Origin of the sequence: Streptomyces barringtoniae (assembly GCF_020819595.1) — a bacterium.
GTDB lineage: Bacteria > Actinomycetota > Actinomycetes > Streptomycetales > Streptomycetaceae > Streptomyces > Streptomyces barringtoniae.
Genome location: NZ_JAJHNP010000010.1, coordinates 169,021 through 224,221, shown reverse-complemented (window position 1 = coordinate 224,221; position 55,201 = coordinate 169,021). Strand labels below are relative to the sequence as shown.

General features: G+C 70.5%; 53 protein-coding genes, 2 tRNA genes, 2 pseudogenes and 1 riboswitch (1 of these 58 cut by a window edge). Of the genes and pseudogenes, 30 read left to right on the top strand and 27 right to left on the bottom strand.

From position 1 onward, the window contains the following. A protein-coding gene (locus LMU33_RS20270) for an ABC transporter permease (protein ID WP_228621902.1) crosses the window boundary here: on the bottom strand, positions 1-150 show its start. It extends 651 nt beyond the left edge of the window; only the first 150 of its 801 coding nucleotides appear in the window; its start codon is at positions 148-150; its stop codon lies off the left edge, out of view. A gap of 1,593 nt (positions 151-1,743) precedes the next feature. Between LMU33_RS20270 and LMU33_RS41420 the strand changes: the two genes are divergently transcribed. Beyond that, complete coding sequence (locus LMU33_RS41420) at positions 1,744-4,224, top strand: transglycosylase domain-containing protein (protein WP_372478033.1); 2,481 nt, start codon at positions 1,744-1,746, stop codon at positions 4,222-4,224. A 25-nt stretch (positions 4,225-4,249) separates the two neighbouring features. Here LMU33_RS41420 and sugE read toward each other — a convergent pair whose 3' ends face one another. The 3 genes from sugE to LMU33_RS20250 all read right to left on the bottom strand — a co-directional run bounded on the left by sugE (position 4,250) and on the right by LMU33_RS20250 (position 5,468). After that, positions 4,250-4,570 carry a quaternary ammonium compound efflux SMR transporter SugE gene (gene sugE / locus LMU33_RS20260; RefSeq protein WP_228621900.1) on the bottom strand — a complete coding sequence of 107 codons (321 nt, stop codon included), beginning with the start codon at positions 4,568-4,570 and terminating at the stop codon, positions 4,250-4,252. A 33-nt stretch (positions 4,571-4,603) separates the two neighbouring features. Beyond that, positions 4,604-4,683, bottom strand: a riboswitch (guanidine-III (ykkC-III) riboswitch). 52 nt (positions 4,684-4,735) lie between these two features. Further along, entirely contained in the window at positions 4,736-5,095 is a 360-nt protein-coding gene (locus tag LMU33_RS20255; RefSeq protein ID WP_031159553.1) for a GroES family chaperonin, read from the bottom strand. Positions 5,096-5,138: 43 nt separating this feature from the next. Then, on the bottom strand, positions 5,139-5,468 hold the full coding sequence (locus tag LMU33_RS20250; protein ID WP_228621899.1) for a DUF3618 domain-containing protein: 330 nt from the start codon (positions 5,466-5,468) through the stop codon (positions 5,139-5,141). Positions 5,469-5,561: 93 nt separating this feature from the next. On the opposite strand from LMU33_RS20250, the gene bcp reads away from it, so the two are divergent. From bcp to LMU33_RS20230, 4 genes are all read left to right on the top strand, one after another. Further along, positions 5,562-6,029, top strand: a complete 468-nt coding sequence (bcp, locus tag LMU33_RS20245; RefSeq protein WP_228621898.1) for a thioredoxin-dependent thiol peroxidase — start codon at positions 5,562-5,564, stop codon at positions 6,027-6,029. A 138-nt stretch (positions 6,030-6,167) separates the two neighbouring features. Continuing rightward, the gene (locus LMU33_RS20240; protein ID WP_228621897.1) at positions 6,168-6,821 is read left to right on the top strand and encodes an HNH endonuclease signature motif containing protein; all 654 of its coding nucleotides are present in this window, start codon (positions 6,168-6,170) and stop codon (positions 6,819-6,821) included. Then, entirely contained in the window at positions 6,818-7,480 is a 663-nt protein-coding gene (locus LMU33_RS20235) for an HNH endonuclease (RefSeq protein ID WP_228621896.1), read from the top strand. Before LMU33_RS20240 ends, LMU33_RS20235 begins: the two co-directional genes overlap by 4 nt. Before the next feature lie 15 nt (positions 7,481-7,495). Continuing rightward, positions 7,496-7,568: transfer RNA gene (locus tag LMU33_RS20230), tRNA-Leu, on the top strand. Positions 7,569-7,623: 55 nt separating this feature from the next. On the opposite strand, the gene rdgB is transcribed toward LMU33_RS20230, so the two are convergent. After that, complete coding sequence (gene rdgB / locus LMU33_RS20225) at positions 7,624-8,226, bottom strand: RdgB/HAM1 family non-canonical purine NTP pyrophosphatase (protein ID WP_228621895.1); 603 nt, start codon at positions 8,224-8,226, stop codon at positions 7,624-7,626. A gap of 45 nt (positions 8,227-8,271) precedes the next feature. After that, positions 8,272-9,606 carry an SGNH/GDSL hydrolase family protein gene (locus tag LMU33_RS20220; protein WP_228621894.1) on the bottom strand — a complete coding sequence of 445 codons (1,335 nt, stop codon included), beginning with the start codon at positions 9,604-9,606 and terminating at the stop codon, positions 8,272-8,274. A 222-nt stretch (positions 9,607-9,828) separates the two neighbouring features. Between LMU33_RS20220 and LMU33_RS20215 the strand changes: the two genes are divergently transcribed. Both LMU33_RS20215 and LMU33_RS20210 read left to right on the top strand, forming a co-directional pair. Next, positions 9,829-11,145: a DUF445 domain-containing protein gene (locus LMU33_RS20215; protein WP_228621893.1), complete on the top strand. Its 1,317-nt coding sequence runs from the start codon at positions 9,829-9,831 to the stop codon at positions 11,143-11,145. 92 nt (positions 11,146-11,237) lie between these two features. Beyond that, on the top strand, positions 11,238-12,740 hold the full coding sequence (locus LMU33_RS20210) for an MFS transporter (protein WP_228621892.1): 1,503 nt from the start codon (positions 11,238-11,240) through the stop codon (positions 12,738-12,740). 12 nt (positions 12,741-12,752) lie between these two features. Here the strand turns inward: LMU33_RS20210 and LMU33_RS20205 are convergent, their stop codons facing one another. After that, positions 12,753-13,214, bottom strand: a complete 462-nt coding sequence (locus LMU33_RS20205; protein ID WP_228621891.1) for a hypothetical protein — start codon at positions 13,212-13,214, stop codon at positions 12,753-12,755. A gap of 151 nt (positions 13,215-13,365) precedes the next feature. Here LMU33_RS20205 and LMU33_RS20200 point away from each other — a divergent pair, with 151 nt between their 5' ends. Continuing rightward, the gene (locus LMU33_RS20200) at positions 13,366-14,316 is read left to right on the top strand and encodes a GlxA family transcriptional regulator (RefSeq protein WP_228621890.1); all 951 of its coding nucleotides are present in this window, start codon (positions 13,366-13,368) and stop codon (positions 14,314-14,316) included. Between the two features lie 183 nt (positions 14,317-14,499). Here the strand turns inward: LMU33_RS20200 and LMU33_RS20195 are convergent, their stop codons facing one another. The 7 genes and pseudogenes from LMU33_RS20195 to LMU33_RS20160 all read right to left on the bottom strand — a co-directional run bounded on the left by LMU33_RS20195 (position 14,500) and on the right by LMU33_RS20160 (position 18,585). Beyond that, the gene (locus tag LMU33_RS20195; RefSeq protein ID WP_228621889.1) at positions 14,500-14,802 is read right to left on the bottom strand and encodes a hypothetical protein; all 303 of its coding nucleotides are present in this window, start codon (positions 14,800-14,802) and stop codon (positions 14,500-14,502) included. Positions 14,803-15,222: 420 nt separating this feature from the next. Continuing rightward, positions 15,223-15,504 (bottom strand): hypothetical protein, encoded by a 282-nt coding sequence (locus LMU33_RS20190; protein WP_228621888.1) that lies wholly within the window; start codon positions 15,502-15,504, stop codon positions 15,223-15,225. Positions 15,505-15,888: 384 nt separating this feature from the next. Then, positions 15,889-16,080, bottom strand: a pseudogene (locus LMU33_RS20185) (hypothetical protein); the annotation flags it as partial. Positions 16,081-16,146: 66 nt separating this feature from the next. Continuing rightward, entirely contained in the window at positions 16,147-16,659 is a 513-nt protein-coding gene (locus LMU33_RS20180; RefSeq protein ID WP_228621887.1) for a DUF6879 family protein, read from the bottom strand. Between the two features lie 213 nt (positions 16,660-16,872). Further along, on the bottom strand, positions 16,873-17,466 hold the full coding sequence (locus LMU33_RS20170) for a DUF5753 domain-containing protein (protein WP_228621886.1): 594 nt from the start codon (positions 17,464-17,466) through the stop codon (positions 16,873-16,875). Between the two features lie 61 nt (positions 17,467-17,527). After that, entirely contained in the window at positions 17,528-17,740 is a 213-nt protein-coding gene (locus LMU33_RS20165; RefSeq protein WP_228621885.1) for a DUF397 domain-containing protein, read from the bottom strand. Continuing rightward, the gene (locus tag LMU33_RS20160) at positions 17,740-18,585 is read right to left on the bottom strand and encodes a helix-turn-helix domain-containing protein (protein WP_228621884.1); all 846 of its coding nucleotides are present in this window, start codon (positions 18,583-18,585) and stop codon (positions 17,740-17,742) included. Before LMU33_RS20160 ends, LMU33_RS20165 begins: the two co-directional genes overlap by 1 nt. A 214-nt stretch (positions 18,586-18,799) precedes the next feature. Between LMU33_RS20160 and LMU33_RS20155 the strand changes: the two genes are divergently transcribed. Further along, positions 18,800-19,453 (top strand): ATP-binding protein, encoded by a 654-nt coding sequence (locus LMU33_RS20155; protein ID WP_228622007.1) that lies wholly within the window; start codon positions 18,800-18,802, stop codon positions 19,451-19,453. A gap of 13 nt (positions 19,454-19,466) precedes the next feature. Here LMU33_RS20155 and LMU33_RS20150 read toward each other — a convergent pair whose 3' ends face one another. From LMU33_RS20150 to LMU33_RS20140, 3 genes are all read right to left on the bottom strand, one after another. Then, positions 19,467-22,640 (bottom strand): DEAD/DEAH box helicase, encoded by a 3,174-nt coding sequence (locus tag LMU33_RS20150; protein ID WP_228621883.1) that lies wholly within the window; start codon positions 22,638-22,640, stop codon positions 19,467-19,469. Positions 22,641-23,047: 407 nt separating this feature from the next. Continuing rightward, positions 23,048-24,070: an SEC-C domain-containing protein gene (locus tag LMU33_RS20145; protein WP_228621882.1), complete on the bottom strand. Its 1,023-nt coding sequence runs from the start codon at positions 24,068-24,070 to the stop codon at positions 23,048-23,050. Between the two features lie 70 nt (positions 24,071-24,140). Beyond that, positions 24,141-25,616, bottom strand: a complete 1,476-nt coding sequence (locus tag LMU33_RS20140; RefSeq protein WP_228621881.1) for a glycoside hydrolase — start codon at positions 25,614-25,616, stop codon at positions 24,141-24,143. A gap of 220 nt (positions 25,617-25,836) precedes the next feature. Between LMU33_RS20140 and LMU33_RS20135 the strand changes: the two genes are divergently transcribed. Next, positions 25,837-26,634 carry a class E sortase gene (locus LMU33_RS20135; protein WP_228621880.1) on the top strand — a complete coding sequence of 266 codons (798 nt, stop codon included), beginning with the start codon at positions 25,837-25,839 and terminating at the stop codon, positions 26,632-26,634. 5 nt (positions 26,635-26,639) lie between these two features. Here the strand turns inward: LMU33_RS20135 and LMU33_RS20130 are convergent, their stop codons facing one another. Continuing rightward, on the bottom strand, positions 26,640-28,046 hold the full coding sequence (locus LMU33_RS20130; RefSeq protein WP_228621879.1) for an MFS transporter: 1,407 nt from the start codon (positions 28,044-28,046) through the stop codon (positions 26,640-26,642). Between the two features lie 159 nt (positions 28,047-28,205). On the opposite strand from LMU33_RS20130, the gene LMU33_RS20125 reads away from it, so the two are divergent. Continuing rightward, positions 28,206-28,739, top strand: coding sequence for a winged helix-turn-helix transcriptional regulator (locus LMU33_RS20125; protein ID WP_249813999.1), 534 nt, complete (start codon positions 28,206-28,208; stop codon positions 28,737-28,739). Between the two features lie 25 nt (positions 28,740-28,764). Here LMU33_RS20125 and LMU33_RS20120 read toward each other — a convergent pair whose 3' ends face one another. Further along, positions 28,765-29,601, bottom strand: coding sequence for a serine hydrolase domain-containing protein (locus LMU33_RS20120; RefSeq protein ID WP_228621878.1), 837 nt, complete (start codon positions 29,599-29,601; stop codon positions 28,765-28,767). An 89-nt stretch (positions 29,602-29,690) separates the two neighbouring features. On the opposite strand from LMU33_RS20120, the gene LMU33_RS20115 reads away from it, so the two are divergent. The 3 genes from LMU33_RS20115 to LMU33_RS20105 all read left to right on the top strand — a co-directional run bounded on the left by LMU33_RS20115 (position 29,691) and on the right by LMU33_RS20105 (position 31,851). Beyond that, positions 29,691-30,005: a DUF6412 domain-containing protein gene (locus tag LMU33_RS20115; RefSeq protein WP_228621877.1), complete on the top strand. Its 315-nt coding sequence runs from the start codon at positions 29,691-29,693 to the stop codon at positions 30,003-30,005. A gap of 96 nt (positions 30,006-30,101) precedes the next feature. After that, on the top strand, positions 30,102-30,827 hold the full coding sequence (locus tag LMU33_RS20110) for a YidC/Oxa1 family membrane protein insertase (protein ID WP_228621876.1): 726 nt from the start codon (positions 30,102-30,104) through the stop codon (positions 30,825-30,827). A 166-nt stretch (positions 30,828-30,993) separates the two neighbouring features. Beyond that, positions 30,994-31,851, top strand: a complete 858-nt coding sequence (locus tag LMU33_RS20105; protein WP_228621875.1) for a fumarylacetoacetate hydrolase family protein — start codon at positions 30,994-30,996, stop codon at positions 31,849-31,851. Between the two features lie 85 nt (positions 31,852-31,936). On the opposite strand, the gene LMU33_RS20100 is transcribed toward LMU33_RS20105, so the two are convergent. The 3 genes from LMU33_RS20100 to LMU33_RS20090 all read right to left on the bottom strand — a co-directional run bounded on the left by LMU33_RS20100 (position 31,937) and on the right by LMU33_RS20090 (position 34,487). Next, positions 31,937-32,809, bottom strand: coding sequence for an LLM class F420-dependent oxidoreductase (locus tag LMU33_RS20100; protein WP_228621874.1), 873 nt, complete (start codon positions 32,807-32,809; stop codon positions 31,937-31,939). A gap of 86 nt (positions 32,810-32,895) precedes the next feature. Further along, positions 32,896-33,408, bottom strand: coding sequence for a heme-degrading domain-containing protein (locus LMU33_RS20095; protein WP_228621873.1), 513 nt, complete (start codon positions 33,406-33,408; stop codon positions 32,896-32,898). Then, positions 33,408-34,487, bottom strand: a complete 1,080-nt coding sequence (locus LMU33_RS20090) for a Gfo/Idh/MocA family protein (protein ID WP_228621872.1) — start codon at positions 34,485-34,487, stop codon at positions 33,408-33,410. Before LMU33_RS20090 ends, LMU33_RS20095 begins: the two co-directional genes overlap by 1 nt. Before the next feature lie 56 nt (positions 34,488-34,543). Between LMU33_RS20090 and LMU33_RS20085 the strand changes: the two genes are divergently transcribed. Then, positions 34,544-35,731, top strand: a complete 1,188-nt coding sequence (locus tag LMU33_RS20085; protein ID WP_228621871.1) for an ROK family transcriptional regulator — start codon at positions 34,544-34,546, stop codon at positions 35,729-35,731. Between the two features lie 51 nt (positions 35,732-35,782). Here LMU33_RS20085 and LMU33_RS20080 read toward each other — a convergent pair whose 3' ends face one another. Then, positions 35,783-36,199: a VOC family protein gene (locus LMU33_RS20080; protein ID WP_228621870.1), complete on the bottom strand. Its 417-nt coding sequence runs from the start codon at positions 36,197-36,199 to the stop codon at positions 35,783-35,785. A 139-nt stretch (positions 36,200-36,338) separates the two neighbouring features. On the opposite strand from LMU33_RS20080, the gene LMU33_RS20075 reads away from it, so the two are divergent. From LMU33_RS20075 to LMU33_RS20015, 13 genes are all read left to right on the top strand, one after another. Further along, positions 36,339-36,710 (top strand): hypothetical protein, encoded by a 372-nt coding sequence (locus tag LMU33_RS20075; protein WP_228621869.1) that lies wholly within the window; start codon positions 36,339-36,341, stop codon positions 36,708-36,710. A gap of 84 nt (positions 36,711-36,794) precedes the next feature. Beyond that, the gene (locus LMU33_RS20070; RefSeq protein WP_249813998.1) at positions 36,795-37,643 is read left to right on the top strand and encodes a hypothetical protein; all 849 of its coding nucleotides are present in this window, start codon (positions 36,795-36,797) and stop codon (positions 37,641-37,643) included. A 67-nt stretch (positions 37,644-37,710) separates the two neighbouring features. Next, on the top strand, positions 37,711-38,466 hold the full coding sequence (locus LMU33_RS20065; protein ID WP_228621867.1) for a GntR family transcriptional regulator: 756 nt from the start codon (positions 37,711-37,713) through the stop codon (positions 38,464-38,466). Positions 38,467-38,646: 180 nt separating this feature from the next. Then, positions 38,647-39,732, top strand: a complete 1,086-nt coding sequence (locus tag LMU33_RS20060; RefSeq protein WP_249814030.1) for a TIGR03364 family FAD-dependent oxidoreductase — start codon at positions 38,647-38,649, stop codon at positions 39,730-39,732. 8 nt (positions 39,733-39,740) lie between these two features. Continuing rightward, entirely contained in the window at positions 39,741-40,439 is a 699-nt protein-coding gene (locus tag LMU33_RS20055) for a phosphonatase-like hydrolase (RefSeq protein WP_228621865.1), read from the top strand. Between the two features lies 1 nt (position 40,440). After that, positions 40,441-41,487 carry an ABC transporter ATP-binding protein gene (locus LMU33_RS20050; RefSeq protein WP_228621864.1) on the top strand — a complete coding sequence of 349 codons (1,047 nt, stop codon included), beginning with the start codon at positions 40,441-40,443 and terminating at the stop codon, positions 41,485-41,487. Continuing rightward, complete coding sequence (locus LMU33_RS20045) at positions 41,480-42,262, top strand: 2-aminoethylphosphonate ABC transporter permease subunit (RefSeq protein WP_228621863.1); 783 nt, start codon at positions 41,480-41,482, stop codon at positions 42,260-42,262. The genes LMU33_RS20050 and LMU33_RS20045 overlap by 8 nt, the downstream gene beginning before the upstream one ends. Then, positions 42,249-43,046 (top strand): ABC transporter permease, encoded by a 798-nt coding sequence (locus tag LMU33_RS20040; protein WP_228621862.1) that lies wholly within the window; start codon positions 42,249-42,251, stop codon positions 43,044-43,046. The genes LMU33_RS20045 and LMU33_RS20040 overlap by 14 nt, the downstream gene beginning before the upstream one ends. A gap of 46 nt (positions 43,047-43,092) precedes the next feature. Beyond that, positions 43,093-44,148 carry a 2-aminoethylphosphonate ABC transporter substrate-binding protein gene (locus LMU33_RS20035; protein ID WP_228621861.1) on the top strand — a complete coding sequence of 352 codons (1,056 nt, stop codon included), beginning with the start codon at positions 43,093-43,095 and terminating at the stop codon, positions 44,146-44,148. Positions 44,149-44,285: 137 nt separating this feature from the next. Then, positions 44,286-45,074: an HAD-IIA family hydrolase gene (locus LMU33_RS20030; protein ID WP_228621860.1), complete on the top strand. Its 789-nt coding sequence runs from the start codon at positions 44,286-44,288 to the stop codon at positions 45,072-45,074. A 147-nt stretch (positions 45,075-45,221) separates the two neighbouring features. Further along, on the top strand, positions 45,222-45,788 hold the full coding sequence (locus LMU33_RS20025; protein WP_228621859.1) for a hypothetical protein: 567 nt from the start codon (positions 45,222-45,224) through the stop codon (positions 45,786-45,788). A 9-nt stretch (positions 45,789-45,797) separates the two neighbouring features. Beyond that, positions 45,798-46,466: a class F sortase gene (locus tag LMU33_RS20020; protein WP_228621858.1), complete on the top strand. Its 669-nt coding sequence runs from the start codon at positions 45,798-45,800 to the stop codon at positions 46,464-46,466. 123 nt (positions 46,467-46,589) lie between these two features. Further along, positions 46,590-47,612, top strand: coding sequence for a glycoside hydrolase family 6 protein (locus LMU33_RS20015; RefSeq protein ID WP_228621857.1), 1,023 nt, complete (start codon positions 46,590-46,592; stop codon positions 47,610-47,612). On the opposite strand, the gene glxA is transcribed toward LMU33_RS20015, so the two are convergent. The 4 genes from glxA to LMU33_RS19995 form a co-directional block, all read right to left on the bottom strand. Further along, entirely contained in the window at positions 47,613-49,547 is a 1,935-nt protein-coding gene (glxA, locus tag LMU33_RS20010; protein ID WP_228621856.1) for a radical copper oxidase GlxA, read from the bottom strand. After that, positions 49,544-51,544, bottom strand: coding sequence for a glycosyltransferase family 2 protein (locus LMU33_RS20005; RefSeq protein ID WP_228621855.1), 2,001 nt, complete (start codon positions 51,542-51,544; stop codon positions 49,544-49,546). Before LMU33_RS20005 ends, glxA begins: the two co-directional genes overlap by 4 nt. Before the next feature lie 264 nt (positions 51,545-51,808). Next, positions 51,809-52,612 carry a FadR/GntR family transcriptional regulator gene (locus LMU33_RS20000; RefSeq protein ID WP_228621854.1) on the bottom strand — a complete coding sequence of 268 codons (804 nt, stop codon included), beginning with the start codon at positions 52,610-52,612 and terminating at the stop codon, positions 51,809-51,811. A 104-nt stretch (positions 52,613-52,716) separates the two neighbouring features. Beyond that, positions 52,717-52,790, bottom strand: a tRNA-Lys gene (locus LMU33_RS19995). A 186-nt stretch (positions 52,791-52,976) separates the two neighbouring features. Between LMU33_RS19995 and LMU33_RS19990 the strand changes: the two genes are divergently transcribed. Together LMU33_RS19990 and LMU33_RS19985 are read left to right on the top strand one after the other, a co-directional pair. Further along, positions 52,977-54,041, top strand: coding sequence for a peptidoglycan-binding protein (locus tag LMU33_RS19990; RefSeq protein WP_228621853.1), 1,065 nt, complete (start codon positions 52,977-52,979; stop codon positions 54,039-54,041). Between the two features lie 249 nt (positions 54,042-54,290). Next, positions 54,291-55,085: pseudogene (locus LMU33_RS19985) on the top strand (SPFH domain-containing protein); the annotation flags it as partial. Positions 55,086-55,201 lie beyond the last annotated feature (116 nt).

Sequence of the window (55,201 nt, the reverse complement as noted above, 5' to 3'; positions counted from 1 at the left end):
CCGCTCGTCCCACAGCGCCCGATACGTATAGACGAGGATCAACCCGAAGACGGTGTTCGTGAACACCCCTGCCGCAGTGGCGGCCCGATACGTCGCGTACCGTCTGAATCCCCCCGCCGCGACGGCCACGTACAACCGTCCCGCGCCCACGCCAGTCCACCTCCCGGGACCGCTCGACACCGAAGCGCAGGAGCTTAGCCCCGGGCCCGGCGACCGGCCACGCAATTTCGTGCCCGAAGCGTGCTGGAATCCGGGAACGGAACGCCAGGTGCGAGAGTCTTCAAACTGGGGGCGCAGAAGAGCGTACGAGGCGTACGGGAACGTACGACGAAACAGGAGTCCGTGCACGACATGAGCGACGAGCCGCAGCCGCAGCAGCCGACCGAAGGCGTGCCGCCGAGAAAGCCGCTGCCGGCTGAAGGCCCCGGCGACCCGGGGGGCCACGAGGAGACGGCCGCCGCCCCGGACAAGGGGACGAGGAACGCAGCCGACGTGAAGGGGCCGAGAGAGCCCGGCACACCCCGCTCCGGGGGCGCCGGTGCCGGTGACGGTTCGGCGACCCGGAAGCCCTCGGACGAGGCGCCCGCGCCCCAGGACCGCACGGCCTCCATCGCCCGCGCCCGCCAGGCAGCCCGGGACGCCCACACGGACCAGACCGGCCCGACGACACCCGGCAGCGAACCGCCCTCGGGCTCCGGTGGGGCTTCGGCCTCGGGCGGGGCTTCGGGCTCCGGTGGGGCTCCGAGCTCTGGTGGCGCTTCGCCTTCTGGTGGAGCTTCGGGCTCTGGTGGAGCTTCGGCCCGTGCCGGCGCGTCGGCCTCTGGGGGCGCCTCGCCCTCCGGCGGTGCTTCGACCCCTGGTGGAGCTCCGGGTTCTGGTGGGGCTTCGGGCTCTCGTGGTGCGTCGGCCTCTGGGGGTGCCTCGACCTCGGGCGCTGGTTCGGCCTCGCGTGGGGCGTCGGCTCCTGATGGCGCTTCGCCCTCCGGCGGCGCTTCGGCCCATGGTGGAGCTCCCGGCGCTGGTGGGGCTTCGGCCTCTCGTGGTGCGTCGGCCTCTGGTGGGGCTTCGGTCTCCGGCGGTGCGTCGGCCGCCCGGGGCGCGTCGGCCTCTGGCGGCGCTTCGGGCTCTGCTGGGGCTACGGGTTCTGCTGGGGCTACGGGCTCTGGTGGGGCCACGGGTTCTGGTGGCACCTCGCCCTCCCGCGGTGCTTCCGCCTCCCGCGGTGTGTCGGACTCCGGTGACGCGTCGGTTTCGGGTGCGGGCTCGGCGTCCGAGCGTGAAACATCCGACAAACGCGATGCTTCCGTCAATCAGAGTGTTTCCGGCAAGGGGGAAATTTTCGGCAAGTCGGGCACCTCGGAGAAGCCGCACGTCCCCGGAGCCCGCGCGCCCAAGGAGCCGCAGCCGGCGGAGAGCACCCAGGTCCTCCGGCGCGTCACCCCGCCCCGGGGACCCCAGGCGTCTCCGGAGGAACCCGGCAAGCCCGCTGAGCAGGCCCAGGCGCCCGAGACCACGCAGGTGCTCCGGCGGGTCAGCGCGCCCCGCGCCGGTGAGCCCGGAGGTTCCGCCGAGGCCGCCTCCCCGGCGACGAAGCCGGCCGCCACCGGCCGCACGTCCCACACGACCGGCTCCCGACCCGCCGGCCCCGGCCGACCCGCCCGGACAGCCGGTGCCGCCGGTGCTGCCGCCGCCGGTGCCGCCGCTCACGCCTCCCCGGCAGGTGCCGCGGGCGCGGCGGGCGCGGTGGGCGCCGCCACCCCCGGCCCCCGTACCGGCCCCGGAGCCAAGACCCCCCGGCAGACCCCCGGCGCAACCCCCGGCCAGGCCGGCACCGCCCTCGCCGCCTCCCCGGACGGCCAGGCCTCCGCAGGGTCCGGCAAGGGCAGGAAGCCGAAGCGGCCCAAGCGGACCGGATGGCGGCGGATCATCCCGACCTGGCGCCTGGTGCTCGGCACCTTCGTCATCGGCATCATGCTGCTCGTCGGCCTCTTCTTCCTCGGCTACTCCATGGTCAACATCCCGCCGGCCAACGCCCTCGCCACCAAGCAGGCCAACGTCTACCTCTACGCCGACGGCTCCCAGCTGGCCCGCGACGGCCAGATCAACCGGGAGAACGTCAGCCTCGCCCAGGTCTCCAAGGACGCCCAGCACGCCGTACTGGCCGCCGAGGACCGCGACTTCTACACCGAGTCGGCCATCGACCCCAAGGCGATGCTCCGCGCCGCCTGGAACACGGCGACCGGCAAGGGCAAGCAGTCCGGCTCGACGATCACCCAGCAGTACGTGAAGAACTACTACCTGGGCCAGGAGCAGACGGTCACCCGCAAGGCCAAGGAGTTCTTCATCTCGATCAAGCTGGACCGCAACAAGTCCAAGGACGAGATCCTTGAGGGCTACCTCAACACCAGCTACTTCGGCCGCAACGCCTACGGCATCCAGTCCGCCGCCCAGGCCTACTACGGCGTGGACGCCCAGAACCTCGACCCGGCCCGCGCCGCCTACCTCGCCGCGCTCGTCAACGCGCCCAGCGAGTACGACGTCGTCGCCCACCCCGAGAACAAGGCCGCGGCCGTCGCCCGCTGGAACTACGTCCTGGACGGCATGGTCAAGAAGGGCTGGCTCAGCCAGTCCGCGCGCGCCGGGATGAAGTTCCCGATGCCGAAGGAGCAGACCGTCTCCACCGGCATGTCCGGCCAGCGCGGCTACCTCGTCGAGGCGGTCAAGCACTACCTGACCACCAACAACATCCTCACCGACGACCAGCTCGCGACCGGCGGCTACCGCATCACCACCACCATCCAGAAGAACAGGCAGAACGCCTTCGTCAAGGCGGTCAACGACCAGCTGATCGCCAAGCTGGACAAGAAGAACAACAAGGTGGACAGGTACGTCCGCGCGGGCGGCGCCTCCGTCGACCCGAAGACCGGCAAGGTCGTCGCCATGTATGGCGGTATCGACTACGTGAAGCAGTACACCAACGGCGCGACCCGCGGCGACTTCCAGGTCGGCTCCACCTTCAAGCCCTTCGTCTTCACCTCGGCGGTGCAGAACGCCTCGACCACCCAGGACGGCCGCACCATCACCCCGAACACCATGTACGACGGCACCAACGAGCGGCTCGTCGAGGGCTGGAGCGGCGCGCCCTACAGCCCGCAGAACGAGGACCAGAAGTCGTACGGCCAGATCACCGTCACCAAGGCGACCGACCTGTCCGTGAACGCCGTCTACGCGCAGATGGCCGCCGACGTCGGCCCGTCGAAGGTCAAGCAGACCGCGATCGACCTCGGTGTCCCCTCCGACACCCCGGACCTGTACCCGTCCCCGTCCATCGCCCTCGGCACCGCCACCGCCAGCGTGCTGGACATGGCGGAGTCCTACGCCACGCTCGCCAACCACGGCCAGCACGGCACGTACACCATGATCGAGAAGATCACCAAGGACGGCACGGACACGGTCAAGCTGCCCCAGCAGCCCGTCAAGCAGGCCGTCAGCCGCGAGGCCGCCGACACCACCACGTCCATCCTGCAGAGCGTGGTCGACAACGGCACCGCCACCTCCGCACAGGCCGCGGGCCGCCCGGCGGCCGGCAAGACCGGTACCGCCGAGAACGACACCGCCGCCTGGTTCGCCGGTTACACCCCCGACCTGGCCACGGTGGTCTCGGTCATGGGCCAGGACCCGGTGACGGCCAAGCACATGCCGCTGTACGGCGCCCTCGGCCAGCCCCGTATGAACGGCGGCGGCCCGCCCACCCAGATCTGGGCCCAGTACACGGCGGACGCGCTGAAGAACAAGCCGGCCTCCGACTTCGACCTCCAGCTGCAGCCGGGCGCCGACCAGCCGCAGCCGCCCAGCGCCACCGGCTCGGTCCCGCCGGGCACGACCGTCGGCCAGAACAACGGCGGCACCACCGGCACCCCCACCGGCGGCCCGACCACCAGCCCGACCACCGGCGGCACCACCGGCACCCCCACCACCGGCGGCCCGACCACCACCGGCGGCACCGGCACCACCGGCGGCGGCACCACGACCGGCGGAGGTACGACCACAGGCGGTGGTACGACCACGGGCGGCGGAACCGACGGCGGCGGCACGACCGGCGGCGGCACGACCACCGGCGGCGGAACCGACGGCGGCGGCACGACCACCGGCGGGGGAACCGACGGCGGCGGCGGTACGACAGGCACGGCCGCCGGCGCCGGAGGTGGCGACCCAGCCATCTGACCCCCGGTGACGCCCCGTTGACGTCTCAGTGACCGCTGGTCGCCTTCAGCCCCACCACGGCGACCAGCAGCAGACACACGAAGAAGATCCGGGCGGCGGTGACCGGCTCACCCAGCACCACCATGCCGAGCACCGCCGCACCGGCCGCCCCGATGCCCACCCACACGCCGTACGCGGTACCGATGGGCAGGGACTTCGCGGCGTACGACAGCAGAACCATGCTGGCGGCGATCCCCGCACCGGTGAACACACTGGGCACCAGCCGGGAGAAGCCCTCGCTGTACTTCATCCCGATCGACCAGCCCACCTCCAGCAGACCGGCGACGACAAGCAGAACCCAGGCCATGACAGGCACCTCCGGAAGGAATCTCTGAACGGGGGTGCGTCGTCTTTGCCTGAAGGTCGAGGATCCCGGTACGGCGCGTCTCGTCGGGCTGACGCCTTCGAACATAGCAAAGGAACGACAAAGGGGCCGGTGACCACGGTCACCAGCCCCTTTACCGGTACGGACTCAGAGATACAGACCGGTGGAGTCCTCCGACCCCTCGAAACGGTCCGCGGCCACGGCGTGCAGATCCCGCTCGCGCATGAGCACGTACGCCACACCCCGCACCTCGACCTCGGCCCGGTCCTCCGGATCGAACAGAACCCGGTCACCCGGTTCCACGGTCCGTACGTTCTGCCCGACCGCGACAACCTCGGCCCAGGCCAGCCGCCGCCCGACCGCCGCGGTGGCGGGAATCAGAATGCCGCCCCCCGACCGCCGCTCGCCCTCACCGGTCTCCTGCTTGACCAGAACCCGGTCGTGCAGCATCCGGATGGGAAGCTTGTCGTGATGGGGGGTGCTGTGCTGGTTTCTGTTGGCGCTCACGCTTCGAACCTACCTGCCTTCACCACGCCGGGCTGCGCCCGGGTCAGCCCTTGCGCCGCCTGCGGCCCACGGCAAACAGCCCCACCACACCGACGGCGAGCACCGCGACGGGCACCACCCGCTCCAGCCGCACCCCGCCCTCTCCATCGACGAACTGCGCGCGCACCTCACTCACCACCCGGTTGACCTGCACGTACGCCCGCCCGACCGTGTGATCGATATTGGCGACGACCTTGGCCCTGGCGTCCCCGATGATCGTCTGCGGATGCACCCGCACCCCGATCTCGTCGAGCGTCTCGGCCAGCACTTCGCGGCGGCGCTTGATGTCCGCCTCGATCTGCGCCGGGGTTCTGGTGTCCGACGTGTCCGCCACCGTACGGCCTCCGAAGTCTCCTGATGCTGTCCCGGACAGTCTGTCAGCTTCTCCTCCCGGCGCACCGCAAGGCCCCCCGGTTACCCTGGCCCGATGAGCGAGCGACTCCAGCCGGGGGACGTGGCCCCCGCCTTCACCCTCCCCGATGCCGACGGCAACGAGGTCTCCCTGTCCTCCCACAAGGGCCGCAAGGTCATCGTCTACTTCTACCCCGCCGCCCTTACCCCCGGCTGCACCAAGCAGGCCTGCGACTTCACCGACAACCTGGACGTCCTGGCCTCCGCCGGCTACGACGTGCTCGGCATCAGCCCCGACACCCCGGAGAAACTGGCGAAGTTCCGCGAGAAGGAGTCCCTGAAGGTCAAGCTGCTGGCCGACCCGGAGAAGACGGTCACCGAGGCCTACGGCGCGTACGGCGAGAAGAAGAACTACGGCAAGACGTACATGGGCGTCATCCGCTCCACGATCGTCGTGGACGAGGAGGGCAAGGTCGAACGAGCCCTCTACAACGTCCGCGCCACGGGCCACGTGGCCAAGATCATCAAGGATCTGGGTATCTGAGGCGCCTTTTCCGCGGCCGGCGGCTCGCATCGGGACATTCCGGTGTGGGCCGCTTTCTCTTTCCGTGCGTGACTGTCCGATAACCGGTTCGTTACTCCGTACGGGCGGCGAACGCACGCCCGGAACGGAGGGGGCTCGATGGGGGCCGGCGCGTACAGCAGGGAACGGCTGGAGGAAGCGGCTCGCGGGGCGCGGACGTTGTCGGAGGCGTTGGAGAGGCTGGGGGTGGATCCGAGGAGTTCGACGCGGCGCTATGTCCTGGGGCGGATGAAGAAGCTCGGGGTGGATGTCTCCCACTTCGAGAGGGAGGGGGTGAAGTGGACGAGGGAACTGCTTGAGGGGGCCGTGGCTGCCTCCACGAACATGTGCGAGGTGCTGCGCCATCTCGGCCTGGAGGTCGTGGGCGGCCACCACACGCACATCAGCCGCAGGATCAAGGCGTACGGGATCGACACCTCGCACTTCCAGCTGCCGACGCAGCGAGGAAAGCCCTGGCGGGCCCGAACGCCGGAGGCCCTGCTCGTCGAGCAGCCGGTCGGCCAGGCTCGGCGCATCCCGAGCGACCGGCTCAAGTGGGCGATGATGTCCGTTGGCTTGCCGGAGCGCTGTGCCCGGTGCGGCACGGAGCCGGTGTGGCGGGGCCGTCCGCTCCCGCTGGAGGTCGATCACATCGACGGGAACTGGCGTGACAACCGCATCGAGAACCTTCGGCTCCTCTGCCCCAACTGCCACTCGACCACGGACAATTACCGCGGACGCGGCAAGGGTCGGTCTCAGGGTGGGGCCGTATGAGCAGTGGCCTGCAGTACACCCGTGAGCGGTTGGCTGAGGCTGCCGAGCAGTGCGCGAGCCTGGATGAGGTCATCGCCTTCTTCGGCACCAGCCCGTACGGCAAGCTGCGTCGCTACCTCGTGCGGCGATTCGCCCACTTCAGGATCGACATCTCGCACTTCTCCGACTCCGGCAGCCCCCGCCGCCGGGCACCCGAGGAGTTGCGCATAGCGGTCGCCGAGTCGATCTCCATCGCAGAGACGCTGCGCCGCCTTGGGTGCCCGGACACCGGCACGCAACGGGCCTTGTTGCGTGAGTGGGTCGCCGAAGAGGGCATCTCGACCGCGCACTTCCTGGGGCAGGCGCACCAACGAGGCAAGACCCGCACGGACCGCATCAGGCGCCCCGAGGACATCCTGGTCAAGCACGACGGCCGACGCCGGACGCGTACCCACCTGCTGCGCCGTGCGCTCCATGAGGTGGGCATTCCGGAGGAGTGCGCCGAGTGCGGCGTCGGGCCGGAGTGGTTCGGGCAGCCGATGACGCTGGAGATCGACCACATCAACGGCGACTGGAGCGACGACCGGCGCGAGAATCTGCGGCTGCTGTGCCCCAACTGCCACGCGACTACGAGCACCTGGTGCCGAGGTGGTCGGCAACGGCATACTCTCGCCCAGTAAAGTAGACCCGGGCACGCGCTCGTACTCCAATGGCAGAGAGACAGGCCTTAGAAGCCTGGTGTTGTCGGTTCAAATCCGACCGGGCGCACAGGCAAAATGGGCCCCGCACCTTCGTTTCAAAGGTGCGGGGCCTCTCCGTAATCTCAGCCCAACAGCTCCCGAACCACCGGCACCAACGCCCGGAACGCCTTCCCCCGGTGGCTGATCGCGTTCTTCTCCTCGGGGCTCAGCTCGGCGCAGGTCCGGGTCTCGCCCTCCGGCTGGAGGATCGGGTCGTAGCCGAAGCCGTTCGTGCCGGCGGGGGTGTGCCGGAGCACGCCCCTCAGGCGGCCCTCGACCACCCGCTCACGCCCGTCCGGCAGTGCCAGGGCCGCCGCGCACGCGAAGTGGGCCCCCCGGTGTTCGTCCGTGATGTCGGCGAGCTGGGCCAGGAGCAGGTCCAGGTTGGCCTTGTCGTCGCCGTGGCGGCCGGACCAGCGGGCGGAGAAGATGCCGGGGGCGCCGCCGAGGACGTCGACGCAGAGGCCGGAGTCGTCGGCGACCGCGGGCAGGCCGGTGGCCTGGGCGAGGGCGTGGGCCTTGAGCAGGGCGTTCTCGGCGAAGGTGACGCCTGTTTCCTTGACGTCGGGGATGTCGGGGCGGGCGTCGGCGCCCACCAGCTCGTGGGGGAGTCCGGCGTCGGCGAGGATGGCCCTCAGCTCGGTGATCTTTCCGGCGTTGCGGGTGGCGAGGATCAAGCGGGTCATGCCAGTCAGTATCCCGGTCGTCCCGGCGGTGTTCCTCGCCCGTACCTACAGTTCCGTCTGCCCGGCGCCCTTGAGCGTGTTCAGGTCGAAGACGCCGGCCATCCTGGCGAAGCCGAGGTCGCTGGGGTGCAGGTGGTCGCCGGAGTCGTAGTCGGGGCGGAGGCGGCGGGGGTCGTACGGGTCGCGGAGGGCCTTGTCGAAGTCGATGACCGCGTCGTAGACCCCGCCGGCCCGGATCTCGGTGTTGACCTGCTGGCGTACCGCCTCGCGGGCCGGGGTCCAGCCGCGGTGGCCCTGGTAGGGCATGAGTGTGGCGCCGACGACTTTCAGGCCGCGGGCGTGGGCTTCGCGGACGAGGGTGCGCAGGCCGGTGACGATCTTGTCGGGGTCGGCGAGGCGGGGGTTGCGGAGGATGTCGTTGACGCCGAGGTCGATGACGACGGCCTTGACGTTCGGGTGCGTGAGGGCGTCGCGGGCGAAGCGGCCGAGGCCGCTCTGGTTCTCGGCGGGCCGGCCAAGTCCGTCGGCGAGGACCTGGTTGCCGCTGATGCCCTCGTTGACGACGCTGTAGCGGGGTACCTGCCGTCCGCCTGCGAGCGCGGTGCGCAGCCGCCCGGCGAGGATGTCGGGCCAGCGGTGGTTGGCGCCGATGGTGGAGGTGACGCCGTCGGTGATGGAGTCGCCGAAGACGACGACGGTGCCGTCGGCTTCGTTGCTGAGGACGTCGAGGGCCGTCAAGTACCGCCAGTGCGGGGTCTGTTGGGTGTAGGGGGTGCCGGTCGCGTCCTCGGTGGCGTCGCCGTCGGCGACGTAGGAGATCTGCCGGGCGTGCGGGTGGTAGGTGACGGGGCCGGAGGGGGTGGGGGAGTAGGTGGTGACGAGGACGTCGCTGTCGTGGGGGACGGTGAGGCGTACGGCGTCGCTGACGATCTGTTCGCCGGCGGGTATGACCACGCTGGTGGCGCCGTCGAAGGTGAGGCGGCGCATCGAGTCCGGGTCGGCCGCGGCGGTGCCGTCTCCGGCGGAGAGCGCGAGGGAGGCGTGGGTGATGGTCAGCGGCTCGTGGCCGTAGAGGTTGGAGAGCGTGATCCGGGCGCTCGTGCCGCCGGTGCTGGTGTGGACGATGTTGCGTACGGAGCGGCCCGCGAGGCCTCCGGTCTCGGTGCCGGGTTCGCCGCCCACCGGGGAGGCGGACCAGGCGCCGACCCAGGTGCCGGTGGAGGCGGGGGCGACGGAGGAGCCGTGGTGGGGGCGGCCGTCGGTGAGGGCGCCGCGCGGGGTGCCGTCGTCGGCCGCCACGGTGAGGTAGATGGCGGCGGACACGGCTGCGACCAGTGCGATGAGTGCGCTGAGTACGGCATAGCCATGACGCTTGGTCACGCTTGTGTTGTTCTCCTCGGGGATGGGAGCCCGAGGCTCCGATCTTGATGAGCCCATGATGCGGCATGGGGCGGGCAGAGCTGTCAGGGCCCTGCCCAAACCCCCTTTCTTACAGACGCCGGGAACTCTTGTTCCGTTCCGGGAGTCGGTCAGGAAGGGACAATTGTGTGCGGGATCACCGAACGGGATCACTGAGCGGGTGGAGCTGAACGGGTGGAGCCGATGGAACCGACCGAGACGGAAGCAGCGCCGGCGCGGGGTGTGTCGTACAAGACGATGACGGCCTTCACCCCGGCCGACGAGGAGCGCCGGCGCGGGGTGCGGCGCATGAAGCTCACGGCGACCTGCATGCTGTTGTTCGTGGCGGTGGTCTACGTCCTGGCAAGGCTCGCCTCGCACGAGGGTGCCGGGCCGTGGGCGGGCTATGTGGCGGCGGCCGCCGAGGCCGGCATGGTGGGTGCGCTGGCCGACTGGTTCGCGGTGACGGCGCTCTTCCGGCATCCGCTGGGGCTGCCCATTCCGCACACGGCGATCATCCCGACGAAGAAGGATCAGCTGGGTGTTTCGCTGGGTGAGTTCGTCGGCGAGAACTTCCTGTCCGAGGACGTCGTACGGCAGCGGCTGCGCGCGGTGGGCATCGGCAGTCGGCTCGGGGCGTGGCTGGCGGAGCCGGAGCATGCGGACCGGGTGACGGCGGAGCTGGCGACGGCGCTGCGGGGTGCGCTGACCGTGTTGCGGGACTCCGATGTGCAGGCGGTCGTGGGTGAGGCGATCACCCGGCGGGCGAACTCGCAGGAGATTGCCCCGGGTATCGGCAAGATGCTGGAGAAGGTCGTGGCCGACGGCGGGCACCGGCGGGCGGTGGACCTGGTGGTGGCCCGGGCGCACGACTGGCTGGTGCTGCACCGCGACGATGTGATGGTGGCGGTGGAGGGGGGTGCGCCGGGCTGGACGCCGCGGTTCGTGGACCGGAAGGTCGGCGAGCGGGTCTACAAGGAGCTGTTGCGGTTCGTCACCGAGACGCGGGACATGCCCTCCCATCCGGCGCGTGGCGCGCTGGACCGTTTCCTCACCGACTTCGCCTCCGATCTGCAGTCCGACACGGACACCCGGGCGCGGGTGGAGCGGCTCAAGGGGGACGTGCTGGGCCGGGGCGAGGTGCAGGATCTGATCGCGTCGGCCTGGACGGCCGTGCGGTCGATGGTGGTGGCGGCGGCGGAGGACGAGCGGAGCGAGCTGCGGATGCGGGTGCGGCGCGCGCTGCTGTCGCTGGGGACGCGGATGGCGACCGAGCCGAAGGTGCAGGGGAAGGTGGACAGCTGGGTGGAGGGTGCGGCGGTGCACGTGGTGACGACGTACCGCGCGGAGATCACCTCGCTGATCACGGACACGGTGGCGGGCTGGGACGCCGAGCACACCACCCGGAAGATCGAGGCGCACATCGGCCGCGACCTGCAGTTCATCCGGATCAATGGCACGGTGGTGGGATCGCTGGCGGGACTGCTGATCTATACGGTGACGCGGACGCTGGGAGCCTGAGCGGGACCGGTTCCGAGTGGTTGCGCCGGTCGGGGGCACCCGTGATGCCGTCCCCGCCCGTGCGGGGGACGTCCTTCGACGAGAGGGAGCCCATGAGCGCAGCAGCCGAGGCGCCGTCGCCGCAGACCGGCCGTACGATCACCACCGACATCCCCGCCCGGCTGGACCGTCTGCCCTGGTCCCGCTGGCACTGGACGATCGTGATCGGCCTGGGGACGGTCTGGATCCTCGACGGTCTGGAGGTCACGGTCGTCGGCAACATCGCCGGCCGGCTGGCCGAGCCGGGCAGTGGGGTGTCGATCACCTCGGGCCAGATCACCGGCACCGCCGCCGCGCTGTATGTGGCCGGTGCCTGCTCGGGGGCCCTCTTCTGGGGGCGCCTGACCGACCGGTTCGGCCGCAAGCGGCTCTTCATGATCACCCTGGCGGTGTACCTGGCGGCGACGGCCCTGACCGCCGTCTCCTGGGAGGCCTGGTGGTTCTTCCTGTTCCGCTTTCTGACCGGTTTCGGCATCGGCGGTGAGTACGCGGCGATCAACTCGGCGATCGACGAGCTGATCCCGGCCGCCCACCGCGGCCGGGTGGACCTGATCATCAACGGCAGCTTCTGGCTGGGCGCGGTGGGCGGTTCGCTGCTGTCGATCGTGGCGCTCGACACGGACCTGCTGGCCAGGAACGTCGGCTGGCGCCTGACCTTCGCCCTCGGAGCCGTACTGGCCCTGGTCATCCTCCTGGTACGGCGGCACGTCCCGGAGAGCCCGCGCTGGCTGCTGATCCACGGCAGGGACCGGGAGGCGGAGGAGATCGTCCGTGGCATCGAGCGGCAGGTCGAGCAGGAGAAGGGCGAGCGGCTGCCCGAGCCGCGGGGCGAGGCGTTGGAGATCCACCAGCGCAAGAGCGTGACGTTCCTGGAGATCGCCCGTACGGTCTTCGGCCACTACCGCAGGCGGGCCGTCCTCGGCTTCTCCCTCTTCATCGGCCAGGCGTTCCTGTACAACGCGATCACCTTCGGCTTCGGCGCGATCCTGACCAGGTTCTTCGACGTGCCCTCCGGCCACACCGGCTACTACTTCGCGGTGATCGCGGTCGGCAACTTCTTCGGCCCGCTGCTGCTGGGCAGGCTGTTCGACACGGTGGGCCGGCGGGTGATGATCTCCTCGACGTACCTGCTGTCGGGCCTGCTCCTGTTCGGTACGGCGTGGCTGTTCGACCAGGGCTCGCTGAGCGCGGGCACGCTGACGGCCTGCTGGTGCGCGGTGCTGTTCTTCGCCTCCGCGGGCGCCTCCAGCGCGTACCTGACGGTGTCCGAGGTCTTCCCCATGGAGACGCGGGCGATGTCCATCGCGTTCTTCTACGCCCTCGGCACGGCGGCCGGCGGCATCAGCGGCCCCCTGCTGTTCGCCGACCTCACCGGCACGGGCAAGGTCGGCGACACGGTGCTGGCCTTCTCGATCGGCGCGGCCCTGATGTGCGCGGCGGGCCTGGTCGCAGCGGTCCTGGCCGTACGGGCGGAGCGCCGCTCCCTGGAGGACATCGCCCGTCCGCTGACGGCGGTGGCGAGCCGGGTCGCGCCGAGTACGCCGAGTGCGCCGTAAGGGCGTAGGTCGTCAGGCCCCCGTCGTGGAGCCGGGCCGCACGATCATCAGTACGGTCACGGTGGCCCACAGCAGGTTGAACATCCCTGTGTACATGGCGAGTCGCGCGGGATCGGTGCCCCTGCCCTCCACCACCGCGCTCTGGGCGGGAAGCACCAGCGCGGCGAGGACGACGGCGGCGAGAGCGGTCAGCACGATCGACGCGATCAGCCAGGCGCTCCCGAGCACGCCCATCTCGCTCGCGGTGGCGAACCCGAAGACCGGGACGACGACGCCGACGAGGGCGTAGACCCGGCAGATGCCGTGCAGTAGGTGCAGCGTGCCGGTGGCATCGGGAGCGCCGGTGGCTCCTGGAGAGCCGGGCGCGGCGAGGGCCCGGCGCGCGGCGGGCGGGAACATGCTGGCGGCGACGGTCACGGGGCCTACGGCGACGATGGCGGCGAGGACGTGGACGGCGAGGAGGAACTTGGTCACGCGGTGACGGTAGGCGGCGGCCGGATCCCGCAGAAGTGGCGGAAGTGACACGGAGCAACGGATTCCCGCCACGCGGAGGGCAGGGAGCAGCTCTATTACGGCACTGATGGGCGCCGTTGGCGGCAATCCGGCGTAGGCGTACGATCCCGCCATGCACACCGTGGCCGTACTGGCGCTGGACGGAGTCATCCCCTTCGACCTCTCCGCCCCCATCGACACCTTCGGCTGGGCGCGGCTGCCCGACGGCCGGGTGCCGTACCGGGTACGGGTGTGCTCGGTGCGGGAGGAGGTGAGCGCGGGGGCCTTCACCGTGCGGGCGCCGTACGGCCTTCAGGCGCTGGCGGAGGCGGACACGATCATCCTGCCGGGCGTGGCGGAACCGCCGGAGGAGCTGCCGCCGGGCGTGACCGAGGCACTGCGCGCGGCAGCCGCGAACGGCACCCGGATCGCCTCGATCTGTGTGGGCGCGTTCCTCTTCGCGGCGACGGGCCTGCTGGACGGCCTGCGCGCGACGACGCACTGGTGCGCGGCGGGGGACCTGGCGGCGCGGCACCCGGAGGTGACGGTCGACCCGAACGTCCTGTACGTCGACAACGGCCAGTTCCTGACATCGGCGGGCGCGGCGGCGGCGCTGGACATGTGCCTGCACATGATCCGCAAGGACTTCGGCTCGGCGGTCGCCGCGCACGCGGCGCGGATGTCGGTGATGCCGCTGGAACGGGAGGGCGGCCAGGCCCAGTTCATCGTCCACGACCTGCCCCCGGCGCCGTCGGGTGCCACCTTGGAGCCGCTGCTGCACTGGCTGGAGGACCACTGCGACCGCGACATGACGGTGGACGAGATCGCGGACCGGGCGGGCATGAGCACCCGCACCCTCAACCGCCGCTTCCGCGAGCAGACCGGTACGACTCCGCTGCAGTGGCTGCACCGGGCGCGGGTACGGCGGGCACAGCATCTGCTGGAGACGACGCCGTACCCGGTGGAGCGGATCGCCGCACAGACGGGCTTCGGCTCGCCGACGGCCTTCCGGGAGCGGTTCCGGAGGGTGGTGGGGACGAGCCCGCAGGCGTACCGGAGGGCGTTCAGGGCGGGGGCGCTGTAGAGGGGGGACGGGGGTGATGCGCGGGGTGCTCCGGCTGTGCCTGCCGCCGGGGTCTGCTCAGGCTTTGCGGTCGGCTCGGTCGGCTCGGTCGGCTCGGTCGGCTCGGTCGGCTCAGGCCGTGCGGTTTGCTCAGGCCGTGCGGTCGGTTCAGGCTGTGCCGTCGGTTCAGGCCGTGCGGTCGGTTCAGGCCTTGCGGTCGGCGACGGCCCAGGAGGCGAGGGCGACGGCGCCGGCGACACCGAGGACGGACGGCCAGGCGCCGACCTTCTTCGCGAGGGGGTGCGACCCGGCGAACGCGGCGACGTAGGCGGCGCTCAGCGCACCGGCGGCCTTCCCGCCGGCCTGCTTGCGCCACTGCTGGGCGGCGGTGACCCCGGCGACGGCAAGCACGGCCCCACCCAGCTGCCGCTTCTTGGTCCACCGGGCCACGCCGTACCCACCGACAAGTCCGGTAGCGGCCACCACTGCACTGGGAACCCTCGCCACAACTGCCTCCTCTTTCTCCGCTTTTGCGCGATGTCTGGCCCGAGGCTAACGCGCAGCCGAACGCGCTCTCCTGACCTGAGTCGAATCCTGTCAAGTTTCCGGCGAAGAGCTATGTCCCAACAGCCGTACGAACGACACGACACGACTGAAGCCCCCCACGGAACTCGTCGTCGTGGGGGGCTTGGCCCGGTGCACTGTCTTTCACGGGGATGCGGGTGTCTGCGGCACCCGCTGGTCAACGCGGCTCACCGTGACTGCAGAGCGCCGTGACGAACACGGTTGGGGCGTGGCGACCTCGCACGCATCCACACGTTGCAAGGTCGCCACGCATCTCCCGTGCCGTCGGCGGGCGAGCCGGCCGGCCCACCGGAAGCTGGCCGGCCGCCGCTATCCGCCGTCAGGGGGTACCGAACCGCCCTCTTAGAAGGCGCTGTTGCTGCAGCCCATCGACGACCCGATGTGGGTGTCCTGCGCGCCCGGGTCGCCCTCGCCGTTGAGCGCGTTGCCCAGCACGCCGTTGAGGATTCCGACCTCACCGAGGACGTCGACATTGAGGTCGTGCGACTTGCAGTTGGAGCTCTGCAGGACGCTGCTGCCTCCGCCGCCACCGCCCTCGCCGCCGGCGTAGGCGGTGCCAGAGGCCAGAAGCCCGACGCTCCCGAGAGCGGCGACCAGGACGGCAGCCTTGTGAAGCTTGTGCATTTCATCTCCATCGCGTGTGGTGGATACGATCTGTGACAGATCGACTTCCGTCAGTGACGGAGATTAGTGTGCAAATCCTCCAAGGCGGACGGCGACGCGCCGGGCCAGTGACCGCGTAGAGTAACCGGCGCATTACGGATCGGCATCCCGTGGCCCCGACCGAGCCCCCGGCTCCCCAGGCCGCGGCCCCCGACCTGACCACCCGTCACCTCCCCTGCCACCAGCGCCGACGCGTCCCGAGCCGCCCACCGGGCGCCTCCTGCGCCACCGATGGTCCACCAGGGCACCCAACACAGGAATCGTGCCGCTCCACGCACCCTGGCCCCGCTTTCCCCCGGGCGGCCCTACGGCAACTTGTCGCGCACGGCACGCCCGACACGCTGATCACCCAACGGGGCAGGTCAGCTCGGGCTTGGACCGGTTCGGAGAACAGGTCACCACGGCAAGCGACAGGTACGAGGGACGCTCGAGGTGGAACCCGAGCGATACGTCAGTACCCGAACTCAACTTCCCAGCCGCCGTGTTGACGAGCGCGGTGAGATCGACAAGGTCACGCTCGCGGTCGGAGGCGAACCGGCCGGGCTTCGTGGACGCTGGAAGAAGGGGACGGCATGGCGTTGCGTCGGACTCTATCTGTGCCGCTCAGGCGAGTTGGTAGTCAGTGTGAGGAATGCCCAGTCCCCACACCGCCTCAAAGGCGCCCGCGCACAGTTTGATCTCCTGGGGGTCGGTGCTGAGAGACGGTTCCAGCCACTCGCCCTCGCCATCGAAGTGGTTCACGAGCAGCAGGGACGAGTCGAACAACCAGAAGTCGTTGCCGGGCAGTGCGATACCGGTGGCCTTCCTGCGCGGCAGCCAGCGCACTTCCTCGCCTGCGGCGATGTTCAGGCCGTCGGTCACCTCGTGTTCGAAGCGGATGTACTTGCTCACCGGCTCGGACACGATCCGGGCGCGGCGGACCTTCACTCCTCGGCGCGTTGCCTCCGAGACCAGGGCGAGCCAGTCGGCCCACCTCTCGGCGGGTTCGATCGCCGTGCCGGCATCCCAGTCGATGTACGCCGGGTCCGACTTCATGTAGGAGTCCCGCATCTCCAGATGGACCGCCGATTCACGGCATACGCGGAACAGTTCCTCAAACGTCGGAACCGTGGTCACGCTGTACCTCCAAGAAGAACCGGACCATGCGCCTCGGGATGTCCACCACGGACTCATGGCCGGGGATGTCCATCTGGCCGAGCCGTTCCTCGTCCAGCACCTTTCCATCCCTGCACGAGATAGCTGTCCAGAACTTGCCAGACAGGCGCGGAAGGATCGCGCAGCGCGGCACCGAGGACAGGCAGTCCGACGCCACGAGAGTTGTGGATCTGACTACCCACGCACTGAGGAGGAGAACTCAGACGACCAGCCATCGAGCAACTGCCTCGCGGCATCCTCCGCACACGCCCGCTCGGCGAACACGTCGAAGAGTCGGCTGTAGTGCTCAACGTCCTTCACTTCGCGAAGTACCACCCGCCCGGTGAAGACTTCCAACGTCGCCAGAGTCGTGTCGTAGACGGTGAAGGTGTTGAACGGCACCTCGGACACCCGGGCCGACAGTGGAAGCACCCTGACATCCACATTCGGCCGACGCGACAGCGACAGGACATGCTCGATCTGCCCAGCCATGACGGCCGCCCCACACAACTGCCAACGGATCGCTGACTCGGTGAGCAGGAACTCGAACTGCTTTTCGGGATGGTCGAGTATGGCCTGCCGTTCCAGCTTCAACGCTATGACTCGGTCGACGTCCCCTGCTCCCGAGGCTGAGGTCTGCGTCATGACGTGACGCATGTACTCGGGTGTCTGAATCAGTCCCGTGGGAACCGCCGGGAGGAAGTAGCGCAGGCGTGTAGCGCTCCTCTCCAGGGCGGCAAGTTCATGCTGGACGTCACCCGCAGCGCTGGGCTCTGGTTCCAGCTTCATACGAACCCCCAAGCCAACTCGACAGTACCTGTGATCCAGCGGACTCAACGACGCAGCGGGGTCATCCGGCCCGCCATCGTGCCTCGTTGCTCGTGCCAAGCGTGCCTATGAAGGCGTGCCATGTGACAGGTCGCACCCGGATCACAGAGCCCTCCCCCCGCTTTGAATCGCGTATGAGCGCGCCGTCGTCCGTGTAAGCGCACTCCACGCACTCGGTCCCACTGCCACCACTGTAAGAAGACTTGAACCAGTGAAGTTGTGACGACGCTGCCATCAAGGCTCCCTGCTGATCCGCTCGATGAGTTCCGCTGACGACTCGAAGTCGAGTGCTTGAGCGCTGAGGTACTCGAACGCCAACTTATAACGGTCCAGTTCCTGCGGCTTCTCCATGAAGAGTCCGCCGCTGATGAGGTCTACGTACACCACGTCAAGTTCCCGAGTCTGCCCGCGCAGGACGGCGAAGCTGCCTACGGCCGCCGCGTGCGCGCCTCGTGCGAACGGTAGGACCTGGACCGTGATGTGCGGCCGTCGTGATTGGGCGAGCAGGTGATCCAACTGCTGTCGCATGACCTCTCGGCCGCCGACCAAGCGACGGATGGCAGCCTCGTCGATCACACACCAGATGTGCGGTGGCTCTTCGCGATCCAGCAGCTCCTGACGTTTCATACGGATATCGACCATGTGCTGGACCTCACGCTCCGGGCACTGCACCTCAGAGGCTCGGTGTACGGCTTCGGCATACTCCCGGGTCTGAAGTAGGCCGGGGATGTACATGCAGGCGTAGTGGTCCTCGCGTACGACCTCGTCTTCGAGAGTCAACATGAGGTTCATGGACTCAGGGATGGGATCCGCGAGTGAACGCCACCAGCCCTGGATCTTGGCGCCCTTGGCTAGTTCAACCAGGGCCAGGCGTTCCTCGTCTGTGGCGCCGTACTCGCGGCAGAGAGCGTCGACAGCCGGCCACTTGACCGTGCCTTCCTTCGTCTCGTACCGGCTGAGTGTCGCCTTGGAGATACCGACGCGTGCTCCCGCCTCCTCCAGGGTTAGCCCTTTCAACTCTCGGAGCCGACGCAGGTCAGCTCCCAGTTGGCGCCTACGTGTGGTGGGTCCAACTGCCATGCCTCCGGCCCTTCCTGTTCACGCGGTAGATCGTCCTCGACCCTCTGGAGGACTGCAAGGTGGTGCGCGCCGGGGCGCTTTGTATGGCAGCGCGCTCCTCTTCGCAGGAGATGAGAGTTCCATTTTGGAAGTCTCATCGACACACTTGGTAGCTGTGAGGTTACTTGACGCGCAGGGCGTCACCGGCAGCGTGAGCGAGGGAGCGAAGTACGTCATGGACTGCACGGGTTGTATGCCACGAAGGACATGGAAGCTGCCGTTTCTGGCTGAGGCGGAAGGAGTGGCTGCACTGCGTCGAATCCTGCGAATTCACCTTGAACGTTGGGGGTTGCAGGAACTCAGCGAAGCCGCCCAACTGTGCGTCAGCGAGCTCGTCGCCAACGTGATCAAGCATGTGGGCCCTGGCACCCCGAGTACGCTTGCGGTCTCCATGAGCGGGACTCACTTGCGCATCGAAGTCCAGGACCCCGACCCCCGAGCCCTCCCCACGCTGACGGACGCAGATGCGGACGCTGAGGCAGGGCGTGGAATGGCTCTCATCGAGGCCATCACCGACCGTTGGGGCGTCGACCTTGCACCTGGGCGCAAGGCGACATGGTGTGAGTTCCGCACAGGCCTCGAGACTGCTGACGGGCATACGACAGGCCCTCGCGTAGCCCGGGCGGCGAACGTTCTCGGGATGTACGCCGACGTGGCGAAGCTGCCGACAGGAACGAAGCTTGGTCGACTGGGCAGGGCAGTGGCGGAGGAGGCGGCGATCAACGTGATCACCGATCTCCTCTACTGGCTCGGGGCACACGGCCGGGACCCGGACGAGGTGCTGGAGCGGGCCCAGACCCACTTCCAGGCCGACGTTGAAGCTCGCTGATCGACAGTGTGGGTCAGCTCGCCGTGATGGCCGAGTACGTCCACACGTCGGCGGGTAGTTCATGCTTCAGGCGCCATGTGATCGCCATCGGCTTGCTGCCGTTGTGGTCCTCGTAGGCGGCCGGGCCGAGCAGCATCCACGGCTGGGACTTGCCTATGTCGGTGTTCTTGTAGCGCCGCACGAACAGCAGGACGTGGCTGCCGCGTTCCTTGTGTTGCTGGTAGCGCAAGCCGGTGGGGGAGTTGGCGGCCGTTGAATTCTGGGACTCCCAGTGGAAGAGCGTCGGACTCAACGCGTAGTCCTTGTACCGGATGGTGGGCGAGAAGTCCTTCTCGTTCTTCTCCAGCGTGACGAGGAGTGCGTCGGTTCTGAGTTCCTCGACCCATTGGACGCCTTGTGCGAAGGAGCGAGGCATCTGGCCGTCGAAGCGAGCCACACCGAGGGCGGCGAGGATCTCGGAGCGGTTGTAGGCGCTGTGAACCTTCAGTGGGACATGGCTAAGGGGGGCGGAGAGGGGGATGGGGACGTGGTCGGCCTGCTCGATGACGTGTGAGATCACCTGCCGTAGTTCGTCCCGGAACACCCGCTGGCCTCGCAGCGAATCCAGGCCTTCCTGATAGCTGGTGAAGCCGCCCGCGTTGTCCCAGAGGTTGAAGAACAGCATGCGGGCGTACGACTGGTCAGTGGGGCTGAGCTCCTCGTACGCCGGAGCGTCGTCCTGGAGGAGCCGGAGGTAGGCCTCCGCGCGCTCCGGGTCGTCTACGTGCAGGAAGGCATGGACCCGCTTGAGTAGTGCAGCCTCTCCCGAGGGTGCGGGTTCGTCGATGAGGCCGGCGCGGCGCAGCACTGTCGTCCAGGAGTTGTCGCTCTTGTACAGCTCCTTGATCTCCCGGCGGCTTTCCCGAAGGTAACTGCCGAGGCGGGGCGTGCCGTAGGCCCTGACCTCTTTCATCAGGGTCTTCACCGTGGCACCCAGCTGGGTCCGGAGGTTGTCGATGACGAGGTCTTTCGACTTGCCCTCCAGGATGATCTGGCAGCCGGACGGCAACTGGGGGAAGTCGTGCTCGATGTGATCAAGGAGTCGGTTCCGCGACAGGTTGGTCAGGGCTCGGAACTGTTCCTCAAAGCGGAACTCGGCCCGGTGCTGCCCGATGAAGTCGAGGACGGTGAGTACGGGCTTCGTTTCGGTGCGTCGCAGCCCCCGACCCAACTGTTGGAGGAAGACGGTGGCGCTGTTGGTGGGGCGCAGGAGGAGAAGCGTGTCGACGTCAGGGATGTCGAGACCCTCGTTGAACAGGTCGACGGAGAAGATCACTTGGAGCTTTCCATCGCGAAGGCCGGACAAGGCCTGGGAGCGCACTTCGGAGGGCGAGTCGCTGTCCAGCGCCACAGCGTCGAAGCCGGCCTTTCTGAAGAAGTCCGCCATGAAGTGTGCGTGTGCCTTGGTCGCACAGAAGCCGAGCGCCCGCATGGCGCCTGGGTTGGAGACCTTGTCCCGGATCTGCCTCACCACGATCCGGGCACGCGCGTGGTTCCCCGTGTAGAGGTTGCCGAGCTCCTGGTCAGCGTATGAACCCTTCTGCCAGCCAAGGTTCGTCAGATCCGTGCCGTCGGGGATGCCGAAATAGTGGAAGGGACAGAGCAGGTCGTTCTCCAGGGCTTCCCAGAGCCGCATCTCAGCAGCGATCCGGCCCTCGAAGAACTCGTCCTGGACGTTGAGGCCGTCCATTCGTTCGGGGGTGGCCGTCAGGCCCAGCAGTTCCTTCGGCGTGAAGTGGTCAATGACGCGCCGGTAGATGGCGGCTGTGGCGTGATGGAACTCGTCGATGACGATGATGTCGAAGTGATCCGGTGCCAGTTGCTCAAGGCGCTGAATGTTGAGCGATTGCACGCTGGCGAAGACGTGCTGCCACTCGCGTGGATCCTGCCCCGCGTGCAGCAGCTCTCCGAAGGAAGCGTCATCCAGTACCTCCCGGTAGGTACGCAGGGACTGCTTGAGGATCTCCTTGCGGTGGGCCACGAATAGCAGCCTTGGTCGACCACCCTCTGGCTTGCTGCAAAGACTGCGGTAATCGAGGGCGGCCATCACCGTCTTGCCGGTGCCAGTTGCCGCGACCAGAAGGTTGCGATGCCGTCCACGGAGCTCCCGCTCGACAGTGAGCCGCTCCAGCATGTCCCGCTGGTGGGGAAAGGGGCGTACCTCGAGACCAGAAAGGCTGATCTTCAGGTCGGTGCTGGCGTTGGTGCCACTCGCCCGGGCCAGCGCTTCATCAAGGCGACCGCCGTGGAGTTCGGGATCGTACGTCTCAAAGGCGGTGTCGTTCCAGTAGGCGTCGAAGGTCGCCTCGAACTTGTTCAGCACGGCAGGTGTCGCGACGGACGACAGCCGTACGTTCCACTCCAGACCGTCGAGTAGCGCCGCTTTCGAAAGGTTGGAGCTCCCGACATACGCCGTGTCGAAGCCCGTCTTGCGCCTGAACAGCCAGGCCTTGGCGTGCAGTCGAGTGGAACGGGTCTCGTAGTTGACCTTGACCGTGGCACCGAAATCCCGGACTAGACGGTCGAGCGCGTGACGGTCGGTGGCACCGATGTAGGTGGTCGTTATGACGCGTATCGGCACTCCCCGTTCCCTCGCGGCGCGCAGTGAGTCCTCCAAGACGCGGATGCCATACCACTTCACAAATGCGCACAGCAGATCGATGCGGTCTGCAGTAGCCAGCTCCGCCCTGAGCTCGGCACCGAGGCTGAGGTCCTCTGGTGAGTTGGTGATGAGCGATGTTTCGGATAGAGGTGTCAAGGGGCGCAAGGCGTATGCACCCGGAGCCTCCTGCCGCGCGAGAGTCAGAAGTTGGCGCGGTCCCTCGATGAGGGAGCTGACATCATCGGCATTGCTTGATTCCGGAGCGTTTGTGGCAGTCACTGCCTCGAGAATGCGGTTGGCGAATTTGACGCGATCCTCGGCGGGAACTTGAGCCAACCTTTGACCGACGGCTTCACCGATGTAGCGAGCCAGGACATGGGGAGCGGACTCCGAGCTGACCTCGGCGTCAATGGCTTTCCAGCCAGCCGCCTCGAATCGCTCAAGCTCGTCGCGTACGTCATGCGTGATCAGCTTTTCGTAGACGCCAGCGATCGGCTCCGATCGGCCCAACGGTTCTGCCACGGCTGCTCCCCCCTGATCCCTCATGCTGTACGCGACCTGCGCGCCGATATGGATCAGTTCTAACAGCAGCCACTGACAGGTGGGGGGCGCGTACCGAAATCAGGGCACCGGCGTCCTTCAGCGGCCGTGGGGCCGCCCGCTTGATCAGCGTCGTACTTTCGCAAGCCGCGTCAAGGGCGCTTCACTCCGCTGCGCTGCGCTGCGCTGCGCTGCGCTGCGTTCCGCGTCGGCTGCGCCGATGGCCCTGCGGGCCACCCCTGACCCGGCCCGCTCCAGCACGGGGGAGAAGCGAGCGAGCGGCCCGGAAAGCGGGCGGACCGGGTGGGGTGGCCCCGGGGTGGCTGTGCAGCGGGGCGGGGCTGGGCGCGCGTACGCCGAGTGGGCGCACGCCGCGCGAGGGTGGCGGCCTGCGGTCTCGGTTTGGCCGTGTGTCAGGCAGTCGTGCCGTGGCAGTCCCCGTAGACGCGCCCCGTCCCACACCAACACCCCGCCCCCCGCTGCGGCGGCCAGGCAACCGCCCGCCCCCGCGCCGCCAGCGTCGTCGCGTACTGCGGGAGCAGCGCGGCGTCCGCCGGAGACGAGCCCTCCGACGCCGCGAAGGCCTCGTACGACGGGACCGTGCCCGTCACGATGCCCAGGTTCGGCGTGCCCGAAGACGACAGTTCGCGCAGCGACGACTCTATGGTCGCGAGGTGGGTGTCGTGGGACGGGTACTCCGACGACAAGGTCGGGTAGGCCGACAGGAGTTCCGACAGTTCCGGGGCCGGCCAGTGGAGGACCGCGACCGGGAAGGGGCGGGAGAGGGCCTCTCGGTAGGCGCCCAGTTCGGCCTGGAGGCGGGTGATCTCCGCCTGGAGTTCCGTCGGGTTCTCCGAGCCCAGGGACCAGACGCGTTTGGGGTCGTGGAGTTCGTCCAGGGACACGGGGGACGTGTGGAGCGTGTCCGCCAGGGTGTCCCAGGTGTCGTGGGGCTGGCCCAGCATGCGGCGGACCCGGTGGCGGCCGTAGAGGAGGGGGTGGGTGGCGGGTGCGGGTTCCGTGTCGTCCCCCTCCGGCAGGAGCAGGCTCGCCCCCTCCGTGAAGGTCTTCTCCGCCGTCTCCAGCTCGTCGTGCGACTCCAGGGACTCCGCGATGATCAGCCAGGGGGCCGGATCCCGGGGGGCCGTCGTGCGGAGGCCCTCGATGATCGCCCTTGCCTCCGCCTCGTGGCCGTACTCCCAGAGGTTCGACGCCTTCAGGGCGCGGACCAGGGCGGGGTTCTCCAGGCCGTCGTCAGCGGACAGCAGGCGGTCGTAGAGCGCGGTGGCCGCGGGGCGGTCGCCGGACAGTTCCAGGTGGGCCGCCGCCCTCAGCAGCAGGGCCTCGGCGTCCTCGGGATACAGTCCGGCGGTCCGCTCCAGGCGTGCCGCTTCGGCGGTGTGGTCGACGTTCTCGGCAGGCGTGTCGGGGCGCATGGGGGACACCGTACTGCCGAGCGGTGAAAGGAGGGAGTAAGGCCAGTTCATTGGCTTCCCTCCGCTCTCCTTACGCCGTCACTCCGTCCACCTGGAGTGTCTGCACCGACTTGGCCGCGAACGGGACCGACAGGGTCCTGCCGGAGAGGTGGGTGTCGGAGTGCGGGGCGTAGAGGTCCCCGCCGCCCGTCGTCACCGTGTTCCAGCGCGGGACCAGGCCTCCCGGGCCGCCGGTCACCGAGGAGAAGCGGGACAGGTCGAAGGTGAGGGTCTGGGCCGAGGAGGAGGTGTTCGCCGCCACTATGACCAGGCGTTTCGCCTGTCTGTCCAGGGCCGCCGCCGCGTAGCTCGCTCCGGTGTCCAGGATCGTCATTCCCGGACGGATGTGCCGGGTGAATTGCGCCAGTACGTAGTACTTCGTCTGCACCGCGCCCGGCTGCAGGGTGCTCGCGTCGTACGCGATCGTCGCCCAGCCCGTGCTCGGGTCCATGACCTGCCAGTACACCCACGCCGTCGGGTGCAGCCAGCGGAAGTCGTAGAGGAGGTTGCCGGCCAGGGTCAGGCCCGTGCCGTCGCCGTCTCCCGTCTCCGAGTTCCACAGGGCCTTGCCGGCCGTCGTCACCACGTCCGTGTAGAGCAGGTCGCGGCGGCCGCCCGAGCCCTGGTAGCCGTGGACGTTCACCCGGTCCACACAGCCCTTCGTCGTCGACGAGACGGAGTTCCAGGTGGTGCGGGCCAGGTCGTAGCTCGTCTCGTCCGACGCCGAGATCCTCGTCGCCGTCAGGCCTCGCTTGTTCAACTCGCTGCGGAGGCGGGGGAGTACGGCCGACTGGACCGTGGAGTCCATGTGGCAGCCCTCCTGGGTGCCCGTCGCCGTCCACCAGGAGGAGGACGGTTCGTTGAAGGCCTCCACCGTCGTGAAGGTCACGCCCCAGTTCTGTTTCGCGTACAGGGCCACCGACGCCAGGTGGGAGGCGTGCTGGCGGTAGTTCCAGGACTGGAGGTTGTTGCCGCCGTCCGAGGCGCCCGAGGGGTTGTGGTTCAGGCACATCCACCACATGGGGGAGTTGGCGAAGAGCTCGCTGACGGCGCCTCGCTGGGTCGCCTTCTGCAGCATCGCGCGTTGCCTGGCGTCCGCAGTCCACTTCCAGGACGACGACGTCGGGTCCTCGTTCGTCCAGTCCTGCCAGTAGCCCTCGATCTGCTTGAAGGACGGGATGTCGGGAGAGGCGGCCATCGACTCGCCGCCCACGCTGTTCCAGCTGCATGCGCCCAGGTTGTAGCGGGCTATGTTCAGGCCCAGGCCGGGGAGTGAAGTCCCGTTGTACGTCGTCGTCCTCGTCGTGAAGAAGATGTCGGCGAAGTCGTCCCTCGCCCCGAAGACGTTCGCCCACCAGGCCAGCGAGGTGCCCCAGCCCTCCCAAGTCCCGTAGGTGGTGGCCGGGTTGACCGTCGTCGTCGCGTCCGCCCGGGCCGTGCCCGTGGCCAGGGCGCTACCCAGGGCGGCGCCGCCCGCCGCGGCCAGCAGTGTTCTGCGTCGGATCATCGCTCTCTCCGCCCCTTCCCGTTGCGGCTCCGGCAGCAGGAAGCATCGGGGGTGCCGGGTGGGGTTGTCGAGGGTTCTGGCAGTGCTTTCTAAAACCGGTTGAGGAAGTCGTCGAGGGAGCCTGCCGAAGAGGTCGATTCGCTTCCCGCTATGGCCAGTTGTGCCCGTTGCACCTACCCTGCGGGCGGCCCCGGTGGAGGCCCATTGGAGGTGGGTGCGGATGCCGGCTTGGTCGGGCGTGCGGGTCGTACGGCACAGCGATCGGCGTCGGCGTGCCCGGCGGCGGCGCGTGCTGTGGGGCGGGGCCGAGGCGCTGGTCACCGTCGGTGTGCTGCTCATGCTGCTGGTCGTGCACCAGCTGTGGTGGACCAACCGGGAGGCCCGGCGCGGCGCCGAGCGGCAGGTGGAGGCGCTGGAGCGGGAGTGGGGGCAGCAGGGGTACGGCGACGGTGGCGCGGCCCCGTCGCCCAGTGCCTCCGGCTCGCCCACGGCCCGCGTAGCGACCCCGGATCCCTCCGGGTCCCGTGCGCCGCAGCGGTCGTACGTGCCCGTCAGCCTGCCCCGGCAGTCCCAGGCGTACGCCGTGCTCACCATCCCCCGGCTCGGGCTGCGCGTTCCCGTCGCCGAAGGTGTGAGCAAGGCCGACGTCCTCAACAAGGGGTACGTCGGCCATTACCGGGGCACCCAACAGCCGGGGCAGGCGGGCAACTTCGCGCTCGCCGGGCACCGGAACACGCACGGCGAGCCCTTCCGGTACCTGCCCCGGCTGCGGCGCGGGGACGCCATCGAGGTGGAGACGCGGACGGCGACGTACACGTACGACGTCGACCAGATCCTGCCGCAGACCTCCGCCCTGGACTCGGGGGTCGTCCGGCCGGTCCCGCGCTCGCTGGTCCGGCCCTCCTACGGGTACGACCAGCCGGGCTCCTACATCACCCTGACCACCTGCACCCCCGAGTTCACCTCGCGCTACCGGATGGCGGTGTGGGGGAAGCTGGTGTCGATGCGGCCCCGCTAGCGCCGCTACGCCCGCTCCCGCAGCACCATCACGCTCACCGCGCCCACCGCCGCCAGCGCCGCCGACACCAGCAGGGCGATGTTCGCGCCGTGGGCCAGGTTTCCGGTGGACGTGGCGAGGGCGATGGTCAGGGCCACGCCGGCGCAGGAGCCGATGTAGCGGAAGGTCTGCTGGGCGCCGGAGCCCATCGCGGCGCGTTCGCGCGGGACCGACTCGACGGCGAGCAGCGGCAGCGCGCCGTTGAGCAGGCCGCTGCCGACACCGCCGATGATCAGGCCGGGCAGCAGCCGGGTCCAGGAGCCGGAGGCCAGGGCGCCGAGCATGGTCAGGACGGCGACGGTGTGCAGGGCGAAGCCGATGGCCAGCTGGGCGCGCGGGGCGATGCGTCCGGCCAGGTGCTTGACCTGGAGGGCCACCGCGAAGCTCAGGCCGGACCAGAGCAGGACCAGCCAGGCCGTGCCCATCGGGGACAGCCGGAGTGTCTGCTGGAGCAGGGCCGGCAGGAAGCTGAACATGCCGATCACCGCGAGGCCCGTGAACAGGCCGCCGGCGGCCGAGGCCAGGAAGCGGGCGTGGCGCAGCAGGCCGAGGTCGATCATCGGCGTGCCCGTGCGGTGTTCCACGGCGGCGAAGAGCGCGATCAGGAGGACGGCGGCGGCCAGCAGCAGTCCCACCGGGGCGCGGAGCCAGCCGTCGCGGCCGAGTGTCAGGGCCGCCACCAGGGCGACCAGGGCGAGGCCGAAGGTCAGGGCGCCGAGGACGTCGGGGCGGCCGCCGCGTGGGGCGCGGGACTCGGCGAGTGTGCGGGTGCCCAGCGCGGCCACGGCGACGGCGGCGGCGCCCAGGACGACGTACGTCACCCGCCAGGTCGGCAGTGCGCCCGCGACCAGCGGGCCCACCGCGATGCCGCCGCTGACGAAGGCGCCCCACACGCCGGTCGCGTGCAGCCGGCCGCGCGGTGTGGGGAAGGCGGCCACCAGCAGGCCGAGGCTGCTCGCCAGGATCGCCGCGCTCGCCGCGCCCTGGGCGATGCGGGCGAGGGTGAACAGCCAGGTCGAGGTGGTGAAGGCCCCGAGGGCGGTGGTGATGCCGAGGGCCAGGGTGCCGCCGAGGAAGATGCGGCGGCGGCCGTAGTCGTCGGCGAGGCTGCCGGCCACCAGCAGGAGGGCCGCGAGGCCGAGGGGGGTGCCGTTCAGCAGCCAGGCCTGGCCGGAGAGCGGGGTGTGCAGGGCGGCCGCCGTGTCCGGGAGCGTGACCGTCGGGGCGGTGTACGTCATCAGTGCCACCGCGGTGGCTGCGCTGGTCAGGGCGAGGGTGGCCCGGGGACGCGCGGGGGCGTCCCGGACGTGCGCCTCGCGCACGGATGTGGCGGCGGTGGCGGCGGGGGTGGTGGTGGAGTCGAGCCCGGTCATGGCGTGGTCCTGTCCTTCCGGGGCTTGCGGTGAGGTGCGGATCGGTCCGTGAACCGATCAACCCAAGGTTCGGTCATTGAACTGACCTGACCCCGTCACCGTAACACCATAGGTTCGGTCACCGAACCAATACGTCGGAAAGTGGCTACAGTGGAGGGCATGGCACTGGGCAAGGACTACGCGACACAGGAGTGCTCGATCGCCCGCGCACTCGAGATCGTCGGCGAGCGCTGGACGCTGCTCGTCGTCCGCGACGCGCTCTACGGCGTACGGCGCTACAACGACTTCCTGGTCCACCTCGGCATCCCGCGCGCCGTCCTGGCCGCCCGCCTGCAGACCCTGACCGCCGAGGGCATCCTCGAAAAGCGCCGGTATCAGCAGTCGCCGCCGCGTGACGAGTACGTCGTCACCGAGCGCGGCATCGCCCTGTGGCCCACCCTGCGCGCCCTCGGGCTGTGGGGCCGCGAGCACTTCACCGAGACACAGCTGCGGTACTTCCGGCACGCCGACTGCGGCGCGGACCTCGGGCCGTACGGCGAGTGCCGCGCCTGCGGGGTCGTCGTACCGGTCGCGGACGTGGTCATGGTGCCGGGTCCGGGCCTCGACCCCGACCCGGCGGACCCGGTCAGCAGGGCCCTGCTGAAGCCGAAGCGGCTGCTGGAGCCGCTGGAGACGGAACCCGCCACCGCCTGACGCCCGAGGACGTGCCGATCGCCGGTCAGGAGGTGCCTGAACCGGCGCCCCTGAGGATGTCGATGCCGGCCCGGTCGGTCGCCTCCGGGCTGCCGCCCAGCCGGTGGACGACCACCCAGCGGCCGTCCGCCATGGCCCCGGCGAAGACGGAGGCGTGGCGGGTCGCGCCGTTGTGCCAGAGCAGCGGGCCGGCCGTCTGCCAGGAGGGGGCCGGATCGCCCAGCCGGCGCTCCAGCACCAGCCGGACGAGCAGGTCGGCGACCGCGCGCGGGGTCGCCCACAGGCCGCCCGCCGGAAGGATCGCCCCGTCCATGGTCCAGGGCCTGCGGCCCCTGCCGAGGAACCCCGGAGCCAGCAGCCGCCGGCCCGGGTCGGGGCGTGCGCTCACCTCATGGACGTCCAGCGGCCGCAGCACGTGCTCTGCGAGCAGTTCCTCGTACGGCGCACCGGCCGCGCGGGCCAGGGCCGCGCCGAGGACGGCGTACCCGAGGTTGGAGTACTCCTCCTGCTGTCCCGGCGGCCGGACCACGACCTGGTCGAGCCGTCCGAGCAGCCGGTGCAGGGCGGCGCCGTCGAACGCGGCGTACGGATCCCGGCGCCCGGTGCCGGGCGGGAGGCGCGGCAGCCCGGAGGTGTGCTCGGCCAGGTGCCGCAGCGTGATGCCGGTGCGCGGGGCGGCGGGCAGCCGGCGCTCGACCGGGTCGTCCAGGTCGAGCAGGCCCGCGGCGGCCATGCGCACGAGCGCCGTACCGGTGAGCACCTTGGTGAAGGAGCCGATCTCGACGAACCGGTCCACGGCGTGACCGTCGCCGGTCCGCGCGGGGGACGTGTCACTCAGGACGCAGGTGGGCGTGCGGGGCATGTGGGGGCCCTTCCGGTGTCTGGTCAGGTCTACCTGTATAAAGGGCAGGCAGGCGTTGATGGTTCAGACCGTGGAGGGGGTGGAGCCGGGTGGTCCGCAGTCTGACGCGGTCGCGTGCGCTCGCCCCGCTGCTGCTGCTCGCGCTGCTGCCGGTCGTGCTGCTCGACACCGGCAATCTCTCCGCGACCGTGGCGCTCGCCGCGACCGCGGCGGCCGGGGCCGCGTTCACCGCCTGCGCGCTGATCGCCGCCGGCTCCGCGCCCGCCGTCCCGCCCACCCGGGTCCGAACGGCGATCCGCGACCGCGCCCGGCGTACGGCCTTCCTGCCACAGCGCGATCCCGACGCGCCCGGCCGCCGCCGGCCCAGGGCACCCGGGCACGCCCTTCCGGCGACCGCCGCGTAGGGCACGTCTCTGCTTCTGTCCGCGTGACCCCGCGCGGGTCGTCATGCCGTCGATCCACTCCGTTCCGGCACGACGAGACCCCCGGAGGGCTCAGCCATGTCCGTCTTCTCCCTCTTCGCCCGCCTGGTCGAGCAGCTCGCCGACCTGCTCCAGCCGCTCTTCCACGCCTCCGCGGCAGCCGCCGCGATCGTCCTGTTCACCGCGCTCGTACGACTCCTCGTCCACCCGCTGTCGCGCGCCGCCGCCCGCGGCCAGCGCGCCCGCGCCGCACTGCAGCCGCGCATCGCCGAACTGCGCGAGAAGCACGCCAAGGACCCGCAGCGGCTGCAGCAGGCGGTGCTCGAACTGCACGCAGAGGAAAAGGTCTCACCCCTGTCCGGCTGTCTGCCCAGCCTGCTCCAGCTGCCCGCCTTCTTCCTGCTCTACCACCTCTTCTCCAGCTCCACGATCGGCGGCGAGAGCAACGGGCTGCTCGGCCACCACCTGTTCGCGGCGCCGCTGGGCGGGCGCTGGGCCGACGCCCTCGCCGGCGGTGGGCTGTTCGGCCCGGCGGGGCTGGTCTATCTCGGGCTGTTCGCGATCGTCGCGGCTGTCGCCGTCTTCAACTACCGGCGCACCAAGCGGATGACGGCCGCCGGCCCGGTCACGGTGGGCGCCGGTGGCGGCGAGCAGGTGCCGGGGCTCGGCGCGGTCAACAAGGTCATGCCGTTCATGTCCTTCTTCACGCTCGTCACCGCGGCGGTCGTACCGCTGGCCGCCGCCCTGTACGTCGTCACCAGCACCACCTGGACCGCGGTGGAACGGGCCGCGCTGTACCGGTAGGAAGGCGCGGTCACGGTCGCGGTCACGGGTGCGGTCACGCTCGCGGTTACGGTCCAGTACGTGAACAGGGTCTTGCGGAGTGGACCTCGCGATTGGAGGATCGACCAGTCCTCCGATGGCTGCACCCATCGGTCGGGCGCCCCCGCGATCGAGGGAGATTGTGACCATGAAGCTGCTGCGAGTCGGTACGGCAGGGGCCGAGCGGCCCGCGCTGCTCGAAGCCGACGGGACCCTGCGGGACCTGTCGGGCATCGTGGACGACATCGACGGCGCGCTCCTCGCCGACGACGCCGCGCTCGACCGGGTACGGGCGGCGGCCGACTCCGGCGAGCTGCCCCGCCTGGACCCGGCGGGGCTGCGCATCGGTCCGCCGCTCGGCCGCATCGGCAAGATCGTGTGCATCGGGCTCAACTACCACGACCACGCCCGCGAGACCGGCGCCGAACCGCCCGCCGAGCCGGTGGTCTTCTTCAAGGCGCCGGACACGGTGGTCGGGCCGAACGACACCGTGCTGGTTCCGCGCGGCTCGACGAAGACCGACTGGGAGGTGGAGCTGGCCGTCGTCATCGGGCGTACGGCCCGCTACCTCGGGTCGGCCGAGGAGGCGCTCGCGCATGTCGCCGGGTACGCGGTGGCCCATGACGTGTCCGAGCGGGAGTTCCAGATCGAGCGCGGCGGCACCTGGGACAAGGGCAAGAACTGCGAGACCTTCAATCCGCTGGGGCCGTGGCTGGTGACGCCCGACGAGATCGCCGACCCGCAGAACCTGTCGCTGAAACTGTGGGTCAACGGGGAGCTCAAGCAGGACGGCACGACGGCCGAGCAGATCTTCCCCGTGGGCGAGGTCGTGCGCTACGTCAGCCAGTTCATGACGCTGTACCCCGGGGACGTCGTCAACACCGGGACACCGGCGGGGGTGGCCATGGGGCGGCCCGAGCCCAAGCCGTACCTGCGACCCGGGGACGTGGTCGAACTGGAGATCCCCGGGCTCGGTCGGCAGCGGCAGGAGCTCAAAGGGGCCTGAGGGGGGGTCGGGCTGCGCGAGTACGGCGGGTGCGGGTCCGTCGTGGCTTCTCGCGCGGTTCCCCGCGCCCCTGGGGGTGGAAGACTCACGCCAGCAGAGAAGCGAGGCGGCGCCATTCCTCCCTCGGCAGGCTGTCCCTGTCGCCGCCCGCCACCACCTGGAGGGCCACGTGGTCCGCGCCCGCCTCGTGGAAGGTGTCGATGCGGTCGCGGATGCGGCTGTCGTCGCCCCAGGCGAAGACCGCGTCGACCAGGCGGTCGCTGCCTCCGTCGGCCAGGTCGTCCTCGGTGAAGCCGTGCCGGAGGAAGTTGTTGGTGTAGTTCGGCAGGGCGAGGTACATCGCGAGGGTGTCGCGGGCCAGGGAGCGGGCGCGGGCCGGATCGGTCTCCAGGACCACCTTCAGCTCCGGGGCGAGCAGCGGGCCCGCACCGAGGATCTCTCGGGCGTGGGCGGTGTGCTCGGGCGTGACCAGGTACGGCACCGCCCCCGCCGCCCGGTCTCGGGACAGCTCCAGGACCTTCGGGCCGAGGGCGGCCAGTACCCGGCGGCTCGCGGGCACCCCTGCCTCGTCCAGGGCGTCGAGGTAGGCGACCAGGGCCGAGTACGGGCGGCGGTACTGGTCGGCGAGCTTGGCGTGGCTCACGCCGAGGCCGAGCAGGAAGCGGCCGGGGTGCGCCGCGTCGACCTCGGCGAAGTCGGCGGCGCTGGTCTCGGCGTCGTACTGCCAGATGCTCTGGATGCTGGTGCCGACGGTGAGGCGGTCGGTCGCCTCCAGGAGGGGTACGGCGTGCCGGGCGGCGCTGCTGCCGCCCAGCCATACGGCGCCGAAGCCGAGCTCCTGCAACTCGGCGGCCGCCTCGCCCAGTTCGCCGCGCCGGGAGGGGTCCTCCGCGCGCAGGCCGATGCTCCAGATGCCGTACCGGCCGATGCTGTCCTTCAAGGTGCTCACGGTGCTCATGGGGCTGTCCCTCCGGGTGGGGCCGTGACGATCACGTCTGCAGCCATTCCCAACCGGAGGGATCCCTCACGTAATCCCGGTGGGTGTCACACTTTCAGGAACTGCTCCAGCGCCTCCACGACGAACCTGTGGTCCTGGAGCTGGGGCAGGCCGGACACGGTCACCGCGCCGACGACGCCCACGTTCTCGACCTTGACCGGGAACGAGCCGCCGTGGGCCGCGTAGGTGTCGGGGTCGAGGCGGGAGGAGTCCTCGAAGGTCGTGCCCTTGGCGCGGAAGCGGGCGCCGACCAGGTAGGAGGAGGCGCCGTAGCGCTCGACGACCCGGCGCTTGCGGGCGATCCAGGCGTCGTTGTCGGGGGTCGAGCCCGGCAGGGCCGCGTGGAAGAGCTGCTGGCCGGCGCGGTGGATGTCGACGGCGACCGGGGCCTGGCGCTCCCGGGCCAGTTCGACCAGCAGCGAGCCGAGGGCCCAGGCGTCGTCGTGCGTGAACTGCCGGAAGACCAGGCGGCGTTCCTGCGCCTCCAACTCCTCTACGGACGGGGTGAGTTCGGGGGTGGTCCTGGCGGTGATCTGCGGGTGGTGCTGCTGGTGTGGCATCAGAGGGTCACCGTCACCTTGGCCGTGGCCGACCTGCGGGCCGCTTCCAGTACGTCGAGGGCGGCGGCCGCCTCCAGAGCGGTCACCGGGTTGGGGCCGGCGCCGGTCAGGGCGCGGGCGACGGCCGCGTAGTAGGCGGGGTAGTCGCCGGGGAGCGTCGGCACGGGGGTGCCGCCGCCGCTCAGCGGGGACTCGCCGGCGCCGATGCGGCCCCACAGGGACTCCGGCTCCGCGCCCCACTGGGGGCCGGGGCGCAGGCCCTCGCGCAGGGCCGCCTCCTGCGGGTCGAGGCCGTACTTCACATAGCCCGCCCGGGAGCCGAGCACCCGGAAGCGGGGGCCGAGCTGGGCGGTCGTCGCGGAGACGTAGAGGTGGGAGCGGACGCCGCTCGCGTGCGTGAGCGCGATGAAGGTGTCGTCGTCGGTCTCGGCGCCGGGGCGGCGGACGTCCGTCTCGGCGTACACCTCGGTGACCGGGCCGAAGAGGACCAGGGCCTGGTCGACGACATGGCTGCCGAGGTCGTAGAGCAGACCTCCGATCTCTGCCGGGTCGCCGGACTCGCGCCAGCCGCCCTTGGGCTGGGGGCGCCAGCGCTCGAAACGGGACTCGAAGCGCCATACGTCACCCAGGTCGCCCTGGGAGACCAGCTTGCGGAGGGTCAGGAAGTCGTTGTCCCAGCGGCGGTTCTGGAAGACGGACAGGAGCAGGCCGCGCTCCTCGGCGAGGGCGGCGAGGTCGCGGGCCTCGGCCGCGGTGCCGGCCAGCGGCTTGTCCACGACGACCGGCAGGCCCGCCTTCAGGGCGGCGGTGGCGAGCGGCACGTGCGTCCTGTTCGGGGAGGCGATGACGACCAGGTCCAGCTCGTCCGCGCGGTCGAACAGCTCCTCGGCGCCGGCGACGGGCCTCGCGCCCGGGAACTCGGCGCGCGCCTGCTGCTGCCGCTCCGGGTCGGAGGTGACCACGGTGTCCAGGGCGAGGCCCTCGGTGGCGGCGATCAGCGGGGCGTGGAAGACGGAGCCGGCGAGGCCGTAGCCGATCAGGCCGACGCGGAGGGGGGTGGTGGTCGTGCGTCCTGTCATGGATCCCATGGAACCACTTTCGCAACGCTGTTGCCAAAGTGCAAGTGGAGGGGACAATGGGTGGCGTGAACAGGACGAGGACGGGGACCGGTGTGTCGGTGAGCGGCGGTGGGCCGGCGGGGGCGAACCTCGTCGCGGTGCGGTCGCACAACACCGCGCTGGTGCTGGGGCTGCTGCGGGACGCCGGGGCGGAGGGGATCAGCCGGCTCGAACTGGCCGAGCGGACCGGGCTGACCCCGCAGGCCGTCAGCAAGATCACCGCGCGGCTGCGGGAGGAGGGCTTCGCGGCGGAGGCCGGCCGGCGGGCGTCGACGGGCGGCAAGCCGCGGACCGTGCTGCGGCTGGTGCCGGAGGCGGGGCACGCGGTGGGGGTGCATCTGGACCGGGACGAGCTGCGGGTGGCGCTGGTCGATCTCGACGGGGCCGTGGTGGGGGAGCGGCGCGCCGAACTGGACCTGGGGGCCGGGGCGGAGGCTGTGCTGTCGGTGGTCGGGGACGCGGTGGAGGGGGTGGTGCGCGACGGGCTCGGCCAGGATGCGGAGGGGCCGGCCCGGGCCGGTGCGCTGCTCGGGGTGGGGGTGGCGCTTCCGGGGCCGCTCGATCACGCGCGGGGGGTGCTGCACCGGGTGACCGGGTTTCCCGAGTGGGACGGGTTTCCGCTGCGGGACGCGCTCCGGGAGCGGTTGGGGGTGCCGGTGGTGGTGGACAAGGACACCAACGCGGCGGCGCTCGGGCTGTCGGCCGGGGGCGCGGGGGGCGAGGGCGGCGAGGGCGGCTCCTTCGCGTATCTGCATCTCGGTACGGGGCTCGGGGCCGGGTTGGTGATCGGCGGGCGCGTGCACCGGGGGGCGCGGACCGGTGCGGGGGAGTTCGGGCACCAGGTGATCCAGCTGGACGGGCCGCCGTGCGAGTGCGGGAACCGGGGATGCGTGGAGGCGCTGTGCCTGGCGGCGGTGGGGCGCGGGGAGACCGGGGAGGCGGCGCGCGTACTGGGGGTGGCGGCGGCGAACCTGGTCGGGCTGCTGGACATCGATGTGGTGCTGCTCGGCGGGCGGACGGTGGCGGGGGACGCGGAGGTCTTTCTGCGGGGGGTCGGGGACGTGCTCGAGGCGGCGCGGGCCCGGCGGGAGGGGGGCGTGGGCGGGGCGGTGCCGGTTCGGATCGTTCCGCGGGGGGAGCGGGTGGTGGCCGAGGGGGCCGCGCAACTGCTGCTGGCACCGGTGTTCGGGCGGGGCGACGCGTGACGGACGCTGCGCTGTGCTGAGCCCGGCCGCGGGTCGGGTCGCTTGCCGGCGCTATGAAGCCGCCGGCAGGTTCAGCTGCCAGGAGACGCCGAAGCGGTCGTTGACCCAGGTGAACTTGGTGCTGAAGCCGTAGTTGCCCGGGGGCATGAGTTCCGTGCCCTGCTCGGAGAGGGCCGCGTGGAGGCGGTCGATCTCGGCCTCGTCCTCGCACTGCACGAAGAGCGAGATGGCGGGTGTGAACGTGAAGTCGTGGTGCGCGGGGCTGTCGATGCACATGAACTGCTGGCCGGCCAGCGAGAACGTGGCCTGCTGCACGCTCCCCTCCACGCCGGGCCCGTCGGCGCCGTACCGAGTGATGTTGACGACCTCGGCGTCGTCGAACAGCGAGGTGTAGAAGGTCATCGCGTCCTCCGCATCGCCCTCGAACATCAGGAACGTGGTGATCTTCTGTGACGCCGCGATCTTCATGCTGCATGCTCCTCGGACGCTGTCGGGCGGCGTGCACGGGGCCGCCCGAGGTGTTCACAATGGACTCAAGCGCATCAATGGAATCAAACGGCCACCGCCGTCTCACGGAACGCACCGCCCGGTGCAGTGAGGAGTGAGTATGCGCTGCTCCCGCATCACCACCGCAACCCTCGTCGGCGCCGGCCTCGTGGCCCTCGCCGGCACGGCCACCGCCGCACCGGTCGGCACCGTCAGTCCCGCGAAGGTGAGGGCCGGTCAGACCGTATCCCTCACGCTCACGGGATGCAGTGATCCCAGCCGGGGCGGCCGCGCCGAAGGAGCGCCGGCCGGCAACGGCACGACGGAGCGCACCCCCATCGGCGTCGTGGACCTCAAGCCGCTGGAGAACGGCACGCTGGCCGGGATCGCCGCGACCGTGTCCGACGCGCGCCCGGGTGTGGCACAGATCTACATGGCCTGCGCCTCCGATCCCCAGGCCGTGGTCACAGTGGACGTCACGATCACCGGCTGACCCCCGCCGATCGGGCGGACTTCGCGGCCCGTACCGGAGTGGCTGCAGCAGGGGCCTCGGTCCCACCGGCATGGTCATGTGTTTATGCGACTGTGCACACCCCTGTCCCTCTGCGTGGCCGCAGCCGCCGCCGCGTCCGCCTCCGCCGGTGTGGTCGTCCCCGCCGCACCGGCAGCCGCCCTCGCCGAACCGCCCCCCGCCTGCGTCGCCGGAGACCCGCGGGCCTTCCCGCTCTCCGCCCGGATCCGTGGCGGCCCGGCCTCCTACGAGGCGGGCGGCGGATACGGCACCTGGTACATCGACCTCACCAACACCACCCGCCGGACCTGCACCGGCGTCCACCCGTTGATCGTCCTCGTCGACGACAAACGCGCGCTGCAGCCGGACCAGCCCAAGCTGGAGTTCTACGACGGCCCCACGGCCCGGCCGGTGACGTTCGAGAGCACCGACGAGCAGGAGCTGATCGGCGTCCTCGACGGCGCCGGGTTCGACGGGTTCGCCGTACCGCCCGGCCGGACCGTCAGCGTCAAGGTCAGACTCGTCTTCCCCTCCGACACCGCGTCCGACCAGGTCACCGCCAACGCCGCCGTCGTCCAGCGCCGGGGCGACGACGGGGAATGGATCGGGGAGTCCAACGCCTACCGGTTCGGGATCGGGGAGTACGCCCCGCCGGCCCAGGACGGCACGAAGGACGGCGGCGTGGCACCCGGCGAGTCCGCAGGCCCGCAGGCGACCCCCGGCACCGGCACCACCACCCCCGACACCGGCCCCGGCCCGGACCTGCCGTTCCCCGCCGGGGCGGAGGACGCCGCGGAGCGAGCCAGTGAGCTGGCGCGCACCGGACCCCGCCTCGCCCGCGGGCTGCTCGCCGCCACCGCTGCGGTCCTCGGGGTCGGCGGCGGCGCGTTGCTGCTCATCCGCAAACGCCGCTGAGCCGGGCTCGTACGCGCGGGCCGGGGGTCGTACGACGCGCACCCCTGCCATCTGCGACGATCCCTGCGTGGACTACCCGAACGACCAGGCCCCCGGCGCCCCCGTCCGCTCCGGCATTCCCGAGCACGGGCGCATCCCCAAGTACTACGCGGTGAAGGCACGCATCGCCGCGCTGCTGGAGGAGTTGGGGGAGGGCAGCCTCATCCCCACCGAGCGGGACCTCGCCGAGCGCTACGACGTCGCCCGGGAGACGGTGCGGCAGGCCGTACGGGAGCTGGTGCTGGAAGGGCGGCTGAGGCGGAAGGGGCGGGGCACGGTCGTCGCCGGGGCCAAGCTGGCCCAGCCGCTGTCCCTCGCGAGCTACACCGAGGGCGTGCGCCGCCAGGGCCGTACGCCCGGCCGTACGCTCGTCACCCTCGACCGGTTCCCCTGTCCGCAGGCCCTCGCCGCCGAGACCGGGCTCACCCGGGGCGAACCGGTGTGGCACCTGGAGCGCGTGCTGCTCGCCGACGAGGAGCGGGTCGGCCTGGAGAGCACGTACGTCGCCGTCGAGCGGGTGCCCCGGCTGGACGGCGACTTCGACCCCGACTCCTCCTTCTACGGCTATCTCACCAGCCAGGGCATCTCCTTCGGCGACGCCGACGAGCGCATCGAGACCGTGCTGGCCACGCCCCGCGAGGCACTGCTCATCGGCACCCCGCCCGCCCTGCCGATGCTGCTGATCCACCGTGTCTCCCGGGACACGGAGGGCCGGCCCCTGGAGCGTGTGCGCTCGCTGTACCGGGGGGACCGGTTCTCCTTCACCGCCCACCTCAAGGGCTGAAAAGCGGCTGATGTCCCGATATCGACCCCCACCGTAATGTCACGAGAGGATAACGGGTCTAGCCCAAACGTGACGGGTCGTTCACGCTCTCGTTGTCAGCCGGATGTCTCCGGTTCCCCGATCCCGAGGAGCGTTGCCGTCGTGAAAGTGACAGTCGTCGGAGCAGGCGTGGTGGGCACCATGCACGCCTGGCATGCGGTGCAGCGTGGCCACCAGGTCGTCCAGATCGAGCGCGAGGCCGAGGCGCGCGGCGCCTCGCTGCGCAACTTCGGGCAGATCTGGGTCAGTGGCCGCGCCGCCGGAGAAGAGCTGGAGACCGCGCTGCGGGCGCGGGAGTTGTGGGAGGGCATCGGCGCACGGGTGCCGGCGCTGGGCTTCCGGGCGAACGGGTCCCTGACCCCCGTCCGCGGCCCCCTGGAACTCGCCGTCGCCGAGGCCGCGGTGGGCCGCGCGGACGCCGCCGCCCGCGGCTACAAGCTCCTCACCCCGAGTGAGGCCCGCGCCCTCAACCCGGCCCTGCGCGGCGACTTCACCGCCGCCCTGTACTGCGAGCGGGACGCGGCCGTCGAGCCGCGCACCGCACAACTCGCCCTCCGCGCAGAGCTGCTGAAGTCCCCCGACTACACCTTCCTGCCGGGCCGGGAGGTCCGCGAGATCGTCGGCGCCGGCACCGTCCGGGACGACCACGGGGACGTGCACCGCGCCGACGCGGTCGTCCTGTGCACCGGTGCCTGGCTCGGCGGACTGGTCCGCGAACTCGCGGGACCGCAGCTGCCCGTGCGCCGGGTGCGCCTGCAGATGATGCAGACCGACCCGCTGGGCGAGCCGCTGCCGACCTCCGTCGCCGACGCCGACAGCTTCCGCTACTACCCCGCCTACGCCTCCCCGGCCCTCGACCGGCTCAACACCGAACAGCCGCAGCCGGAGACCGCCGCGACCCACAGGATGCAGCTGCTCATGGTGCAGCGCGCCGACGGCGGCCTGACCATCGGCGACACCCACGAGTACGAGCACCCCTTCGCCTTCGACACCGTCGAGGAGCCGTACGAGCACCTCACCGGTGTGGTCGAGTCCCTCCTCGGCCGGCCGCTGCCGCGCATCCGGCGCCGCTGGGCCGGCGTGTACGCGCAGTGCACCGAGCCCGGCCGGGTGGTGCACCGGCAGCAGGTGCGCGAGGGGGTGTGGCTGGTCACCGGGCCCGGCGGGCGCGGCATGACCTGCGCCCCCGCGATAGCCGAGACCACCGCGAACGAACTGAGCTGGTGAGCACCCCCATGACCCCCGTAACCACCGACATCCGGCTCGCCGTCCTCGACATGGCCGGCACGACCGTCGCCGACGGCGGACTGGTCGAGCGCGCCTTCGAGACGGCCGCCGTCGAACTGGGCGTCGAGCCCGGGTCGGCCGAGCACGCCGAGCACCTCGCCTACGTCCGCGCCACCATGGGCGAGTCCAAGATCTCCGTCTTCCGGCACCTGTTCGGCACCGAGGACCGCGCCCAGCGCGCCAACAGCGCCTTCGAGAAGGCGTACGGCGACCTGGTCGACGGCGGCCTGATCGCACCCGTGCCGGGGGCCGAGGAGGCCATCCGGGAGCTGGCGGACAGCGGCCGCACCGTCGTGCTGACCACCGGCTTCGCCCGCGTCACCCAGGATGCGATCCTCGACGCCCTCGGCTGGCGGGACCTCGTCCCGCTCACCCTGTGCCCGGCCGACGCCGGCGGGCGCGGGCGGCCGTACCCGGACATGGTCCTGGAGGCGTTCCTGCGCACCAAGGCCGCCGAGGACGTGACGCAGGTCGCCGTCCTCGGGGACACCTCCTACGACGTGCTCAGCGGGGTGCGGGCCGGGGCCGGGCTGGTCGCCGGGGTGCGCACCGGGGCCCACGGCGACGCGGAGTTCCGGGCCGCCGGGGCCACGCACGTCCTCGACTCCGTCGCCGACCTGCCGGCATTGCTGCTGGGAGACCGCTGAGATGGGCATCCGCTTCGACTCCGTCACCGTCGCCTACGACGGCAACGTCGTCCTCGACTCCCTCGACCTGACCGTCGAGCCCGGCGAGGTCATGGCGCTGCTCGGGCCGTCCGGCTCCGGCAAGACCACCGCGCTGCGGGCGGTCGCCGGGTTCGTACGGCCCGTGTCCGGGCGGGTGCTCCTCGGCGGCAGGGACGTGACGGACCTGCCGCCGTACCAGCGGGGCATCGGGATGGTCGTCCAGAGCTACGCGCTGTTCCCGCACATGCGGGTGGACGAGAACGTGGCCTTCGGGCTCAAGACCCGCAGGGCGGGCAAGACGGAGACACGGCAGCGGGTCGCCGAGGCGCTGGAGCTGACCGGCATGGCCGCCTACGCCCGCCGGCATCCGCGCGAGCTGTCCGGCGGGCAGCAGCAGCGGGTCGCCATCGCCCGCGCCCTCGCCATCCGGCCGGACGTACTGCTGCTGGACGAGCCGCTGTCCGCGCTGGACGCCCGGCTGCGGTCCGGAATGCTGGCCGAACTCGCGCGGCTGCACCGGGAGTTGCCCGACATGTCGATGCTGTACGTCACCCACGACCAGGTCGAGGCGCTCACGCTGGCCGACCGGATCGCGGTGATGGACGCCGCGCGGCTTCAGCAGTGCGGGACGCCACGCGAGCTGTACCGGTCGCCGAAGAACGAGTTCACGGCTTCCTTCGTGGGCGGTGCGAACGTGCTGCCGGTGACGGTGGGCTGCGGGGGCGTCGGCTTCGCGGGGACCGAGCTGAAGGTCGACACGGGCAACGCGGTCGCGGGGGCGCGGGCCACGCTGTGCGTACGGCCGCACGTCATCGGGCTGGGCCAGGGCCCCAACCAACTCACGGGTGTCGTACGGGAGATCCAGTGGCGGGGGGCCACGCACCGGCTGTACGTCGAGGTCGACGGGCATTCCGTCATGGCGGACGTGCGCGAGCTGAAGGATCCGCCGGCGCTCGGGGACCCGGTGAGCCTGCACTTCGCCGCCGAGGACGCGGTGCTGTTGCCCGCAGGGGCCGGCCATGAGTAGGCGGCTGCTGTGGGCCCTTCCTCCCGTGGCCCTCCTCGCCCTCTTCTTCCTCTACCCCCTCGCCCTCGTCGTCCAGCAGTCCTTCCAGCCCGACGGCGGAGGCACCTCCCTGCGGCCGTACGCGGACGTCTTCGCCTCCGAGGCCTTCCGGAACGCGCTGTGGACCACGGTCTGGCTGGCGCTGGCCTCCACCGCCGGATGCCTGGTCCTGGGCTTCCTGCTGTCGCTGGTCATCGCTTTCGTGCCGTTCCCCGGGGCGAAGGCGGTGGCACGGTTCATCGACGTCTACCTGTCCTTCCCGTCCTTCCTCATCACGCTGGCGCTGCTGTTCATCTACGGCACCACCGGCATCATCGGTTCCTTCCAGTTCCTCACCACCCCCTGGGGCGTGCTGCTGGCCGAGGTCACCTACTTCACGCCGTTCGTGATGCGTCCCCTGCTCGCCGCGTTCTCGCAGCTGGACACCGCCCAGCTGGAGGCGGCCGGTTCCCTGGGCGCGCGGGCACCCCGCATCATCCGCCGGATCATCCTGCCGGAGTCGCTGCCCGCGCTCGCGGCCGGCGGGAGTCTCGTCCTGGTGCTGTGCCTCAACGAGTTCGGGATCGTGCTGTTCACCGGCGCGAAGGGGGTCACCACCCTGCCGATGCTCGTCTACAGCAAGGCGATCCTGGAGTCCGACTACCCGGGCGCGTGCGTGGTCGCCGTCGTCAACGTCCTGATCTCCGTAAGCCTTTACGGCCTCTACCGGGTGGTGAGCCGTCGTGCTGGTGCATAGCCGTGGGGCCAGGTGGGCCGTGTGGGCGGTGTTCCTCGTCCTGTTCGTGCCGTTGTTCGCGCTGCCCCTGCTCGTCGTCCTCGGCGCCTCCTTCGCCACCCACTGGTCCGGCGTCCTGCCCTCGGGCCCGAACACCGCCAACTACCGTGCGGCGACCCGGGGCGAGGCCCTGCAGGCCCTCACCACCAGCCTGCTCACCGCCACCACCGCCAGCCTGCTCGCGCTGACCGTCGGCACCTGGGCCGCGCTGGCCGGTGCCGCCCTGAAGAAGCGGTACCGCAGGCTCATGGACGCCCTGTTCGTGCTGCCGGTCGCCGTACCGTCGGTCGTGGTCGGACTGTCCGTCCTGGTCGCCTTCTCCAAGCCGCCGATGCTGCTCAACGGCACCCGGTGGATCGTGATCCTCGCCCACACCGTGCTGGTCACCGCCTTCGCCCACCAGTCCGTGTCGGCGGCGATCACCCGCCTCGACCCGGCCTACGAACAGGCCGCCGCCTCCCTCGGCGCCCGGCCCGCCCGCGTCCTGCTCCGGGTGCGGCTGCCCCTGCTGCTGCCCTCGCTCACCGCCGCGGCCGGCCTCTGCTTCGCCCTGTCCATGGGCGAGCTGAGCGCCACGATGATGCTCTACCCGCCCGACTGGACCCCGCTGCCCGTCCTGATCTACGCGGCCACCGACCGCGGTGCCCTGTTCACCGGCTCCGCCGTCGCCGTGGTGCTGATGGCCGCGACCCTGCTCGTCCTCTTCGCCGTCTCCCGGGTCCGCACCCGGGCGTCGTACCGCTGAATCCCCCTCGGTAATCCCCGCCACCACGCCAGGAGTTGGCCTCGCCATGCCCAGAAACCGTCTCACGCTCGCCATAGCCCTCGCCCTGCTCGCCACCCCCCTGCTGTCCGCCTGCGGCGGCTCCTCCGCCGCCTCCGACGCCAAGGCCGTCACCGTCTACAGCGCCGACGGCCTCAAGGGCGAGAACGGCGACGGCTGGTACGACAAGGTCTTCGCCGACTTCACCAAGCAGACCGGCATCAAGGTCAAGTACGTCGAGGGCGGCTCCGGCGAGATGGTGCAGCGCGCCGTCCGCGAGAAGTCCAACCCGCAGGCCGACGTGCTGGTCACCCTGCCGCCGTTCATCCAGGAGGCCGACAGCAAGGGCCTGCTGCAGAAGTACGTGCCGAAGGACGCGGATCAGGTCAGCGGCGCCGACAAGGCGCCCGACGGCACCTGGACCTCCGTCGTCGACAACTACTTCGGGTTCGTCTACAACAAGAAGGAGCTGAAGCAGGCCCCCAGGACCTGGGACGAACTGCTCGACGGCAAGTACAGGAACAAGCTCCAGTACTCCACCCCGGGCGTCGCCGGTGACGGCACCGCCGTCCTCATCAAGGCCATCCACGACTTCGGCGGCAAGGAGCAGGCCCTCGCCTACCTGAAGAAGCTCCAGGCAAACAACGTCGGCCCGTCCGCCTCCACCGGCAAGCTCGCCCCCAAGGTGGACAAGGGCGAGCTGCTCGTCGCCAACGGCGACGTCCAGATGAACTACGCCCAGTCCAAGACCATGCCGGGCCTCGGCATCTGGTTCCCGGCGGCCAAGGACGGCAAGCCCACCACCTTCGCCCTGCCGTACGCGGCCGGCCTGGTCACCAAGGCCCCGCACGGCGAGAACGGCAGGAAGCTGCTCGACTTCATGCTCGCGCAGAAGCAGCAGCAGGAGGTCAGCGAGATCGGCGGCGGTTTCGCCGCCCGCCAGGACGTCAAGGCCACCGACGCCAACGCCATCGCCCTCACCAAGCTGATGGACGGCGTGGAGTTCTTCGAGCCGGACTGGAACGACATCGACAAGAACCTCACCTCGTACGTCGAGGACTGGAAGTCGGCGACCGGAAGCTGATCCGTTCGACCCGCGGACGCCGGGGTCAGGATCAGGCCACGCTGATTAGGCTGGGGGCGTCGGTACGCCGTGGTTCCGGCGCCCCAGCTCTTCAGACCGTCTTTCCTCGACCGTACGCACGCCAGGAGACGCACAACATGGCAGACCGCAAGCCGATCGAGTCGTGGCTCACCGACATGGACGGTGTCCTGATCCACGAGGGTGTTCCGATCCCCGGCGCCGACGCCTTCCTGAAGAAGCTGCGCGAGTCCGGGCGGCCCTTCCTGGTGCTCACCAACAACTCCATCTACACCGCCCGCGACCTGCACGCGCGGCTGCGCCGGATGGGTCTGGACGTGCCGGAGAAGAACATCTGGACCTCGGCCCTGGCCACCGCCCAGTTCCTCGACGACCAGCGGCCCGGCGGCAGCGCCTACGTCATCGGCGAGGCGGGCCTGACCACCGCCCTGCACGACATCGGCTACATCCTCACCGACCACGCCCCCGACTTCGTGATCCTCGGCGAGACCCGCACCTACTCCTTCGAGGCGCTGACCAAGGCGGTGCGGCTGATCAACGACGGCGCCCGGTTCATCGCCACCAACCCGGACAACGTCGGCCCCTCCACCGAGGGCGACCTGCCCGCCACCGGCTCGGTCGCCGCCCTGATCACCGCGGCGACCGGCAAGAAGCCGTACTTCGTGGGCAAGCCCAACCCGCTGATGATGCGGGCCGGGCTCAATGCCATCGGGGCCCACTCCGAGAACTCCGCGATGATCGGCGACCGCATGGACACCGACGTCCTCGCGGGCCTGGAGGCCGGAATGCGCACCTTCCTGGTGCTGTCCGGCGTCACCCAGCCCGACGACGTCGACCGTTACCCCTTCCGCCCCTCGCAGGTCGTCGACTCCATCGCGGACCTGGTCGACCTCGTCGATCCGACCTGACCCGGCCGGTTCCGGTCCTGACCGGCCCCGAACGGTGCTGACCTGGGCTTTTCAAACCCCGATCCACCCGTTCGGAGCAATGGGGCGCCTCCCGAGGATGCGGAGGCGCCCGCGGCGGGGGAGCCTCCTGATAACTGGAGGTTCACGATGGGCTCACTACGCCTCACTGTCTGTACAGGAATCCTGGCCGTCGCCGTGTTCGCCCCGGCCGCCCACGCGGCCGACTCGGGCTCGGTCTCCGTGACGCCCGCCGCCCCCGCTCCCGGCACCGACGTGTCGGTGCGGGTCCACGGCTGCTCCGGGCAACAGGGCACCGCCGTCTCGGCCGCGTTCGTCTCCGACGCCCGGCTGACCGGCACACAGGGCACCCTGGCCGGCGAGACCCGCGTCCGCTCCTCCCTCAGGCCGGGCGCGTACGACGTCAGGATCACCTGCGCCGACTACGTGATCAACGGGAAGATCACGGTGGTCGGCAGCGGGACGGCACCCGGCCAGGCGACCGGGCAGTACCCGGATCCCGCCGGCCGGCCCCCCACCGCCGCCTCGCCCGTCGCCCCGGTCCCCGCCGGCGGCGGTGGCACCGCCCACTTCGCCACGGTCGCCACCACCGACTCCGGCCCCGACACCGTGCAGACGGCGACCGGACTGGCCCTCGCCGCGGCCGCGGCGGTCGCCGTCGGGCTCCGCGCCCGCCGCAACCGCGGCACCCGCTGAGCGCGGGCCATGTCCCACGACCGTGAGCGCACCAGCGGCACCGAGCGGCTCGTCGCAGCCCTGACGTGGACCCTGCTGCTGTTCGGGCTGTGGCTGTGGGGGCGCGGGCTGACCGGCGTACCGCACCCCACGGGCGGCCCCACCACGGGGAACCTGTTCGCCCTCGCACCCGCCCACGCCCCCCGGCTGCCCGCCCCGGCCAAGCCGCTCGGGGACGCCGTGCCCCAGCGCGTCGACATCCCCCAGCTGGGCGTGCAGGCACCGGTGGTCAGGCGCGGCCTGGACGCCCAGGGCGCCGTCGACCCGCCCCCCTTCGACCAGCCGGGCGTGGTGGGCTGGTACGGCGCCGGCACCGCACCCGGCGCCAGGGGCGCGGCGCTCCTGGTCGGACACGTCGACACCGAGACCCGGCCCGCGGTCTTCTACAAGCTCAGCACCCTCAAGCCCGGCGAGACCGTCCGGGTGGTCCGCTCGGACGGCAAGGTCGCCCGGTTCACCATCGACGACGTCCGCGTCCTGCCCCGCGCCGGCTTCGACGCCCACCAGGCCTACGCCCCCCACCGGCCCGGCCGCGCCGAACTGCGCCTGATCACCTGCGGCGGCTCCTTCGACCGCGCCGCCCACAGCTACACGGCCAACGTCGTGGTCTCCGCATACCTCACCGGAACCGCGGGCTGACCCCCGTACGTCCACGCCCCGCACGCCCCGCAGCTCGACCTCGCGACCTCGTGACGGACCGGCCGGATATGCCAGGATTGACCCCGGACCGGTGCGCCCAGGGGGGACCAGGGGGGATTTCGCATGGACGACAGCAGGGGGGCCCGTTCTTCCGCGCGGGCGTCGGCGGCGGTGGTGCTGGGCGCGGCGCTGCTGCTCGCCGGATGCTCCTCCGGCGGCGGGGACGACAAGGGTGACCCGGGGGCCCGGATCTCCCAACAGCCCAAGGCCGCCGACCCGTTCTGGGTGAACCCGGACGGCACCGCCGCCCGGCAGGTCGCCGCCTACGAGAAGTCCGGCAAGAAGACCGAGGCCGCGCAGCTCCGCAAGATCGCCGAGCAGCCGGTGGGCGAGTGGATCGGCCCGGAGAACCCGGAGAAGGAGGCGCGCGGCTTCACCGAGGCCGCCGAGAAGTCCGACCGCACGGCCCTGCTCGTCCTCTACGACATCCCGCACCGCGACTGCGGCCAGTACTCCCAGGGCGGCGCCGCCGACGGCAACGCCTACCGCGCCTGGATCGACGGCGTGGCCCGGGGCATCGAGGACCGCCCCGCCATCGTCATCCTGGAACCGGACGCCGTACTCCACCTCGTGGACGGCTGCACCCCGGACCGCTTCCACGAGGAGCGCTACGACCTCCTCAAGGGCGCGGTCGCCAAGCTCAAGTCGCTGCGGAACACCAGGGTCTACCTGGACGCGGGCAACGCCGGCTGGGGCCACCCCGACCAGATCTTCCAGCCCCTGCAGCAGGCCGGCGTCGACCAGGCCGACGGCTTCTCCGTCAACGTCTCCAACTTCTACTCCACCCAGGACTCCATCGCCTACGGCAAGCAGCTCTCGGCGAAGGTGGGCGGCAAGCACTTCGTCATCGACACCAGCCGCAACGGCAACGGCCCCTACGCCGGCGGCGACCCGGCCCAGCGCTGGTGCAACCCGCCGGGCCGGGCCCTGGGCGAGACCCCGACGACGAAGACGGCCGACGCCCTGGTGGACGCCTACCTGTGGGTCAAGCGCCCGGGGGAGTCCGACGGCACCTGCAAGGGAGGCCCGAAGGCGGGGGAGTGGTGGCCGAGTTATGCACTTGCCCTCGCCGACCACACCAAGTGACTAGGGAACCCTGACCCACTGAGCCTTGCTCGGTGTCCCCTGGTCGTCGTCGACGAACAACATGTACCACCCGGAGGTCACCAGGTTCCGGTTCTTCGGGACCGTCACCGTGATCTTGTTCCCGGCCGTCCTGAAGTCCAGTGCGACGGACCGCTGGTCGACGTCCGTCACATGCGTCGAGGCACTCGGCCGGATCAGGCGCACCTTCTTGATGCCGGCCGCGTGGTCCGACGTGAACGTCCCCGAAGCGCCACGGGCGATCGTCTGCGGACCTCCGCCGAGCGTCGGCCGCGAGTCACGGTACAGATACGGCGGCGTGTAGATCTCGATCCGCTGCTCGAACTTCCCCGGCTTGGTGTTCGCCTTGTCGCCGTACAGCGAGTCGGACCCGAAGAACATCACCCGCCCGTCCGGCAGCAGGACGGAACCGGAGTGGTAGTTCCGGCCCACCAGCGGATCGGCCACCCGGGTGAAGCTGTTGCTGTCGGGGTGGTAGATCCGCGCCTGCAGGATGTCGGAGTCGCCGCGCCCCCGGTAGTCCTCCGAGCCGCCGGAGACCAGCACCGTGTCGTCGGGCAGGATCGAGGACTGCGGATACCGCGTGCCCTTCTCCAGCTCGGGCCCGTCCACGAACCTGGGGTTCTTCGCCTTCAGGTCGATCAGCCGGGTCTTCTTGCTGGACAGCTTCGACTCGCCGACACCGCCGCCCCCGATCACCATGAACCTCTCGTTCTGCGCCGGCGGCAGCAGCACCGTGCCGGAGGTCTCCATCGTGTTCGGGTCGCTCAGCCCGGCCAGCTTGGTGAACCTGTTGGTGTCGACGTCCCAGATGCCGGGGTCACGGCCTACGTTGTCGGGGCCGTACCCCGCGTTCGAACCCGAGTAGAAGATCTCCCCGTTCTGCATCAGGAACAGCGCCGGATACGTCGGGAACTGCCGGACCGTCCTCGTGTACGTCCACTTCTTCGTCTTCGGGTCGAAGACCTCGTTCTTGCCCGGCACCAGCTGACCGATGTCGTCGAGGCCGGAGACACTGAGGATCCTGCCGTCCGACAGGGTGGTGAGCGTCGGGTACCAGCGGGCCTCGTTCATCGGGTCGACCCTGATGTACCGCTCGGCGACCGGATCGAACTCGTAGGCGTCCTTGATCCCTTCGAAGTCCTTCTTGTCGAGGGCGAGTTTCTGCGCGATGCCGTAGGTGTTGTGCGCGTCGGCGCCGGCCAGGCCCTGGATCCGGTAGTTGTCCTGGGTGCCGGTCTCGTACTGGGCGCCCTCCCGCGGGGCCTCGACGTAGACACGGCCGTAACCGGGGTTGTTGCGCAGCCACTTGCCGGTCCTGTCGAAGACCTTCGTGGCGCGCGGGACCAGCACCGGGTCCTGGGAGACGAACGTCCTGCCGTTCTGTCTGCCGGTGAACCTGGTGCCGGCCGGGAGCGTCATCGGCTTGTCCGGGTTCTCGTTGTAGAGAATCATGACGCCGCCGGCCTTCTTGACGTCGCCTTTGAGCTTCTCGTACCGCTTGGTTCCGCCCGCGATCAGCAGGTTGCCGTCGGGTAACTGGGTGTGGCCGGTGCAGAACAGGTCGCTGGGCGTGGGGACCTTCTTGATCGTGCCCTTGACCGGGTCCCAGATCCGGGTGTCGAACTTCTTCTTGTCGAAGTTGTCCTGGTTGTTGCCCGAGCCGGCGACCAGCAGCACCTTGCCGGTGTGCAGGAGCGCCGCGTGGATGGTGTCCTGGCGGTACTCCGGAGGGAACTCGACGATGTCCCAGTGACCGTTCTCGGCCTTGTACTCGGGTCTGTTGATCTTGTACTGGTGGTACTGCGCGGTCCCGAAGCGGTAGAGCCACGGCCCGTTCATCCCGGCCAGTGCGAGCACCACCGCCGTACCGATCGCAAGCCTGCGAACGCGACGGCGGCCGGACTGGTCCTTCATTCCTTACGGCCCCCCAGTCCGCCAAGGGCGATCTGCACGGTCTGCTCGTTCTCCCCGCCCCGGTCCGCTCCCCGGCCCCCGTGCCGCTCGCCGGCCGCCCAGGTGGGTCGCTCGAGCGGCAGATGGGCCGCGTACGCCGCGGGCACCGCGTCCTGCGGTTCGGCGGCCGCTCCCGCTGCCGTGGTCGCTGCCGGCTTCGGGCTCTTCCGCTCCTGCCACAGCGTGTACCGCCAGGCGAAGATCGGCGAGGCGGTGATCAACAGGGCGAAGCACGCCCAGGTGATCATCGCGGGGTGCGAGTGCCCGAACACGAAACCGGCGGCGAGCGAGCCGGCGAAGACCAGGATGAAGAACCAGTGGACCCGGAACGTCCCGAACAGCGTGTCGGGGCTTGCCGACTCGCCCTTGGGCGTGACCACGAATCTGCTCTTGCGGCGCAGTACGGCGTCCATGAGGGAGCGCGCGTAGATCGGCGCGGACAGCGCGGACATCACCATGCCCGCTACACCGCCGGAGCCCTCCGGCTCGTGCGGGGAGACGTTGTGCCGCCGGTTCCAGACGTACAGGCCGATCTGGAGCGCGGAGGCGTTGCCGTACAGCATCAGCCACACGGTCGGGTCGATGTTCACGCCCGAGGCGCCCAGGCCCAGGAACAGGGCGCAACTCAGGGCCGCGAGGATCCAGTTGAGGGCGGACATCGGGTAGAAGACGATCATCATCGTGTAGTTGAAGAGCTTGCCGGGCCCCAGCGTGAACAGGCCCTTCCAGTACTGCTTGAGGATCGTCTCGTACGTGCCCCGGGACCAGCGCAGCTGCTGGGTGAAGAAGTCCGTCCAGGCGTTCGGGCCCTCGCCGACCGCGAGTACGTCGGGGGTGTAGACCGACTTCCACTTCCGGCCGGTCGCCGGGTTCTTGGCGCGGTGCATCTCGAAGCCCGTCGCCATGTCCTCGGTGATGGAGTCGTACAGTCCGCCGATCTGCTTGATGGCACCGATGCGCACGGCGTTGGAGGTGCCGACGAACATCGGGGCGCCGTAGCGGTTGCCGGCGCGCTGGATCAGGGCGTGGAAGAGGAACTGCTGGGACTCGGCGGCCTTGGTGACGAACGTGTCGTAGTTGCCGTACACCTGCGGGCCGATGACGAAGCCCACGTCCGGGTCGCGGAAGTAACCGAGCATCCGCTCCAGGTAGTTGGGCAGCGGTACGTGGTCGGTGTCGACCGAGGCGAAGAAGTCGTAGTCGTCGCCGTGCGCCTCCAGCCAGGCGTTGTAGTTGCCGTGCTTGGTCTTCGCGCGGTGCGGGCCCTTCGGCCGGTTCCACCGCTCGACGCCCTTGCGGGTGAAGTGGTGCACACCGAGCCGGGCGCAGACCTCCTTGACGGCCGGGTCGTCGCCCTCGTCCAGCAGCCACACGTGGAGCAGGCCCCGGTGGCGCAGCCTCACCGCCGCCTCCAGGGTCTTCGTCACCATCTCCAGCGGCTCCTTGCCGGGCACGTAGGTGGTGAGGAAGGCGACTGAAGTGCCGGTCTCGGGGACCACCGGGACCGGGTCGCGGGCGACGAGCGTGGCGTGCGCGTTGGACAGCACGTTCATGCAGCGGAAGAACTCGATCAGGCCGATCGAGACGAGCATGACGACGTCGAGCGCCGGCAGGAAGTCGTAGGCGGGGTAGTCCCGTTCGGTCCAGTGCTCGGGCTGCAGCAGCCAGAACAGCAGGACCAGGGAGAGCACGGGGGCGGCGCCCAGCATGAGGGCGGCGCGGATGCGGTGCGGCTCCTGGGAGAGCAGCGACCGGTACTGCACCTTGTACGGCTTCGCCGGGTCGGGCTGGGTGAGGGGGCCCGCGAGCCGGCTGTAGTGCTCGTAGTCGTATCTGGGCAGGCTCTTCCTGATCCGGCGGAACTGGCCCGTCCGGTGCCCGATCACCCTGAGCTGTGTGGTCTGCGACGGGTCGTCGTGAACGTGGCTCGGCCCGGCGCCCGATGGCGTCGACGTCATGAGTCATTCCCCCCACACGCAGGTCACCGCGTGTTCTGTCGCTGTGGTGGCTCGCCGTCCCCACGTCTTCCCCACCTCACGGAACGGCGACCTTCCGGTTGCATCGACGCCCCCCTCGGCATCGGTTCATGAGCGGGGCCCCCGCCCCGCCGTCCGGCAACCGTTTACTTCCCCCCAACTTCCGCCAAACAGCGGCAGCTTGGACATCCAAGGGTTCTACGGGGCTCCGCATGATCGCAAGATGCGAAACGCGGTGTTTACCGGTCAAACCCGTTCATTGTGGCGCGTGTGGGGCTCGGGGGACGGGCGCGCGCCGGTGGTCGCGGGTGGCGGGGGTGTGCCGGTGGTCGTGGGAGACGGGGGTGTGCCGGTGGTTTCGGGCGGCCGGGGTGTGCCGGTAGTGGAGAGGCGGACGCGGATGTTGCCGAAGTGGTCTCTTATGGCCTCCTCCGCCCGCAGCGAGTCGCCCGACCGGACCGCGTCCAGGATCTCCCGGTGCTGGCGGCAGGTGACCCTGGGATCCTGCGGCACGTCCACCAGGTCCCGCTGCACCCGGTGGAAGGCGTCCCAGAACGCCTCCAGCACCTCGCTGAGCAGCACGTTGTTCAGCCCCCGGTAGAGGGTGGCGTGAAAGGCCCGGTCGGTCTCGGCGAGGCCCGCCCCCTCGGCGGCCTCCTGATCCATACGGTCCACGAGGGCGTCCAGCTCGACGAGGTCCGCCTCGGGCAGCCGACCGGCCAGCCGCGAGACCAGGCCGGTCTCCACGGCCTCGCGCAGCTCCAGCAGCTGCAGCAGGGAGTCCTCGCCACGGTAGTGCCCGGCGACGGTGCGGAAGGCCAGCCCCTCGATCATGGGTGCGAACGACATCGAGCCGACGTACGTCCCGAACCCGTGCCGGATCTCCACGATCCCCATCGCCTGCAGTGCCTTCAGGGCCTCGCGCACGGAGTTCCGGCTCGCGCCGAGGTACTCCATCAGCTCGGGCTCGGTCGGCAGCGGGGCACCCGAGGGCAGCCGTCGGTCGACGATCAGCTTCTTGATCCGCTCCTGGAGGTCCCGGGCTGCCATGGCGAGAGGGTATCCGGCCGGCCGGGGGGAGGGCCCGGTTCCGGACGGGGGCGATTTTCGGGCATACGAAAGGCCCCCGCTTTCGCGAGGGGCCTTTCGGTCGGTGCGCCGCCAGGGACTCGAACCCCGGACCCGCTGATTAAGAGTCAGCTGCTCTAACCAACTGAGCTAGCGGCGCCTGCTGACGGAGAGAACTCTACCTGACCTCCAGGGGTGCCCATGACCACCCCCGGGTGATCAAGGGGTGGCCAAGCGGGGCGTGTACATCATTCGGGCCGTCAAAGTGGCGGTCCGGTGGACAGTTGGAAAACTGATCAACGTGCACACTCGCGGACCAAGCCCCTTCGAATGTGAGGTAGATCGCATGACGGCTCCGGTGTTCGAGGACTTCGACCCCGCCCGCGACTGCGACTGCCCCGGCTGCGTCCAGGAGCGACGAGCCGGCCCCGGTCTGGCATCCGGCCGCCCCCGCATCCGCCCGGCGACCTGCGGGATCGTGGCCGTGGCCGCCGCGTCCGCCGTCCTCGGGGCGGTCACCCCGGCCGCGGCCCTCGCTCCCGGCCGCCCCGCCGTGGTGAAGGGCCTTCGCGCCCCCGACGACGGCGAGTCCGACACCCCGCAGGGCGCCAAGGGCCCGTTGTACGGACCGAAGGGCAAACCGGCGGGGCCCGACACCGTTCCGATCCCCGCGACCACCCGGACCAAGATCATCGACCGGGCCAAGGTCTGGGTGACCGCAAAGGTGCCGTACAGCATGGACACCTACTGGACCGACGGCTACCGGCAGGACTGCTCGGGCTATGTCTCCATGGCCTGGGGACTGCCGGGCAACGAGTGGACGGGCAGCCTCGACCAGTTCGGGGTGAAGATCACCAAGGCGGAGCTCGAGCCCGGCGACATGCTGCTCTTCCACAATCCCAGCAACCCCGAGAAGGGCTCTCACGTGGTGATCTTCGGCGGCTGGACGGACTACACCCACGCCTATTACACGGTCTACGAGCAGACACCCCCGCATACCCGCAGCCAGGCCACCCCGTATCCCTACTGGAGCAACGCCGACAAGTACGTCCCGTACCGCTACAAGGGCCTGACCTCCGGGACGAAGGGCGAGCAGTCCGCCTCGGCGACCGAAGCGGTGCCGGTTTCGCACGGGGTGCCCGGCTATCCGGGCCGGGGCTCCTTCCGGCCGGGCGCGGAGAACGCGTACGTCGCACAGTTGGGCCGCCGACTGGTGGAAAAAGGTTTCGGCAGGTTCTACCCCACCGGTCCCGGTACGCGCTGGGGCGAAGCGGACCGACGTGCGGTGGAGGCCTTCCAGCGCACCCAGGGCTGGCGCGGCGGCGCGGCGGACGGCTACCCGGGGCCGGAGACCTGGCGCCGACTGTTCGCCGACGCGGACCCGGGCTCGGACAGCTCGACGGACCTCTGAGCGCTGGGCCGGGCGGGCGGTTGCTGTGTTCGGCTGGGTCAGGCGGGCGGTGTGTGGGTGTCGGGTGGACCGCCCTCCGGCCACCGGGCCGGGCGGCCGCCCTCCGGCCCCCATCCAGACGACGTCCTCCGGCCCCCGCCCGTGCGACCGCCCCCGACCGCGAAGGCGGTCGCTCCCGACTGCCAGGGCCCTGTCCGTCCGTCCCGACCCCTGTTCACGACGCCGCTGGCGCGGAGGCTTGAGGTACGCATGAGTACGACCACGTCACGCACACCGCCCGAGTCCGAGGGGCAGCCGGACGGGTCGGTCACCGGGATCCGACGGCACGTCAGCGGGGGGCAGCCGCGGTCGAGACAGCCGCTGCCAGTGTGCTGCCGCCTGCCGGAGGTCGGCCCGGAGCTGGTGGAGCGCCCGGCGCGGGTGCTGCCGGGCGCGGCCGGGGTGCTGGCCGGCGTGGCCGGGATCGCCGGCTGTCTGGCCACCTCCTGGTGGGCGGGGCTGCTCCCGGCGGCCGTGGTGAAGGCCCTGCCGCTGCCCGCGTCCCTGGGCGCCGGGCTCGGTCCGGCGCAGTGGGCGGCGTACGCCGGGGCCGGGGCGCTCGGGGTGTCCGGCTTCGGCGGGCTGACCCGGGGGCGGACCGGGCGGGCCTGGGTGCTCGCTCTGTTCGGCCGCTACCGGGGGACGGTGCGGCGCACCGGACTGCTCTGGGTGAACCCGCTGCTGCGGCGGCGCGTGGTCGACGTGCGGCTGCGGCACTGGCGCAGCGAGGCGATGCCGGCGGCGGATCCCGACGGGACGGCGCTCAGGGTGGTGGTGCTGGTGGTGTGGCGGGCGCGGGACACCGCGCGGGCGGTGCTCGGCGTCGAGGACCACGAGAGGTACGTGCGGGAATGTGTGGAGGCGGCGCTGGCGCGGGTGCCGGTGGAGCCGGCGGGCGGGGCGCGGAGCGGGGTGACGGCGGCCGGGGACGCGCTGACCCGGCTGGTCGCGGAGGAGACCGCGCCGGTCGGCGTGGAGGTGTTCTCGGTGCGGCCGCTCCGGGTCACGGTCACCCTTGGCTCGGGGCGCGGGGAGCCGTCGTAGCCCGGCCTGTGATTGGTATGGACATGTTCAACAAGCGGCAATAATCTGGCACTTGGTCTAGACCTACCTGCACAGCT

What these genes read in the sequence shown, in the direction of transcription:
- sugE (WP_228621900.1), bottom strand. Translation starts at nt 4,570, where the DNA reads ATGGCCTGGGTTCTGCTTGTCGTCGCCGGTCTGCTGGAGGTGGGCTGG.
- bcp (WP_228621898.1), top strand. Translation starts at nt 5,562, where the DNA reads ATGAGCGAGCGACTCCAGCCGGGGGACGTGGCCCCCGCCTTCACCCTC.
- LMU33_RS20240 (WP_228621897.1), top strand. Translation starts at nt 6,168, where the DNA reads ATGGGGGCCGGCGCGTACAGCAGGGAACGGCTGGAGGAAGCGGCTCGC.
- LMU33_RS20235 (WP_228621896.1), top strand. Translation starts at nt 6,818, where the DNA reads ATGAGCAGTGGCCTGCAGTACACCCGTGAGCGGTTGGCTGAGGCTGCC.
- rdgB (WP_228621895.1), bottom strand. Translation starts at nt 8,226, where the DNA reads ATGACCCGCTTGATCCTCGCCACCCGCAACGCCGGAAAGATCACCGAG.
- LMU33_RS20215 (WP_228621893.1), top strand. Translation starts at nt 9,829, where the DNA reads ATGGAACCGACCGAGACGGAAGCAGCGCCGGCGCGGGGTGTGTCGTAC.
- LMU33_RS20210 (WP_228621892.1), top strand. Translation starts at nt 11,238, where the DNA reads ATGAGCGCAGCAGCCGAGGCGCCGTCGCCGCAGACCGGCCGTACGATC.
- LMU33_RS20200 (WP_228621890.1), top strand. Translation starts at nt 13,366, where the DNA reads ATGCACACCGTGGCCGTACTGGCGCTGGACGGAGTCATCCCCTTCGAC.
- LMU33_RS20190 (WP_228621888.1), bottom strand. Translation starts at nt 15,504, where the DNA reads ATGCACAAGCTTCACAAGGCTGCCGTCCTGGTCGCCGCTCTCGGGAGC.
- LMU33_RS20170 (WP_228621886.1), bottom strand. Translation starts at nt 17,466, where the DNA reads ATGAAGCTGGAACCAGAGCCCAGCGCTGCGGGTGACGTCCAGCATGAA.
- LMU33_RS20165 (WP_228621885.1), bottom strand. Translation starts at nt 17,740, where the DNA reads ATGGCAGCGTCGTCACAACTTCACTGGTTCAAGTCTTCTTACAGTGGT.
- LMU33_RS20160 (WP_228621884.1), bottom strand. Translation starts at nt 18,585, where the DNA reads ATGGCAGTTGGACCCACCACACGTAGGCGCCAACTGGGAGCTGACCTG.
- LMU33_RS20155 (WP_228622007.1), top strand. Translation starts at nt 18,800, where the DNA reads ATGGACTGCACGGGTTGTATGCCACGAAGGACATGGAAGCTGCCGTTT.
- LMU33_RS20150 (WP_228621883.1), bottom strand. Translation starts at nt 22,640, where the DNA reads ATGAGGGATCAGGGGGGAGCAGCCGTGGCAGAACCGTTGGGCCGATCG.
- LMU33_RS20145 (WP_228621882.1), bottom strand. Translation starts at nt 24,070, where the DNA reads ATGCGCCCCGACACGCCTGCCGAGAACGTCGACCACACCGCCGAAGCG.
- LMU33_RS20140 (WP_228621881.1), bottom strand. Translation starts at nt 25,616, where the DNA reads ATGATCCGACGCAGAACACTGCTGGCCGCGGCGGGCGGCGCCGCCCTG.
- LMU33_RS20135 (WP_228621880.1), top strand. Translation starts at nt 25,837, where the DNA reads ATGCCGGCTTGGTCGGGCGTGCGGGTCGTACGGCACAGCGATCGGCGT.
- LMU33_RS20130 (WP_228621879.1), bottom strand. Translation starts at nt 28,046, where the DNA reads ATGACCGGGCTCGACTCCACCACCACCCCCGCCGCCACCGCCGCCACA.
- LMU33_RS20125 (WP_249813999.1), top strand. Translation starts at nt 28,206, where the DNA reads ATGGCACTGGGCAAGGACTACGCGACACAGGAGTGCTCGATCGCCCGC.
- LMU33_RS20120 (WP_228621878.1), bottom strand. Translation starts at nt 29,601, where the DNA reads ATGCCCCGCACGCCCACCTGCGTCCTGAGTGACACGTCCCCCGCGCGG.
- LMU33_RS20110 (WP_228621876.1), top strand. Translation starts at nt 30,102, where the DNA reads ATGTCCGTCTTCTCCCTCTTCGCCCGCCTGGTCGAGCAGCTCGCCGAC.
- LMU33_RS20105 (WP_228621875.1), top strand. Translation starts at nt 30,994, where the DNA reads ATGAAGCTGCTGCGAGTCGGTACGGCAGGGGCCGAGCGGCCCGCGCTG.
- LMU33_RS20100 (WP_228621874.1), bottom strand. Translation starts at nt 32,809, where the DNA reads ATGAGCACCGTGAGCACCTTGAAGGACAGCATCGGCCGGTACGGCATC.
- LMU33_RS20095 (WP_228621873.1), bottom strand. Translation starts at nt 33,408, where the DNA reads ATGCCACACCAGCAGCACCACCCGCAGATCACCGCCAGGACCACCCCC.
- LMU33_RS20090 (WP_228621872.1), bottom strand. Translation starts at nt 34,487, where the DNA reads ATGACAGGACGCACGACCACCACCCCCCTCCGCGTCGGCCTGATCGGC.
- LMU33_RS20085 (WP_228621871.1), top strand. Translation starts at nt 34,544, where the DNA reads ATGGGTGGCGTGAACAGGACGAGGACGGGGACCGGTGTGTCGGTGAGC.
- LMU33_RS20080 (WP_228621870.1), bottom strand. Translation starts at nt 36,199, where the DNA reads ATGAAGATCGCGGCGTCACAGAAGATCACCACGTTCCTGATGTTCGAG.
- LMU33_RS20075 (WP_228621869.1), top strand. Translation starts at nt 36,339, where the DNA reads ATGCGCTGCTCCCGCATCACCACCGCAACCCTCGTCGGCGCCGGCCTC.
- LMU33_RS20070 (WP_249813998.1), top strand. Translation starts at nt 36,795, where the DNA reads ATGCGACTGTGCACACCCCTGTCCCTCTGCGTGGCCGCAGCCGCCGCC.
- LMU33_RS20060 (WP_249814030.1), top strand. Translation starts at nt 38,647, where the DNA reads ATGCACGCCTGGCATGCGGTGCAGCGTGGCCACCAGGTCGTCCAGATC.
- LMU33_RS20055 (WP_228621865.1), top strand. Translation starts at nt 39,741, where the DNA reads ATGACCCCCGTAACCACCGACATCCGGCTCGCCGTCCTCGACATGGCC.
- LMU33_RS20050 (WP_228621864.1), top strand. Translation starts at nt 40,441, where the DNA reads ATGGGCATCCGCTTCGACTCCGTCACCGTCGCCTACGACGGCAACGTC.
- LMU33_RS20045 (WP_228621863.1), top strand. Translation starts at nt 41,480, where the DNA reads ATGAGTAGGCGGCTGCTGTGGGCCCTTCCTCCCGTGGCCCTCCTCGCC.
- LMU33_RS20035 (WP_228621861.1), top strand. Translation starts at nt 43,093, where the DNA reads ATGCCCAGAAACCGTCTCACGCTCGCCATAGCCCTCGCCCTGCTCGCC.
- LMU33_RS20030 (WP_228621860.1), top strand. Translation starts at nt 44,286, where the DNA reads ATGGCAGACCGCAAGCCGATCGAGTCGTGGCTCACCGACATGGACGGT.
- LMU33_RS20025 (WP_228621859.1), top strand. Translation starts at nt 45,222, where the DNA reads ATGGGCTCACTACGCCTCACTGTCTGTACAGGAATCCTGGCCGTCGCC.
- LMU33_RS20020 (WP_228621858.1), top strand. Translation starts at nt 45,798, where the DNA reads ATGTCCCACGACCGTGAGCGCACCAGCGGCACCGAGCGGCTCGTCGCA.
- LMU33_RS20015 (WP_228621857.1), top strand. Translation starts at nt 46,590, where the DNA reads ATGGACGACAGCAGGGGGGCCCGTTCTTCCGCGCGGGCGTCGGCGGCG.
- glxA (WP_228621856.1), bottom strand. Translation starts at nt 49,547, where the DNA reads ATGAAGGACCAGTCCGGCCGCCGTCGCGTTCGCAGGCTTGCGATCGGT.
- LMU33_RS20005 (WP_228621855.1), bottom strand. Translation starts at nt 51,544, where the DNA reads ATGACGTCGACGCCATCGGGCGCCGGGCCGAGCCACGTTCACGACGAC.
- LMU33_RS20000 (WP_228621854.1), bottom strand. Translation starts at nt 52,612, where the DNA reads ATGGCAGCCCGGGACCTCCAGGAGCGGATCAAGAAGCTGATCGTCGAC.
- LMU33_RS19990 (WP_228621853.1), top strand. Translation starts at nt 52,977, where the DNA reads ATGACGGCTCCGGTGTTCGAGGACTTCGACCCCGCCCGCGACTGCGAC.